At 42.4% G+C, this 57,671-nt stretch carries 53 protein-coding genes and 1 pseudogene (1 of these 54 running past the window's edge); 17 read left to right on the top strand and 37 right to left on the bottom strand.

Annotated features, from left to right (window positions below; all coding sequences use genetic code 11):
• From LZF95_RS20740 to LZF95_RS20715, 6 genes are all read right to left on the bottom strand, one after another.
• A protein-coding gene (locus LZF95_RS20740; protein ID WP_233757065.1) for a DoxX family protein crosses the window boundary here: on the bottom strand, nt 1–130 show its start. 638 nt of this gene lie to the left of the window's left edge; 130 of the gene's 768 nt are visible here — the first part of the coding sequence; the start codon lies at nt 128–130; its stop codon lies beyond the left edge, outside the window.
• A gap of 42 nt (nt 131–172) precedes the next feature.
• A complete protein-coding gene (gene creD / locus LZF95_RS20735; RefSeq protein ID WP_233757063.1) occupies nt 173–1,504 on the bottom strand; it encodes a cell envelope integrity protein CreD in 1,332 nt (443 codons plus the stop codon).
• 144 nt (nt 1,505–1,648) lie between these two features.
• Nucleotides 1,649–1,975 (bottom strand): hypothetical protein, encoded by a 327-nt coding sequence (locus LZF95_RS20730; protein ID WP_233757061.1) that lies wholly within the window; start codon nt 1,973–1,975, stop codon nt 1,649–1,651.
• A 53-nt stretch (nt 1,976–2,028) separates the two neighbouring features.
• Entirely contained in the window at nt 2,029–2,334 is a 306-nt protein-coding gene (locus LZF95_RS20725; RefSeq protein WP_233757059.1) for a transcriptional regulator, read from the bottom strand.
• Nucleotides 2,324–2,938, bottom strand: a complete 615-nt coding sequence (locus LZF95_RS20720) for a hypothetical protein (protein ID WP_233757058.1) — start codon at nt 2,936–2,938, stop codon at nt 2,324–2,326. The genes LZF95_RS20725 and LZF95_RS20720 overlap by 11 nt, the downstream gene beginning before the upstream one ends.
• A gap of 93 nt (nt 2,939–3,031) precedes the next feature.
• The gene (locus LZF95_RS20715) at nt 3,032–3,478 is read right to left on the bottom strand and encodes a nuclear transport factor 2 family protein (protein WP_233757056.1); all 447 of its coding nucleotides are present in this window, start codon (nt 3,476–3,478) and stop codon (nt 3,032–3,034) included.
• A 152-nt stretch (nt 3,479–3,630) separates the two neighbouring features.
• Between LZF95_RS20715 and LZF95_RS20710 the strand changes: the two genes are divergently transcribed.
• Nucleotides 3,631–4,197: a hypothetical protein gene (locus tag LZF95_RS20710; RefSeq protein ID WP_233757054.1), complete on the top strand. Its 567-nt coding sequence runs from the start codon at nt 3,631–3,633 to the stop codon at nt 4,195–4,197.
• Nucleotides 4,198–4,304: 107 nt separating this feature from the next.
• Here the strand turns inward: LZF95_RS20710 and LZF95_RS20705 are convergent, their stop codons facing one another.
• Nucleotides 4,305–4,787, bottom strand: coding sequence for a thiol-disulfide oxidoreductase DCC family protein (locus tag LZF95_RS20705; protein ID WP_233757052.1), 483 nt, complete (start codon nt 4,785–4,787; stop codon nt 4,305–4,307).
• 295 nt (nt 4,788–5,082) lie between these two features.
• Here LZF95_RS20705 and LZF95_RS20700 point away from each other — a divergent pair, with 295 nt between their 5' ends.
• Entirely contained in the window at nt 5,083–5,544 is a 462-nt protein-coding gene (locus LZF95_RS20700; RefSeq protein WP_233757050.1) for a small multi-drug export protein, read from the top strand.
• 83 nt (nt 5,545–5,627) lie between these two features.
• Here LZF95_RS20700 and LZF95_RS20695 read toward each other — a convergent pair whose 3' ends face one another.
• Entirely contained in the window at nt 5,628–6,062 is a 435-nt protein-coding gene (locus LZF95_RS20695; RefSeq protein WP_233757048.1) for a RidA family protein, read from the bottom strand.
• Nucleotides 6,063–6,371: 309 nt separating this feature from the next.
• On the opposite strand from LZF95_RS20695, the gene LZF95_RS20690 reads away from it, so the two are divergent.
• The 4 genes from LZF95_RS20690 to LZF95_RS20675 all read left to right on the top strand — a co-directional run bounded on the left by LZF95_RS20690 (nt 6,372) and on the right by LZF95_RS20675 (nt 8,868).
• Nucleotides 6,372–7,247, top strand: coding sequence for a carbon-nitrogen hydrolase (locus tag LZF95_RS20690; protein ID WP_262912294.1), 876 nt, complete (start codon nt 6,372–6,374; stop codon nt 7,245–7,247).
• A 7-nt stretch (nt 7,248–7,254) separates the two neighbouring features.
• On the top strand, nt 7,255–8,328 hold the full coding sequence (locus LZF95_RS20685) for an agmatine/peptidylarginine deiminase (RefSeq protein ID WP_233757046.1): 1,074 nt from the start codon (nt 7,255–7,257) through the stop codon (nt 8,326–8,328).
• 153 nt (nt 8,329–8,481) lie between these two features.
• On the top strand, nt 8,482–8,631 hold the full coding sequence (locus LZF95_RS20680; RefSeq protein WP_233757045.1) for a hypothetical protein: 150 nt from the start codon (nt 8,482–8,484) through the stop codon (nt 8,629–8,631).
• Nucleotides 8,632–8,670: 39 nt separating this feature from the next.
• Nucleotides 8,671–8,868, top strand: coding sequence for a helix-turn-helix domain-containing protein (locus LZF95_RS20675; protein WP_233757044.1), 198 nt, complete (start codon nt 8,671–8,673; stop codon nt 8,866–8,868).
• An 18-nt stretch (nt 8,869–8,886) separates the two neighbouring features.
• Here the strand turns inward: LZF95_RS20675 and LZF95_RS20670 are convergent, their stop codons facing one another.
• The 5 genes from LZF95_RS20670 to LZF95_RS20650 form a co-directional block, all read right to left on the bottom strand.
• On the bottom strand, nt 8,887–9,306 hold the full coding sequence (locus LZF95_RS20670; RefSeq protein WP_233757043.1) for a type II toxin-antitoxin system VapC family toxin: 420 nt from the start codon (nt 9,304–9,306) through the stop codon (nt 8,887–8,889).
• Nucleotides 9,290–9,562, bottom strand: a complete 273-nt coding sequence (locus LZF95_RS20665) for a DUF6364 family protein (protein ID WP_233757042.1) — start codon at nt 9,560–9,562, stop codon at nt 9,290–9,292. The genes LZF95_RS20670 and LZF95_RS20665 overlap by 17 nt, the downstream gene beginning before the upstream one ends.
• 140 nt (nt 9,563–9,702) lie before the next feature.
• The gene (priA, locus tag LZF95_RS20660) at nt 9,703–12,222 is read right to left on the bottom strand and encodes a primosomal protein N' (RefSeq protein ID WP_262912293.1); all 2,520 of its coding nucleotides are present in this window, start codon (nt 12,220–12,222) and stop codon (nt 9,703–9,705) included.
• A gap of 3 nt (nt 12,223–12,225) precedes the next feature.
• The gene (locus LZF95_RS20655; RefSeq protein ID WP_233757041.1) at nt 12,226–14,253 is read right to left on the bottom strand and encodes a thioredoxin domain-containing protein; all 2,028 of its coding nucleotides are present in this window, start codon (nt 14,251–14,253) and stop codon (nt 12,226–12,228) included.
• 138 nt (nt 14,254–14,391) lie between these two features.
• A complete protein-coding gene (locus LZF95_RS20650; protein WP_233757040.1) occupies nt 14,392–15,363 on the bottom strand; it encodes a GSCFA domain-containing protein in 972 nt (323 codons plus the stop codon).
• Between the two features lie 260 nt (nt 15,364–15,623).
• Here LZF95_RS20650 and LZF95_RS20645 point away from each other — a divergent pair, with 260 nt between their 5' ends.
• Together LZF95_RS20645 and LZF95_RS20640 are read left to right on the top strand one after the other, a co-directional pair.
• Nucleotides 15,624–16,118, top strand: coding sequence for an RNA polymerase sigma factor (locus LZF95_RS20645; RefSeq protein WP_233757039.1), 495 nt, complete (start codon nt 15,624–15,626; stop codon nt 16,116–16,118).
• Between the two features lie 3 nt (nt 16,119–16,121).
• Nucleotides 16,122–16,712, top strand: a complete 591-nt coding sequence (locus LZF95_RS20640) for a hypothetical protein (RefSeq protein ID WP_233757038.1) — start codon at nt 16,122–16,124, stop codon at nt 16,710–16,712.
• 149 nt (nt 16,713–16,861) lie between these two features.
• Here LZF95_RS20640 and LZF95_RS20635 read toward each other — a convergent pair whose 3' ends face one another.
• Nucleotides 16,862–17,626, bottom strand: a complete 765-nt coding sequence (locus LZF95_RS20635) for a DUF1835 domain-containing protein (protein WP_233757036.1) — start codon at nt 17,624–17,626, stop codon at nt 16,862–16,864.
• A gap of 660 nt (nt 17,627–18,286) precedes the next feature.
• Between LZF95_RS20635 and LZF95_RS20630 the strand changes: the two genes are divergently transcribed.
• The 3 genes from LZF95_RS20630 (at nt 18,287) to LZF95_RS20620 (ending at nt 25,817) form a co-directional block, all read left to right on the top strand.
• The gene (locus tag LZF95_RS20630; protein WP_233757034.1) at nt 18,287–20,722 is read left to right on the top strand and encodes a S9 family peptidase; all 2,436 of its coding nucleotides are present in this window, start codon (nt 18,287–18,289) and stop codon (nt 20,720–20,722) included.
• A 457-nt stretch (nt 20,723–21,179) separates the two neighbouring features.
• Nucleotides 21,180–24,314, top strand: a complete 3,135-nt coding sequence (locus LZF95_RS20625) for a TonB-dependent receptor (protein ID WP_233757033.1) — start codon at nt 21,180–21,182, stop codon at nt 24,312–24,314.
• A gap of 12 nt (nt 24,315–24,326) precedes the next feature.
• Nucleotides 24,327–25,817 (top strand): RagB/SusD family nutrient uptake outer membrane protein, encoded by a 1,491-nt coding sequence (locus LZF95_RS20620; protein ID WP_233757031.1) that lies wholly within the window; start codon nt 24,327–24,329, stop codon nt 25,815–25,817.
• 71 nt (nt 25,818–25,888) lie between these two features.
• On the opposite strand, the gene LZF95_RS20615 is transcribed toward LZF95_RS20620, so the two are convergent.
• From LZF95_RS20615 to LZF95_RS20590, 6 genes are all read right to left on the bottom strand, one after another.
• Nucleotides 25,889–26,278 (bottom strand): VOC family protein, encoded by a 390-nt coding sequence (locus LZF95_RS20615; RefSeq protein WP_233757030.1) that lies wholly within the window; start codon nt 26,276–26,278, stop codon nt 25,889–25,891.
• Between the two features lie 3 nt (nt 26,279–26,281).
• Entirely contained in the window at nt 26,282–28,369 is a 2,088-nt protein-coding gene (locus LZF95_RS20610) for a prolyl oligopeptidase family serine peptidase (RefSeq protein ID WP_233757029.1), read from the bottom strand.
• Nucleotides 28,370–28,515: 146 nt separating this feature from the next.
• Nucleotides 28,516–29,823 carry a D-alanyl-D-alanine carboxypeptidase gene (locus LZF95_RS20605; protein WP_233757028.1) on the bottom strand — a complete coding sequence of 436 codons (1,308 nt, stop codon included), beginning with the start codon at nt 29,821–29,823 and terminating at the stop codon, nt 28,516–28,518.
• A gap of 73 nt (nt 29,824–29,896) precedes the next feature.
• Nucleotides 29,897–31,312 carry a SusD/RagB family nutrient-binding outer membrane lipoprotein gene (locus LZF95_RS20600; protein WP_233757027.1) on the bottom strand — a complete coding sequence of 472 codons (1,416 nt, stop codon included), beginning with the start codon at nt 31,310–31,312 and terminating at the stop codon, nt 29,897–29,899.
• 16 nt (nt 31,313–31,328) lie between these two features.
• Nucleotides 31,329–34,418: a SusC/RagA family TonB-linked outer membrane protein gene (locus LZF95_RS20595; protein ID WP_233757026.1), complete on the bottom strand. Its 3,090-nt coding sequence runs from the start codon at nt 34,416–34,418 to the stop codon at nt 31,329–31,331.
• Between the two features lie 468 nt (nt 34,419–34,886).
• Nucleotides 34,887–37,118 carry a sodium-translocating pyrophosphatase gene (locus LZF95_RS20590; RefSeq protein WP_233757024.1) on the bottom strand — a complete coding sequence of 744 codons (2,232 nt, stop codon included), beginning with the start codon at nt 37,116–37,118 and terminating at the stop codon, nt 34,887–34,889.
• A gap of 405 nt (nt 37,119–37,523) precedes the next feature.
• Here LZF95_RS20590 and LZF95_RS20585 point away from each other — a divergent pair, with 405 nt between their 5' ends.
• Nucleotides 37,524–37,748: a hypothetical protein gene (locus tag LZF95_RS20585; RefSeq protein ID WP_233757094.1), complete on the top strand. Its 225-nt coding sequence runs from the start codon at nt 37,524–37,526 to the stop codon at nt 37,746–37,748.
• Nucleotides 37,749–37,871: 123 nt separating this feature from the next.
• Entirely contained in the window at nt 37,872–38,093 is a 222-nt protein-coding gene (locus LZF95_RS20580; RefSeq protein WP_233757022.1) for a hypothetical protein, read from the top strand.
• A 75-nt stretch (nt 38,094–38,168) separates the two neighbouring features.
• On the opposite strand, the gene LZF95_RS20575 is transcribed toward LZF95_RS20580, so the two are convergent.
• Entirely contained in the window at nt 38,169–38,627 is a 459-nt protein-coding gene (locus LZF95_RS20575) for a heme-binding protein (protein ID WP_233757020.1), read from the bottom strand.
• Nucleotides 38,628–38,843: 216 nt separating this feature from the next.
• Here LZF95_RS20575 and LZF95_RS20570 point away from each other — a divergent pair, with 216 nt between their 5' ends.
• Both LZF95_RS20570 and LZF95_RS20565 read left to right on the top strand, forming a co-directional pair.
• On the top strand, nt 38,844–39,944 hold the full coding sequence (locus LZF95_RS20570) for a Gfo/Idh/MocA family protein (protein WP_233757018.1): 1,101 nt from the start codon (nt 38,844–38,846) through the stop codon (nt 39,942–39,944).
• Between the two features lie 245 nt (nt 39,945–40,189).
• Nucleotides 40,190–40,369 (top strand): histone H1, encoded by a 180-nt coding sequence (locus LZF95_RS20565; protein WP_233757016.1) that lies wholly within the window; start codon nt 40,190–40,192, stop codon nt 40,367–40,369.
• Nucleotides 40,370–40,493: 124 nt separating this feature from the next.
• Here LZF95_RS20565 and LZF95_RS20560 read toward each other — a convergent pair.
• From LZF95_RS20560 to LZF95_RS20535, 6 genes and pseudogenes are all read right to left on the bottom strand, one after another.
• A pseudogene (locus LZF95_RS20560) lies at nt 40,494–40,961 on the bottom strand (BamA/TamA family outer membrane protein); the annotation flags it as partial.
• A 24-nt stretch (nt 40,962–40,985) separates the two neighbouring features.
• The gene (locus tag LZF95_RS20555; RefSeq protein ID WP_233757014.1) at nt 40,986–41,696 is read right to left on the bottom strand and encodes a hypothetical protein; all 711 of its coding nucleotides are present in this window, start codon (nt 41,694–41,696) and stop codon (nt 40,986–40,988) included.
• Nucleotides 41,696–42,931, bottom strand: coding sequence for a porin (locus LZF95_RS20550; RefSeq protein ID WP_233757012.1), 1,236 nt, complete (start codon nt 42,929–42,931; stop codon nt 41,696–41,698). Before LZF95_RS20550 ends, LZF95_RS20555 begins: the two co-directional genes overlap by 1 nt.
• Nucleotides 42,932–43,353: 422 nt before the next feature.
• On the bottom strand, nt 43,354–43,929 hold the full coding sequence (locus LZF95_RS20545) for a phosphatase PAP2 family protein (RefSeq protein ID WP_233757010.1): 576 nt from the start codon (nt 43,927–43,929) through the stop codon (nt 43,354–43,356).
• The gene (gene hemF / locus LZF95_RS20540; RefSeq protein ID WP_233757009.1) at nt 43,926–44,837 is read right to left on the bottom strand and encodes an oxygen-dependent coproporphyrinogen oxidase; all 912 of its coding nucleotides are present in this window, start codon (nt 44,835–44,837) and stop codon (nt 43,926–43,928) included. Before hemF ends, LZF95_RS20545 begins: the two co-directional genes overlap by 4 nt.
• Nucleotides 44,838–44,855: 18 nt before the next feature.
• Nucleotides 44,856–47,279, bottom strand: a complete 2,424-nt coding sequence (locus LZF95_RS20535; RefSeq protein WP_306422381.1) for a BamA/TamA family outer membrane protein — start codon at nt 47,277–47,279, stop codon at nt 44,856–44,858.
• Between the two features lie 19 nt (nt 47,280–47,298).
• Between LZF95_RS20535 and LZF95_RS20530 the strand changes: the two genes are divergently transcribed.
• Both LZF95_RS20530 and LZF95_RS20525 read left to right on the top strand, forming a co-directional pair.
• Nucleotides 47,299–48,048, top strand: coding sequence for an RNA methyltransferase (locus LZF95_RS20530; RefSeq protein ID WP_233757007.1), 750 nt, complete (start codon nt 47,299–47,301; stop codon nt 48,046–48,048).
• Nucleotides 48,045–49,049, top strand: coding sequence for a bile acid:sodium symporter family protein (locus tag LZF95_RS20525; protein ID WP_233757005.1), 1,005 nt, complete (start codon nt 48,045–48,047; stop codon nt 49,047–49,049). The genes LZF95_RS20530 and LZF95_RS20525 overlap by 4 nt, the downstream gene beginning before the upstream one ends.
• Here LZF95_RS20525 and LZF95_RS20520 read toward each other — a convergent pair.
• The 10 genes from LZF95_RS20520 to sufB all read right to left on the bottom strand — a co-directional run bounded on the left by LZF95_RS20520 (nt 49,046) and on the right by sufB (nt 57,392).
• The gene (locus LZF95_RS20520; RefSeq protein ID WP_233757004.1) at nt 49,046–49,306 is read right to left on the bottom strand and encodes an acyl-CoA-binding protein; all 261 of its coding nucleotides are present in this window, start codon (nt 49,304–49,306) and stop codon (nt 49,046–49,048) included. The genes LZF95_RS20525 and LZF95_RS20520 overlap by 4 nt on opposite strands.
• 132 nt (nt 49,307–49,438) lie before the next feature.
• Complete coding sequence (locus LZF95_RS20515; protein ID WP_233757002.1) at nt 49,439–50,725, bottom strand: citrate synthase; 1,287 nt, start codon at nt 50,723–50,725, stop codon at nt 49,439–49,441.
• 231 nt (nt 50,726–50,956) lie between these two features.
• Nucleotides 50,957–51,379, bottom strand: coding sequence for a BrxA/BrxB family bacilliredoxin (locus LZF95_RS20510; protein ID WP_233757001.1), 423 nt, complete (start codon nt 51,377–51,379; stop codon nt 50,957–50,959).
• 26 nt (nt 51,380–51,405) lie between these two features.
• Nucleotides 51,406–51,747, bottom strand: a complete 342-nt coding sequence (locus LZF95_RS20505; protein WP_233757000.1) for a DUF59 domain-containing protein — start codon at nt 51,745–51,747, stop codon at nt 51,406–51,408.
• A 4-nt stretch (nt 51,748–51,751) separates the two neighbouring features.
• A complete protein-coding gene (locus LZF95_RS20500) occupies nt 51,752–52,183 on the bottom strand; it encodes a SufE family protein (protein ID WP_233756999.1) in 432 nt (143 codons plus the stop codon).
• A complete protein-coding gene (locus tag LZF95_RS20495; protein WP_233756998.1) occupies nt 52,180–53,403 on the bottom strand; it encodes a cysteine desulfurase in 1,224 nt (407 codons plus the stop codon). The genes LZF95_RS20500 and LZF95_RS20495 overlap by 4 nt, the downstream gene beginning before the upstream one ends.
• A 12-nt stretch (nt 53,404–53,415) precedes the next feature.
• Nucleotides 53,416–54,684: a Fe-S cluster assembly protein SufD gene (sufD, locus tag LZF95_RS20490; protein WP_233756997.1), complete on the bottom strand. Its 1,269-nt coding sequence runs from the start codon at nt 54,682–54,684 to the stop codon at nt 53,416–53,418.
• A gap of 22 nt (nt 54,685–54,706) precedes the next feature.
• Nucleotides 54,707–55,471, bottom strand: a complete 765-nt coding sequence (gene sufC, locus LZF95_RS20485; protein ID WP_233756996.1) for a Fe-S cluster assembly ATPase SufC — start codon at nt 55,469–55,471, stop codon at nt 54,707–54,709.
• Between the two features lie 47 nt (nt 55,472–55,518).
• Entirely contained in the window at nt 55,519–55,878 is a 360-nt protein-coding gene (locus LZF95_RS20480; RefSeq protein WP_368670793.1) for a four helix bundle protein, read from the bottom strand.
• 68 nt (nt 55,879–55,946) lie between these two features.
• Nucleotides 55,947–57,392, bottom strand: coding sequence for a Fe-S cluster assembly protein SufB (gene sufB / locus LZF95_RS20475; RefSeq protein ID WP_233756994.1), 1,446 nt, complete (start codon nt 57,390–57,392; stop codon nt 55,947–55,949).
• Between the last annotated feature and the right edge of the window lie 279 nt (nt 57,393–57,671).

Raw genomic sequence — 57,671 nt, 5'->3', positions numbered from 1 at the left:
CCATACCTGCTACTATAAATGCATAGGCGAGCAGAATTCGGCAAACGATTTGAAAAATCCAGTGCCATCGGTTTTTCTTAATGCTGAAATAATATGTGTCCAGTCTTTCAGACAAACATGAAATCTTCATTTGGCTTCAAAATATATGGCTTTCAAATAGGAGATATTAAATTTAGTTTTTATACCAATCAATTTTCCTTGATATAAACATAGTAGCAGCAAGCGCCACGAATAATCCAATACTTCCAATCAACAAAGCATAGTCTTGTTGCTTGATGATTACAAATATGAATATGTAAAACAGGGATAGTATTCCCGTGAAAATCCCGGTTGTTTTAAGTTGGGAAAATATGCTTTTGGAATATAAGGACAGAAGCCCCACTGTAGCTATACTGGCAATGAGATAGGCAGTCGAAAAGCCTAAATGCTCAGAAAGTGCGATTAACAAAGTATAGTATAAAACTAACCCGAATCCGACTAAAGTATATTGAAGTGGGTGGATTCTCTGCTTGGTGAAGGTTTCCATTAGGAATAATGCCAGAAAACTCAACGTGATGATCAGTACCGCATACTTGGAAGTTCTAATACTTTGTTGATATTGATCTACCGGCATTTTGAGGCTGAGACCAAAGGAGCTATCCTGAAAATCCGGTAATGAGTTGGTGAATTCCTGCCCAAATGGTCTGTTGAAATGCAGGATTTTCCAGGTGCTTTCGAATCCATCGTTGTTCAGTGTCCTGTCTTCCGGCAAAAAATCACCCTGAAAGCTTGGGTTAGGCCAGTTGCCGGTAAGTTTTAGTTCGGTGGTTTTACCTAAAGGAACAAAATGGAAATCTTTGCTTCCTTTGAGTTTGATTTTCCCTGAAATTGTAAAGTCCTTTGATGCAGAATCAAGTGATACGGGAAATTGAAGTCCCTTTAGGTTAGTCTGTGTATCGGTAAATGGCTCTGAAATAAGCGGAACATTATTGAGCGTTATATCAGGATTTTCACCTATTCCCCTAAGGTCACTGACGGAAATCAAGAACGATGCCTGGTCCCAAAGTACCTGTTCGGCAGTGATATCCAGTTTTTCGAGCGCAATGGAGCCAAAGTCAGCTTTGAGCTGAATGTCGCTTTGATAAACCGCCACATCGAAAATTCCCCGATGAAGGGATTCTGCTTGAAGGTCTCCCGTGATATCCAATAGATCGGGTAAGAAATAGGCGGTTTTCAGCTCCTTTATTAGTTTATTCTCTCCATTGCTATGTACTTCTCTGTAGTGGTGATAGGGGAGGGCCAAATAGGGGCCGATTACGGTCTGAGATCTAGACCATTTACCTGTTACCTCATTTTCAGTTTCTTCCAGCCTTGCCTGTCTCTCATTGATCAGGTCAGTAGTCAGTGCTTGGGGGATCAACAGAATTAGGGCGATAAAGCCGATGACCAGTAGCTTTAAACTGGTGGATTTAGAAATCCAATCCTGGAATTTCTCAAGCAATGAAAGGTTTGTGTTTGTTTCCATAGTGTAGTTGTTAAAGGTAAAGGAGTGATTTTTGAAGATGTCAAGATGTTTCCAGCAGGCCCGACTGCGGTGGGCATGGTCCGTCTCCCGTAGGAAAGGATACCCTGCTTCAAGTAGGTTTTTACGCTTCAGTGATTCGGTGGATTAATCCCAATGCCCTGTAATACTGAAAGCCAAGACAGCAGAGACCCAGATTGTGATGAAATAAATAATGACACTGAACACAATGGCAGCGAGCTTTTTGCCTTTTGTGGTAAACCAGACAAAGCCCATCAGATAGAAGAATAAGCCTCCGAAAATCCCACCAGTAGGAATAATTGTCAGTGGAATCAACATCCAGGTTTTGAAGAGCTCTTCTTTTGTCAGAATAATGAAACTGAGCCATGATAGCGGAATTCCCGCTCCGATGAGTCCAGCGATTAGTGCAGGTTTTGCTTTGATGCCTTGTAGAAATTTGATTTCTGTTTTCATGATTCAAGAGTTTGGAAAGTACTTTGAGATTCAAAGTGAATGAGTAAATTTTTTTAGCTTTTGTTTTCCTGTATTAAATTTTCGAGGAATTTCAGATGCTCTTGAAAAGCCAGCTTGCCTGCTTTGGTTGCTGAATAATTGGTCATCGGCTTTCTTCCTACAAATGATTTGTTCACTGAGATGTATTCCTGCTTTTCCAGATTTCTCAAATGAGAAGCCAGATTCCCATCAGTTACCTCCAAGATTTCCTTGAAGGAATTAAAGTCATACTCGGCATTGACCATCAAGATGGACATCACACGGAGTCTAACCACATTCTCAAATGCCTTATCGTAAGTTCCCTTCACGTTATCGGTCATATTTGTAGTACATCATCGCTCCATAGATGATGTGTAGTACACCAAAGCCTAAAGCCCAAAATATGAGCCCGTAGCCCGGAAAGAAAACTGAAAGTACTCCCAAGGCTAATTCACAGTACCCAAGGTATTTAATATCGCTAAGTGTGAAATGTGAAGCATTGATTAGCGCCAAACCATAAAAAATCAAAGTGGCAGGAGCAATAATGATGGTGTATCCCCGGAGAAAGAGGGCGATGCAAAAAAAGCCGCCTACCAATAGAGGTATTAGCAATGCTTTTACAAACCGTTTCCCGGCCGGGCTCCATAGTTTACTGGAATTTCTTTGGCTCTTTTGCTGGCTCAAGACCAAGGCAGTGGCAATAGAAAATACCAAAACTACACAAGCTGTAACAACTAGCTTGGTGAGGGTTGCCATATCCAGTATATAAGTCGTTCGGAATCCGTAAGGTGGATTAGGATAATAAATCCAGGCATATGCCATCCCAACAGCAATAAGTGCATAGGTGCCTGCTAAAATTCCAGAAAGTCCACTGAGTGACAGAAAGCGGGTGCTCCGCTCCATCATGGATTTGATTTCGGCAAGTTCTTGTTCCGGTTTTCTCATATTTAAAAGTACTTTGAATTACAAAGTAAATTTAAATAATTTATATTTCAATGCTCTCCGAAAAAAAAAAGTTAGAAAATTTTTGAATTATTCTTAATCCTCTTCAGGAATCGCCATTGTATGATTTCCGACGAGGAGGCATTTTCCCCCAATCCCTACATAAGTTCGCATAAAATGATACCTAGTAGGAGATGGATCCCGGTCAACTACAGTGAATCCAGTGACGATGGCTGTGTTTCCTGTAATCATCACTTCTACGTTGCTTTGGGTCCTGGATCGTGTATCGGAAGTCCCTTTCGAGACTTGTATCTCAGCCCGCTTGACCACAGCATCTTTGGTGTCGATCATGGAAGCATGATTATGCACCCAAATGAAATCTTCTGCCAAGATATTCTTGAAAAATTCAGGGTCAGGATCCAGGTTATTGGCCTCCCATTGAGCGTCCAGGGACTTAATAGATTGTACTGTCATGCATTTTTGCTGGGCAGAAACAGTAAGACCCATCAGCAAAATGACCGATAGTATAATTAGGTGTCTCAATTTATCAGGATTGTTTGTTAAGGGATAAATATATTGATTTTCATGGGATTTTTAATCCTGAAAAATTAATTGCTTTCGATCAATTCATCCTGATAAATACTAGGAAGGAATTATCTGCAGCATTATTTTGGTGAAATAAATTTTGGACAACAATGGAAGAACAAGAAACGTCCACGGAACAGACCCCAAAACGAAAATCAGTATGGAATGTGGATAAGATCATAGGATTAAGTGCTGTGGTAGTCAGTCTTGCAGCGTGCTTGTTAATAGCCTACCAGACATTTTTGATGCGTGAACAGCAATTGCTTTCCGTTCTCCCTCATCTTTCTCTCGGAAATGAAGGATCCTATACCCCAAATTTTAGATATGTACTCAGCAACTATGGAATCGGTCCTGCTTTCATTGAGGATATTAAAATTATCTATAAGGGGGAAGTTGCATCTGCTCAAGATATCGCGGCTTTTTTTATACAGAACTCCAATGAGATTGAAAATCTTCACAGTGTTCTTCATACCAATGTTTTCCCTGGAATGTTGATTCCCGCCGGTTCTGATATTGCCATTTTTGAGGTTGCCAATTCCAAAGATGACGCCGCAAAACTGCATGAAGTTATGAACTCATATTATAAGGAAGGATTACGTTTTGAGATTATTTATACCTCAGTCTATGGAGAGCGATGGAAAATAACCGAGAGCTCCCTTTCTCCTGAGAAATTATAGGATAGAGCATACTGGGATTATCCTTCTACATTTATTTAGTGACTCATCTATTTGTCCTCATACCACGCTCTTTAGATGTTCTTGTTTACCCATTAAAGACATGTTTTTCAGCTGAGAAGGTAAATCCAAATTGCCATAATCCCGAGCAAGCCCATTAACCAGATTATCCAATAAGGTTTTCGTTTCAGTGGGTTTTTCCCCCAGAAAGCCAAGGTAAGCTTCATCATCAGCGGTCTATTCTTTGCAATCCAATTGTAGCCGTGATCACTGATTGACTGAAATAGCTCTGATTTTAGATACCAGCGATGCCAGTGTTTTTTGGATTTGGGGAAATACCAGAACGTCCTATAGGCGGAATCCGGTCCACTAAAGACAGATCCATCAGTCTCGATCAACCGGGATGCTTTTTTAAACTCTTTGAGCGGAATATCAGGGAAGTCAGAGGCTATTTCCTGGAAAGTTTTATAGGTCAAGCCCTTCGTTTTGCTTTTCCATAAGGTAATCCAATATTTGCAAAACCCACATTCCCCATCCCAGATAAATAAAGGCTGAGCTGGTGGGGTTTGTGTTTTTTGGATGTAGGCAAACATAGGAGGAGATATAAAGTAAAAAGATGTTGGCTGACATATATTCTACGGATTTCAACGCTGATTGATTTGGGGTTCTTATCCTTGGTCAGGGGAAATATTGTTTTTCATTGATAATCAAGGTCTTGGTCGATCGATCTTAAGCTTATGGATGATCGAAAAGATTTATTGATCGAAGTGCACCTTTCACGTATTGTTTATTGTCTTTATTCATTGATGGGTATAAATAATTAATCATCAATTCTTCATCATTTAAACTCCCAAACTGCTTACTTTTGCAGCATTCAATTATTGATGAATGTTATTAGATTTACTTACCGCGATGCTTTGGAGCATTTCCCCTTTTGGGGAGGCTAAAGTTGGAATTCCTTACGCCTTACTGAAGGGCGTGAATATTTATCTGGCGTTTTTTTGTTGCTTTTTGGCCAATGTGTTGATTTTCCCGATCATGAATTTCTTTTTTGATGTAGTCAACCGGTATTTTTTGAAGTGGTATTATTACAAGAAGGCTGCGATTTTTGTAGGCCGCCGCGCAAAGGCGGGAGCAGGCAAAAACGTTAAGAAATATGGTTTTTGGGGTCTGATGGTTTTTGTAGCCTTGCCTTTTCCGGGAACCGGTGTATATGTAGGGAGTATTGCCGGCTATCTGTTTGGACTGGAACGGAAGAGGGCATTTTTAGCAAATGCAGTTGGTATATTCATCTCCTGTGCGATTATTTGGGTGGCTACTTTGACCGCTATGCAGGGATTTAACAAATGAGAAACTGAGGCAATTTGGGACAAACGGCGCTTCCCGTGCAATAAGAACCTTGTTGTCGAGGGCTGCCTTAATTTTAAGCGCGTTTACTTTGGAAGATGAGCTATCAGTTCCACCTCTAATTTGGCACTTTCCATATACAATCTATCAACTTGCACCCAAGTCGCAGCGGGAAAATCATTGTTGTAGTATTTCTTGCGGGCTTGGTTATGTTTTTTCATCGTTTCGATATCAGTTGTATATAGATTTTCTTTAACGACATTTTGGAAAGTTGCACCGTAATTTTTCAGTGATGACGCCAATGCATTATAAACCCCTTCTATTCCTTCAGGGGTTAGTTCACTTGTCACGACACCTGAAATGTAAAGTATGTTGTCCACTTTTATTACTTGGGCGTAGCCCGCTACCGTATCTTGTTCTGTGTTATTCCAATGCCACTTGTCTTTTTTGATGTGGGATTGTGCCATTCCCAGATGACTGAGCAAAATGGCAAACAGAATTAAGAAGATTTTAGGTTTCATGTTTATTTGATTTATAGATGGTTATAGTATTAGTCCCGGATTTTCACAAAACAGTTAATGTTTTGTTGAGTTTGAAGACGGATTTCTCGCAATTCGGATGGCTTAAAAACCATTTGTATTCTCTAGTTCAAATTAATCTAGTAGAAATCCAGCTATTTTTGCCGCTTTTTCATTGAATTATTTTCGCCTTCCTTCCGTTATTTTCATCCTTGCCTTTCAACCTACCCAAGTATGGATTCCAAAATCTTCATTTGGGATTGGCGACGGGCAAAAGTATCTTTGTAACCTATCCATTAAAACCGAACTATTTTGGCAAATAAAACTGTAAAAGTGGGCTTAGTCCAGTTGAGTTGCTCTCCTGATGTGTCCGCAAATATGACTAAAACCATCACCGGAATACGTGAGGCTGCGGCAAAAGGAGCACAGGTAGTGGTGCTTCAGGAGCTTTTCCGCTCTCTATATTTTTGTGATGTGGAAGATTACGAAAACTTCAAACTTGCTGAAGCTATACCCGGTCCTTCTACAGAAACACTTGGTGATCTTGCCAAAGAGCTTGGTGTAGTCATTGTGGCTTCTCTTTTTGAAAAAAGAGCGGAGGGGTTGTATCATAATACCACGGCGGTTTTGGATGCGGATGGAGCCTACTTGGGTAAGTATAGAAAAATGCATATTCCTGATGATCCCGGATATTTTGAGAAGTTTTACTTTACTCCGGGAGATTTGGGCTATAAGGTTTTTGCCACCAAATTCGGAAACATTGGCGTACTGATCTGTTGGGATCAGTGGTATCCGGAAGCCGCAAGAATCACCGCGCTAAAAGGTGCTGACTTCTTGGTTTACCCTACGGCTATAGGCTGGCACAAGGATCAAACACCTGATGTCAATGACGAGCAGTATGGAGCTTGGCAGACCATACAGCGTTCTCACGCTGTGGCAAATGGCATTCCAGTAGTATCTGTCAACCGTTGTGGTAACGAAGGGGATATGAAATTCTGGGGAGGTTCTTTTGTTGCCAATCCATTTGGTAGAGTGATCTTCAAAGCAAGCCATGAAGATGAGCAGATCCATGTGGAGGAACTTGATTTTACCAAATCGGATCAATATCGTACCCACTGGCCTTTCTTAAGAGACCGTAGAATTGATTCTTACCAGCCCATTACCAAACGATTCCTAGACGAAGAATAGACATTTAATGACAGATATCTTTGCACTTGCCAGTTCGGGAACCAAAACTCCCGCTGAGTTGGGATATTATTTTCCTGCTGAATTTGCGCCACATACAGCCACTTGGTTGAGTTGGCCGCATAAGGAAGGTTCCTGGCCGGGGAAACTAGAGACCATCTTTGCTCCCTATTCTGAGTTTATCAAATACGTAGCATTAGGGGAAATCGTCAATATCAACGTGGCAGATCAGGCCATGAAGGATTTTGCTTTATCCCATTTGGAAAATGCAGGTGTAAACTTGTCGAACATCCGTTTTCACTTTTTTCCGACAAATGACGCCTGGTGTAGAGACCATGGCCCGGCTTTCCTGATCAATCCGGATGCCGAGGTGAAGAAAGTATTGGTGAAATGGAATTACAATGCATGGGGAGAGAAATATCCACCGCATAATCTTGATAATCAAATTCCTATCAAAATTGCTGAGGAGCTTGGGATCCCCTGTTTCAAGCCGGGAATTGTCATGGAAGGTGGGGCAGTGGAATTTAATGGGAAAGGTACGCTCTTGACATCTGAGGCATGCTTACTGAATGAAAACAGAAATCCACACCTAAAGCAGGATGAGATTGAGCGATATCTGCAGGATTATTATGGCGTGAAGCAAATCCTTTGGGTAGGAGATGGGATTGTCGGTGATGACACTGATGGGCATATAGATGATATTACGCGTTTTGTGAATGAAGATACCGTGGTGACCGCTGTGGAAAAAAACAGAGCAGATGAGAATTACACACTTCTTCAGGAAAATTTGGGGAGATTGCATAAAATGCGATTGGCAGATGGTAAACAACTCAATGTGATAGAATTGCCTATGCCTGCTCCTGTTATCTGGGATGATCAGCGACTTCCGGCTTCCTATGCCAATTTCTATATTTCCAACCATGCGGTGGTGGTGCCTACTTTCCGGGACGCCAATGATCAGATAGCGTTGGATATTATTACGGATTGCTTTCCTGACAGAAAGGTCGTTGGAGTTGACTCTACTGATATTATCTGGGGCCTGGGTAGTTTTCACTGCCTGAGCCAGCAGGAACCGGCGGTTTAGTAAAAATCAAGTCTCCCGCAAAGGCACAGCGGCGCAATGAAAATTGTGTGTTCAGCAGTAATTTGGCTAAAGCCAGATAGGAATTTCGGATTGTTAAACCTCCAGCTGAAGCAGGAGGGAATTGATGCTAATACGATTTAACTATTTATAAATATGGATACTATCAAAAATTGGTATTTGCTTGATTCTGAGGAAGAATATGATCGTGCGGTTGCTCGATATGAAGAGCTAAAGACCACGAAAAAAGGCGAGGAAGAGCATAAGGAAAAAATGCTTTTGGTGCATTTGATTTCTGATTATTAAAGCAAACAATGGGACTTGCCTGAGGTAGATCCTGTAGAAATGATCAAAATCAGAATGGAGGATTTTGGGTATAACGCTTCAACTCTAGCAAGAGAATACGGAGATAAAGGGACAATCAGTAAAGTACTGAACTATAAACAGTCACTTTCCTTAACGATGATCAGGAAATTTAGCCATCTCCTCAAGATACCTGCTGAATGGCTGATTAAAGAGTATCCTTTGAAAAAGGCTGTATGAAGAGAGGATAGCGATTGTTTATTTCGAAAGACTTTCTATCAGCTCCTCTGGAGTTATCACTTGTAAATAAGGTTTGGAGAGTTTTAGAAAATCACGATCAGAGGTTAGAATTGCATCCATATGGTGATTGAGGCACATAAAATAATGGATGGAATCTTCTATATCTGTGTGCATGGATTGGATTGCTGACAGGATTGGATTTTGATCTCCTTCAACCAGTGTGAATTTCTCACAAATCACACCTATTATTTCTTTGCAAATAGGAAGATCTTTGGCTTGCTTAAGGTAATAAGCAGAGGTTTGAATAACTGAGATGGTGACATAACCTTGAATTTGATTTCTATCCAATTTTTCAAAAATTGAATTTATTAAATCTTGCTTTGGGCTTCTTTCCAAAAAAAAATCAAGAAGGATATTTACATCAAAGAAGATCTTCATAGCCCATTTTTTTCGCCTTGGCTTTATAATACTCCTCTTTCCAGTCGTAATCTCCAGGATACTCCACCTTTGATTTCGGCAATGATTTCATGTATTCCACCAAGCTCATTCCATTTTTTAATTTGGGTTTGGGTTTCACCAAAGTTTCAAAATGCTCTTCTACCAAGCTAGAAATACTTGTGTCATTTTGGTCTGAATAGGTTTTGATCTTCTCCAGCAAATTTTCCTCAATCGTGATGTTAAGTCTCTTTTTCATTTTTTATGCGCATGATCAAGTGATTATACGCATAAATATATAAAAAAGGTTTTAAATTATTGATAATCAGGGTGTAGAGCAGTGTCTAATTTTCCAATATTTCAATCCGCCCCGGCGGACAAGTTCTTCAAATCAATTAATCAACTTGGATCCACATCCACCACAAACCTCACCGAGCGAAATTCCGGTCTGGATTTCAGTTCCTCTGTGATTTTCCAAAGGTGTTCTTTAAACACCACAGGAGTATTCCCTGAACGATCAAGTTTGATCAAACTCTCAAATTGATATTGATTCTTGATTCTGGCAATTATGCCCTTTTCCGGACCAAGCACGATCTTTTTAATCGGGATCTCCGCCATTCCATGATGGAGATTCAGCGCTGCTTTTTCGGCTACTTTATAATCGGTATGTCGGGTAGTAATCTTCACCAATTTCACAAAAGGGGGATAATAAAACTTCTTTCTGTCGTGGATTTCATGATTGAAAAACTCGAAATAATCACCCTTGATCACCTGGGCATACAGCTGTGTTTCAGTATCTCTGGTTTGTACGATTACCTGTCCTTGGGCATCTCTTCTGCCGGCTCTACCGGCTACTTGGGTGATTTGCTGAAAGGCCCTTTCTCCGGCCCGGAAGTCGGGGAAGTTTAAGATTCTGTCCCCATCCCATATCCCGACTACCGTCACCCGGCCAAAATCCAGCCCTTTGGTGATCATTTGGGTTCCGACTAAAATATCTAGGTTTCCTGATCCAAATTCGTCCAAAAGTCGTTGGTATCCATGCTTGTTTCGGGTGGTATCCAAGTCCATTCTTCCGATTCTTGCTTCCGGGAAGAGCAAGCTCAGGGATTCCTCAATCCGCTCCGTTCCCATACCCATGGTGGTCAGTTGGGTACTTCCACAGGCAGGGCAGGAGCTGGGCACCTTTTCCTTGTACCCACAATAATGGCATCGGAGTTCTTCGGAGAACTGATGGTAAGTGAGGCTGACGTCGCACTGCACACACTGTCCTGTCCAACCGCAATCCTCGCATTGGATATAGGGGGAATAGCCTCTGCGGTTTTGGAAAATCAACACCTGTTCTTGCTTTGTCAGAGCGTCCTGAATTTTCTCTCTTAGAATTCGGGTGGTGTCAAGTTTGAGTAGGTTTTTCCGTTTATCTGCCGCCATATCGGCAAGATGGAAATGAGGCATGCTGGCATCACCAAAGCGATGGGTCAATTCCACATATCCGAATTTGCCCTGGCTGGCATTGAAATAGGATTCGAAAGAAGGTGTGGCAGAGCCCAAAAGTGTCCTTGCCTGGTGAAAATGGGCAAGCATAATCGCAGCATCACGAGCTTGGAATCTTGGTGCCGGATCAAACTGCTTGTAGCTGGACTCGTGCTCTTCATCTACAATGATCAGCCCCAGACTATCAAAAGGCAAGAAGATAGATGATCTCACACCCACCACAAAGGAAAACCTTCCACTTAAGACTCCATTCCAGACTTCCACGCGCTCATTGTCCGAATACTTCGAATGATAAACGCCCATTTGGCTTCCGAAGACCTTTTTTAGGCGGGTGACGATCTGGGTGGTGAGCGCTATTTCCGGTAAAAGAAGCAGGACTTGAGAACCGGAATCCAGCACTTCCCGGATCACCTGGATGTAGATTTCAGTCTTTCCGCTGCCAGTTACACCATGTAACAAAACGGACTGCTTGCTTTCGAATTGGTGCTTTATCTCTTCGAAGGCTGCCTGCTGGCTGATGGAAAGTGTGGCAGGTTCGGATTCGGGCTCTTCCTCAGCAAGACGATTAACTATCACCTTGAAAGATTCGAAGATGCCGTTTTTGATGAGTGTTTTCAGCGAACTTTCAGAGTCGCCTTCTTCCAGTAAAGTAGCCTTGTCAACGCCATTTGTATTGGCATTTGCAAGCTTCACGATAGGTACCTCACGAAGGTATTTGAGGAGGATTGATTCCTGCTTTGCTTTTCCTGATAAGGCTTCGAAAACTTCCTGCAAGGCGTTTTTGCTTGAAGCAATTTCCGGTGCCAGCCGAATTCTCGTTTCTACTTTAGGACTGTATTTCTCCTGGATTTTTTCAAAAATCAGAATAGCTTCTTTTTTTACCAGGCTTTTTAAGATAGGATGGATACTTTTGATGGAAAGGACTTTTTCGCAATCGTCGTATGAAAGCTCCGGTTTGTCTTCCAACGCATCCAAAATCATGATCTCTCGATCATCCAAAGGATACTTGCTTTCTTCTCTATCAAAATTTGGATTAAGCTGAACCTTGCTTTCACTGCTCAGGCGAAGTCCAGAAGGCAAAGCTGCGTGCATCACCTCACCGATGTGACAGAAATAATACTCCGCCATCCATACCCAAAACCGGATTTGGATCGGATTGACACTGGGCTGATCATCCAAGACTTCCAAAACCGGTTTGGCTTGATAGGCTTGAGGTGGCTTGTTATGGACTTTTCCTATGATACCGGTGAGGACTTTTTTCTTCCCAAACTGCACAATCACCCGTGCTCCCAGGTTTATCTGTGATTGCATAGCATGAGGAATGCTGTAAGTGAACATCCTGGGGATAGGTACCGGCAGAATAATGTCGGCGAAATTATTTCCGCTTTCGGGGGGGAACAAATCTTGACCTGCAAACAGACTTTCCAAGGATCAGGCTAAATAAGGGAGTTGAGAAATCGCCTCTTCACAAGTGCCTACCGGTTTTTGGCAAGCATGATCGAAGCAGACATAAATTAAGGCATTTCCTGCCGGATCAGGGGTTTTGTCGGAAAGAATTGCGGCATTTTCTGTCAAGGATTCTGAGAAAGCCAAAATCATGTTGGGGAGATAGGTTTTGTGAAACTCCCTTGCCTTTTCTGTTGCTCCTTTTCCTACTATAGCCACTTCGGCTGTAGGCACTAGTTTTTCCAAAAACAGACTTGCCCAGTTGCACAGAAATGCTGGCTCCTGGAGGATCAGTTCTTTCATCCCGCCTAGCATTTTGGAAGCGATTTTCGTGTATTTTTCTTCATAAGTGAAAAGCGATAGTCGATGGAGATTTCTGGCCATTATGGAATTGGACGCAGGTATCACATTATCGAAAAGTTCCTTTTTATTTGCGATGAGTTTTTCAGCTTTGGGATTGTTGAAAAAGAAAAAGCCATCGGTCTCATCGTAAAATTCCGCCAGACATAAGTCCGTCAGAGGTCTGGCAAAATCCAGCCAGCGTGCTTCCCCAGTAGCTTCGAATGCCATTAAGGATGCGCGGATCACAGCTGCATAGTCTTCCAGAAATCCGGGTGTATAGGCTTTTCCTTTTTTATAAGCCCGGTGTAAAACCCCATCAATCACTAAGTTTTTTTTCAGAAATTCCAGATTGGCTATAGCCAGGTCCAACATGCTTATTTCTCCTGTGGCACGATAGGCTTGGATCAGTCCCGCACTCATCAGCCCGTTCCACCCACTGAGGATTTTGTCGTCTTTCCCGGGCCAGACACGTTGATTTCTAGCTTCCAGGAGCATGTCCTTTATCTCTTGTAAGTTGACCTTAAAGTCATTCAAGTCCATTCCAAACTCGGTAGCTATAGTCTGCTCATTCTCAGTTTGAAAAAGAATATTCACTCCATCCTCCCAGTTTCCTCCTGGCTTGAGGTTGTATAGTCTGCTAAACCATGGGAGCTCCTCCGGAATCAACGCTTTCAATTCTTCGTATTGCCAAACATAGAATTTGCCCTCCACTCCTTCCGAATCGGCGTCCTGTGCCGCATGAAATGCCCCTTCAGCCGTTAGCATTTCTGCTTTCAGCCAACCGACTGTTTCTGTGACTTTCTCCTTGAAAAACCTGTCACCGCTTCCCTGGAAAGCTTTTGCATACAATTCCAGTAATTGCCCATTGTCGTAGAGCATCTTCTCAAAGTGCGGGGCAAACCATTCTCCATCCACAGAATAGCGTGCAAAACCACCTCTTAACTGATCGTAGATTCCACCCATTCCGATTTTACGCAGGGTAAAAAGTACTTCATTGATAATCTTCTCGTCCCGATGAAGCAGCCCATAATCCAACAGAAAGCTCCAAATCGCAGGCATGGGGAATTTCGGTGCCCGTTTCATTCCTCCCCATTCCGGATCCTGCTGGGCAGTAATCTTAGCGACGATTTCTGCAAGTTCGTCTGGATCTAATTCCTGCTCACCGGTAGAAATACCATATTTCTCAGTTTCTTTTCTGTTTAGGCTTTTTCCAAACCCCTCTGCACTCTCAGCCAGTTGATCTTCGTGCTTTTCAAAAGCGTCCGCAATGTTTGCCAGGAGACCTTTCCATTGTTGGTTTGGGAAATAGGTTCCACCGTAGAAAGGTTTTTGGTTCGGCATCAAAAAAACATTCAGCGGCCAACCGCCTTGTAATCCCATCGCCTGCACGGCATCCATATAAATGTTGTCAATATCAGGACGTTCTTCTCTGTCGATCTTGATGCAGACAAAATGAGCGTTCATCAGCTCGGCCGTAGCTTCATCTTCAAAGCTTTCCCGCTCCATCACATGGCACCAGTGACAAGCAGAATAACCAATAGAAACCAGGATCGGCTTATTTTCGCTTGTTGCCTTTTTCAGAGCTTCAGGTCCCCAAGGAAACCAATCTACCGGATTGTGGGCGTGTTGGAGTAGGTAAGGACTTTGGGAATGTATAAGGCGATTAGACATGGTGGATTGGTTAATTAGAAAGTGGTAAGGTTGTAAAGTTTTAAGATGAAAAGGATTAATAAATGTGAAGAATTGGAGGGTACGCCTAACACTAAGGGCATCTCGTATATCGTATTTCGTAAATAGTTCATAAATCACCTACCCAAGTTGTGTGGTAACATTCTCCATCTCCTTTGAAAAATCAAATTCCCCGTTCAATCGTTCCAGCTTTTGCAGAAGATTGCGGAGGAATTTGCGATGTGCATCACTTTTGGGATTGAGTGGGCGATGGGCTAGCTCTTGGTTGATCTTGTGAATCTGTTCGGTTTTGTGTCTTGTTTCTTCAGAGAAATTCGAGTTTCCCCATTTTTTCCAGATGTAATTTTCTGCTTCAACGCTGGGGTGAATTAGGTCTTCTTTGTAAAAGCGATAGTCGCGCAATTCATCTATAAGAATTTCATAGGCAGGAAAATATATTGTATTACTAAATCTGTTTTCTAGTTCATGGCAAAGAACCCGGAGAAGGCTTTTGCTGAGCTGGTTTTCCGGAATCCCGTCTTTGATATGTCTGACAGGACTCACTGTCAAAATGATTTTCAACTCAGGATTTATCCTGGAAATATTGCCGAAAACATGGCTCAGGTGGGAAACCATCTCCTCGAGAGGCACAAGTTTTTTTCTGAACAGCTTTTGTGGAAGCTTATGGCAATTTGCGACTCTTCCAAATCCCTCTGTTTTGTAAATCCATGAAGTTCCCAATGTCAAAATAGCATGCGAGCCGTTTTCCAGATAATCTTTTACCACGGCAAGCTGGGTATGGTACTTTTCTGCAAGCTCCTCCCGGGAAAAAGCAAAAAGATCTGAATGTGCGCCTAAGTAGTAATATACACCATCACGCTCTATAATCCCGTTTTCTTCCGCTTTGTCCAGGAGTGTTGCGTGATCCAGAAGATCCCCCAAAACCATGGGGTGAAAGATTGTTCCAAATGGATTGACCAAGCAATCAAATTTGTGAGCTAACATTTTCTGACCTATAGTCTGTGCAAAGCAGGAACCCAAACTTAGGATTTTGCTCTGATGTGAAATAGGGAAGGGAGATTCCGGGATTGGAAAAGGTGCGAACCATTGCATAACACGAAAATAAGGATTTGCGATGGATTGTTTTAACCACAGGGCACACAAAGGTTTTCAAGCAGGATCCAAAGAATTATTTTGGCTTCTGCTGTAGTAGTTGCCTGATAGTTGTCCTGCTTCTCCAGAAGCTGGACTTGCTTCCGCCACTGTTCGTGTATTCGAACGGTTTTAAATCTACTATTTTATTTTTTTAAATATTTTTCAGCAATTCTGTGATTTTTCCAAATTACTATAGACTAATAGTGAAAAGAAGCCAAATGAGTAAAGAGGAAGAGTTCGTAAATCTTATCCATGAAAATCAGGGACTGATCTATAAGATTACGACTATTTACGCCAAGGAGAAGCCAGAACAAGATGATTTATATCAGGAGATTGTGTATCAGACCTGGAAGTCCTTTGCGCATTTCAAGAAAGCTTCCAAGCCCAGCACCTGGCTCTATAGAGTGGGAATGAACACGGCAATTACTCATTTGAACAAAAACAGAAGAAAGTTAAACACGATGCCTTTTGAAGAGGTCAACCTTCAGTTTATTGACGATACGGATCCGGAGAGGGAGGAGAGAATCCAACATCTCTATGATCAGATCAGGAAGCTGAATCTGCTGGATCGTGGTATTATATTTCTCTATTTGGAGGGGAAAAGCCATGAAGAAATAGCGGAAATATCCGGAATCTCAGTGAGTAATGTAGGTACTCGTATGTCACGCATTAAAGCCAAGTTAAGGTCAGAAATCACAATGAAAACAAGTTAAGCCATGGAACTAGAGGAAATGAAATCCCTTTGGGCTGATGTCAGTCTTCGGGTGGAAAAACAGGATAAAATCCAAAAGGAGTTACTCCTGGAGATCACAAGACAAAAATTCAGGAATAAACTGAATTCTATCAGAATACCGGAAATATTGGGGTCTTTCGTATGCGTCGCCTATGCCATGTATTTATTGTCTCATTTTGGGGAGTTAGAGCTGTGGTACAATCAGGTGTTTGCTCTGATCAGTATTTTTATCTTAATAGCACTTCCCACGGCAAGTTTAAATGCTATTAAAAGAATGAGAAGCTTGCGCCCAGACTCAGATGCCCCTGTGGTATTGTTACAAAAGTTTACAAAGAGTAAAATTTACTTTTTCAAATTACAGCATTACGGGATAATCTTTGGAGCTGTTCTCATGTTCACAATTCTGCCTCCTTATGCTGAGTTGAATGACTCAAAAGGTATTACAGATCCTTTGTTTTGGATGATTTTTATCCCTTCTGGCCCTGTGTTGATGTATCTCATAAGCCGGTGGGTGCTGAAGAAGTATAAAGGTGTGATAGCATCCTCAGAAAACATTCTTAGGGAAATAGAATGAAAAAAGCGGATTAGAAATCCGCTTTTCCTGTCAGACTGAGCCATCCGTTTTCCAATGAACTGAAAGTTTTTTTCTGGCTAATTTTAAGCGCGTTTGCTTTCCCTTTTCACTGGCGGACAGATACTCAATGAGACTTATGGTATTGCGGATCAGGCTCTCTTTGATTGTTGTGCCTGTTCTCCACTTTTCAGTTCTTCCCAGAGTCGCTTCACCTGTAGATCACCATAGCCATAAATAGCATGCTTGATATGGAATGCCCGAAAGATTTTTCCGAAGTCATCTGTTCCCAGTTCAGCAGCTATTTTTTTCAGGGCGGCTTTGGGTTTGCCTGGATAATCCCCATGTGCAATTGATTCTTTCCAGGCTACTACCGCAGGATATAGATAGGGGATTTCCGGCATAGTCTGATGCGAAAGAGTCAGAGCTTCGGAAATATCCTCTTTTTGGTAAATTTTCCACATATCAGCCAACACATGTCTTTCGTTGGCTGTGAGCGGTTTGGCGTCTCTGTAAGCTTGTTCTAGTTGCACCTCCTTCATCCCACCAAATCCTTCGATCAAATCGGTGGTGGGGGAAACCAAGAAAACGGGACCTTTATGTTTTTTGAGCAAATGAACAGTGAACCATAAGTTTACCTGACAAAAGAGATCGTATTCGAACCAGAGATATACTTCTGTTCCCGATGTGGCAGTCATTATTTTTTCAAACTCGGGCACCACCTGTGTGAAGTAGTCTTCTCGGGATGCCTCAGGATAATTCATTGTGAGAAACCTTTCCCGGATCACCCAGAGCTCTTCTGTGGAATCTGATTTTACAGGGCCATCTACCAGAGCTTCCCTGACGATTGCGATTCTCCCAGGAATGCTGGCAGGGAATGTAGATGCTAGCGCGTCACCATTTAAAACATGTAGCATGGTCTTGTGTTTTTTGTCCTTAATAAATTTATGGAAGTACAGCTCATTTCCCTAGTGGATTTTCGTCTATACTTTTAAAATCCCTTCATTAAAGACATTTTTTTTAATGTGAATGTTTCACTGGTTGTATGTTGACACCATACCTCATTGTACATCAGCTTAATAAAATTGGAAGTGATGTATTCTCTGGCAGTGGGAGGGGAATCTTAGGGTGGGGTTTTTGTCTTCCGGAAGGCAGGACAGTTCCATGGCAGAAAAGAATGGACATAAAAGCCGTGAAAAAGAGCTTGCATGGGGAATAACTCAAGAGTCGCACGGAGGAAAGATTGTCTGTGGTGCGACCCGCCTGCCGGCAGGTATGGCCTGTAAAAGTCAAATTATAAACACATGAAATCAAGCATGTCGCAGGCGACACACAAAGGGATGATTATTCCCCGGGCGAGATTCCATGTGACCATTGAAAAACAATTATAAACACATGAAATAGGATAGAAATCAAATAGGATAAGCGGATAATTTCAAAATTTCTGAATATTCCCCTTCAATCTGAAGGTTAATATCCCGATATCTTAGATTCAAAGTGTCTTTTCACCACTTATCTTAATCTGACCATGTTGGAAAATAGAATTTAATAATTTGGTGTGACCAAAATATATCAAGATGAAATTAAAAGTTACTAAAATTATTGCCTTGGCAATAGCGCTCAGTTTTTCTGGGACAGGGTTGTTGGCTCAAAGCACCTATCAAACACCTCCACAATCCATTGCTGATCTGGCAAATGCTTCCAGTACTCCATCTGTGAGATTCAGCAAAACCGGGGCTTGGATGCTTGTGATGGAAGGGGCTGACAATCCTGGCATAGAGGTGCTTTCGCAACCGGAACTGAAAATAGCAGGTATGCGCATCAATCCTGCCACTTCTGGCCCAAGCCGGGACAGAGGAATAGAAAATATTATAATCAAGCATACCCAGTCAGGAGAAGAAAACCAGATATCTGGCCTGCCTATGCAGCCGCACATGGGGGGATTTAGATTGTCCAATGATGAAAAATACCTGGCTTTTACACAGACAGATGCAGATGGTATTAGTTTGTGGATGGTAGATATGGCCACCTATTCTGCCAAGAAGCTGACGGATAAAATCATCAATGACATATATGGTAATTCTGTGCTTTGGACTCCTGAGAATAAGTTGTTGGTCAGGGCCGTGAATCCTTACCGCGGTTCAATTCCTAAAAAGCCCTCTGCGCCTGCAGGCCCTATAATACAGGAGACTACCGGGGACGCGGCTCCTAGCCGAACCTATCAGGATCTGCTTGAAAATCCATACGATGAATCACTTTTTGCCTACTTTATGGATTCGCAACTTATGGAGGTGGATTTAGAGGGCAACAAAAGAGCCATAGGTATGCCTGGTATGATCAAATCAATGGATCTCTCCCCTGATGGAAGCTATATTTTAGTGAGTTTGATCAGAAAGCCCTTCTCTTATTTGGTACCTGCAAATAGATTTCCTTACGATGTGGAGATCTGGTCAAAAGACGGCGGCAAAGTTAAAACAGTAGCTGAAATCCCCTTGGATGAAAATAGACCTACGGGATTTGATGCTACGGTAACTGGTCCGAGAAATATCAGCTGGAGAGCAGATCAGCCAGCAATGCTGTATTGGGTGGAAGCCCAAGATGGGGGAGATGCGCGCATAGAAATGGAAGAGCGGGAGATCATCTATACATGGAAGGCTCCATTTGCAGGTGAAAAGCAAAAATTGGCCACTTCTTCCTATAGATTCGCGGGGATTGACTGGTCCGATGATTCATTTGCGATCATGGGCGAAAGATGGTCTAAAACCCGCAAAGACTTACGGTCTGTTATTAATCCATCTGATCCTTCCCAGCCTAAGCAAGTGATCATAGAACGCTCTTTTGACGATTTATACAATAACCCGGGAGATCCTGTGATGACTGAAAATGAGTTTGGCAGGAATGTATTGCTGAGAAAAGGCGATCTGGTGTATATGACCAGTCCAGGAGGGTCACCTGAAGGGGACATGCCTTATTTATCTACTTTTAATACTAAGACCAAGAAAGAGGAGATACTTTGGAGATCAGAGGCTCCTTACTATGAGCGTGTGGCCAAGGTGCTGAATGATGATGCGACTGAGTTTATTACTTTAAAAGAAAGCACAGACATTCAGCCCAATTATTGGCTTGTGAACAGAAAAAAGAGGATTGCCCCCCTTCAGCTAACCGATTTTGATAACCCATACGAATCCATAAAAGGGATCCAAAAGCAGCTGGTGACCTATAAAAGAAATGATGGGCTCAACCTGTCGGCGGTAATCTACACTCCTGAGGGCTTTGAGCCGGGAAAGGACGCTCCGCTCCCTGTTTTGATGTGGGCCTATCCTAGAGAGTACAAATCCAAAGAAGTGGCTGCCCAGGTAAGAGGTTCCCAATATGCCTTTACGCGGGTGAGTTATGGGTCTCCGCTTTTCTGGGTGACGAGGGGGTTTGCTATCATGGACAGGACTGAGATGCCCATAGTAGGGGAAGGGGATAAGGAGCCAAACGATTACTTCATAGATCAGTTGGTAGCAAATGCTGAAGCCGCAATAGATGAGATAGTGGATCTGGGCATAGGTGATAGGGACAGAATTGCGGTGGGAGGACATTCGTATGGTGCGTTTATGACCGCTAATTTGCTGTCCCACACAGATCTGTTTGCTGCGGGAATAGCTAGGAGCGGAGCTTACAACAGGACATTGACCCCTTTTGGATTCCAGTACGAGCAAAGAACCTATTGGGAAGCTCCTGAGGTTTACTTCAACATGTCCCCATTCTCCTTTGCCCATCGGGTAAAAACACCTATCCTGCTAATTCACGGACAGGCGGACAATAATTCCGGTACTTTCCCGATTCAGTCGGAGAGATACTATAATGCATTGAAAGGTCATGGGGCTACTGCCAGACTGGTGTTCCTGCCAAATGAAAGTCATGGGTATGCGGCCAAAGAATCCATTAACCATATGTTGTGGGAAATGGATGCTTGGCTGGAGAAATATGTAAAAGATAAAAATAAGCTAGAAACAGCTAAGTGAAAGTTGAGTATAAATAGAAGTTGTAAAGGCCTCCTGAGATGTATCAAAAATCGGGAGGTCTTTTTTTGAGCAATAGGAGTTTTTGAAGAAGGCTAATCCTTACAAAACTTATTTTTACCAAAAATCAAAAATATGGTGTTTTTTAACCGGTTTTTAAATGGTTTACATAATATTTTCTAAATTTACGTTCGTATAATCCCAAATATTAAACAAAAAAGTGTTCGCTTTTGAAAAAATGGTTGTTGCATTTTTTTTCTATTTGATCGGGATCGGACATTTATAATAGAGCTATGAGAAGTTATTTAGATAATAAGGCAATCATATATTTCAATTGCATACTACCGATTGGCCATCCACACTCCACAAGAGTTTAATCCTTTCCAATCCGAATTTCAGATCATAAAGACAATGCAGTTTCAAAGTGGAGCTGTGCTTATTTATCAATTAATTAAAACTTATGAAGAAAGTATTACTTAGTTTGCTCTTCGGGTTACTAGTAACTGTTTCGGCTTTTGCCCAAAGCAAAACAGTGACAGGGAAATTAGTCTCCGCCGAAGACCCAGAAGGACTCATAGGAGTCAGCGTTTTAGTAAAGGGTACTACTATAGGGGCAGTTTCTGATCTTGATGGTACGTATTCCATTGAAGTTCCTCAGGGATCAACAACCTTAGTCTTTAGCTACATCGGTTATCTTGTCCATGAAGAAGTGATTGGAAACAGGTCTGTAGTAAATGTTACCATGGAAACAGATGTTCAGAATCTAGATGAAGTGATCATTGTAGCTTATGGAACTGCTGATAAAGGAAACTTTACCGGTTCTGCCGTGTCTCTAAAAGGTGATCAGATTGCAAATCGCCCAATCAACAATGTGGTTAATGCGATAGAGGGTCAGTCACCCGGAGTGATTACCACCTCTGCATCAGGTCAGCCTGGATCCACTCCTGCAGTTAGAATTAGAGGTATAGGTTCAGTAAATGCATCCAGTTCTCCTCTTTATGTAGTGGATGGGGTACCGTATGATGCAAATATTTCAAATTTGAACCCGGAAGATATTGAAGACATGACTATCCTTAAAGATGCATCTTCTACTGCATTATATGGCTCCAGAGCTGCAAATGGTGTGATTATGATAACTACAAAAAAAGGAAAATTAAATAAACCAAACTTTACTTTTCGAGTTCAACAAGGTACAGCAAGCAGAGCATTGCCTGAATATGATCGTGTAAATGCTGATCAGTATTACCCTCTTGTTTGGGAGTCATTGAGAAACAGTCAACTTACCGGTGGAGAAGACGCAGCAACTGCTGCCACATATGCCTCAGAAAATTTGATTGATGTTTTGGGATACAATATTTATAACGTTCCAAATGACCAAATCGTAGGTGCTGATGGTACATTGAATCCATCTGCTGTAAATAATTTCCAAAGTTTAGATTGGTTTGATGATGTAGTAAGTAGAGGGGGAAGATCTGAATACAATTTGACTTACAGTGGTGGATCTGGTAAGACTGACTATTTCGCTTCAGCTGGTTATTTGAATGAGAAAGGATTTATTATAAACTCAGATTTCGAAAGATTTACTGGACGTCTGAATATCAACACACAGGCAACAGATTGGTTTAAAACTGGCATTAATCTTTCCGCTACTATGAGTGAAGGCAATAATGCCAGAACAAGTGGAAGTACCAGTTATGTCAATCCTATGTTCTTCGCAAGAAATATGGGGCCTATTTATCCGGTATACGCACAAACACCAATGACTGGTGGCTACGTGTTGGATGAATTTGGGAATAGAATATTTGATACAGGTGATTTAACTAATCTGGATCTTCCTAGAAGAGGTCCTGGGGGATCTGCGGGGCGCCATGCTTATCAAGAAGCTTTGCTTAACGTAGATCAAATTGATAGAGATGTAATTTCTGCTCGTGCCTATGCAGAAGTTACCTTCTTGAAGCACTTTGCTTTGAGAACTAATATCGCTACTGATGTGACTTCTCTATTGGATATTGGATATGACAACCCGATTGTAGGTGATGGAGCTCCTGCTGGACGTACCAATCGTGCCAATGCTCGTACCAATTCATATACATTTAACCAATTGTTGACCTATACTAATACATTCAATGAAAAGCATTTTGTAGAAGTATTGGTAGGGCATGAGAACTATGATTATAAATATAACTACCAATACTTAGCTAAGCAGGATCAGATTTTGGAAGGAAATATTGAGCCAGGAAACTTCGTGACAATTAGCTCAGCAAATGGTAGAGTGGATAGACACAGAATAGAATCTGTGTTTTCCAGATTGAATTATGTGTTCGATGACAAGTATTCAATCTCAGGATCATTCCGTACTGATGGATCATCAAAGTTCTTTAGGGATGTGAGATGGGGGAATTTCTATTCTGTGGGTGCTGCTTGGAATATCGATAAGGAGAATTTCTTCAATGTAGAGTTCTTTGATATGTTAAAATTAAGAGGATCTTACGGTGAAGTAGGTAATGACGCAATTGGTGGGTATTATCCTTGGCAGGCACTATATGATTTAGGATTTAATAATGCCTCTGAGCCTGGTATTTTGCAGGCAAGTCTTGCTTCTGAAGATCTGGAATGGGAGTCAAATAATACCTATGATATAGGTTTGGATTTTGCTTTTGGCCGTAGATTCTCAGGAACTTTAGAATACTACAGCAGAGAATCTCAAAACTTACTTTTTAATGTTCCGTTATCATTGACGACTGGCCTCTCAAGCAAGCCTCAAAATATTGGCACTTTAACCAATACAGGTATTGAATTCAGCATTCAAGGAGATTTGATTAGAACAAACGATTTCACATGGACTGCAAATTTGAATATATCAACATTCAAAAATGAATTCAAGAAACTTCCTTTTGATGAGCAAATCGTTGGAACCAAGAAATTTATGGTTGGAAGATCAATCAATGATTTTTGGCTGAGAGACTGGTATGGCGTAGATCCAGAAACTGGTGAAGGCTTATTTAGAGCAGAAGAATATGAAGAAGATGATGTGACAACTAAAATAATAGGACAAGATACAGTCACCACAAGACAGAATAATGCTAGATTCCATTATGCTGGATCTTCTATCCCTGATTTCTTCGGCGGCCTTACCAATACTTTCAGATACAAAGGGTTCACTTTGAATGTTTTGGTTTCATACGCAGTAGGAGGTGACGTATATGATGGTATATATGGTAGCTTGATGAGTGCTGATCCCGATGGAAATGCACTTCATATGGATGCATTGAACAGATGGCAAAACCCAGGTGATATTACAGATGTACCTAGAATGGATGTGACCACTTCCGCCCAGTCTAACGCATCTTCCGATAGATGGTTAACTGATGGGTCTTATCTTAATTTACGATCAATCAACCTGAGTTATAGTTTACCAAAAACACTGTTGCAGCGAATTAGTGTAGCAGGTGCTTCCATATATGTGGCTGGAGAAAACTTAGGATGGATGTCAGCTAGAAAAGGAATGTATGTATCAGGGGATTTTGGTGGTACTACCTCTAATACCTATACTCCGGCAAGAACCTTTACGGTTGGTCTTAACGTCAACCTTTAAACAGAGATTATTATGAAGAAGATATTTAAATCAATAGTTTTAATTGCGCTTTTACTGAATTTTAGCTGCGCTGAAGATTACCTGGATACTATCCCCACAGATGCGGTATCAGGATCATCTGTATTTACCTCCACTCAAAACGCCATGACAGCCTTGAATGGGATTCACAGGATGTTACTTTTGAGGTTTGATAGTCAAGGGCAAGCAGCAGAAGGTGGTGTTATGATTATGCGTGATGTGATGGGTGATGATGTGGTGATGACTACTCAAGGTAATGGATGGTATGTATCTATTAGCAGGTGGCAAAATCACACATTGCAAACAAGTGGGGATGCCCGTTTCATTTGGAGATACTACTATAGAGTCATTGGTAATGCTAATATGATTTTGGCTGGTATTGACGATGCCGAAGGTCCTCAGTTGGAAAAAGATGAGATTAAGGGTCAGGCTTTGGCTTATAGAGCCTGGGCGCATTTCAATTTGGTACAAATGTTTGCTATCCGCTACGATGCCGCAGGAGGAAACAGTCAGATGGGTGTACCTATTGTATTGGAGCCTATCACTGAGGGAGGTGCTAGAAACACAGTAGAGGAAGTATATACTCAAATCAATACAGATCTAGATGCGGCGATTGCCTTACTTGATGAAAGCAGAAATGCCAAATCACATTTGAATATCAATGTGGTAAAAGGAATAAAAGCACGTGTTGCAGCTACCCAGGGTAATTATTCATTGGCAGCGACCATGGCCAATGAGGCAAGGGATGGTTTTACACTAATGTCACAAAGTGCACTTTATGAAGGTTTCAATAATGTGGATAACGAAGAATGGATGTGGGGTAGCCACCAGGTGGATGATCAGCAGACCTATTTTGCTTCTTTCTTTGCCTATATGTCTCTGAACTTTAGTTCTACCAATATCCGGGGAAATCCTAAAGCTATCAATAGCAAGCTTTATGATATGATTCCTGATACTGATGCCAGAAAAGGCCTTTGGGATCCAAATGCTTCTGATCCAGACTTGAGAGATCCTTTCATTGATGAGATGACACTTTCCAGCTTTGCCAAGATTGATTACATGAACCGTAAGTTTCTAGCTCAGGGTAATGCTTCTTCTGTAGGTGATGTACCTTACATGAGAACTGCGGAAATGATTTTGCTTGAAGCTGAATCTTTAGCCAGATCAGGAAATGATTCGGATGCTGCTGATGTTCTATTTGAGCTTGTATCTGCTAGAGATGATGCATATACTAAGTCTACTAACACCGGGGAAGCATTGATCGAAGAGATCATGATTCAAAGAAGAATAGAACTTTGGGGTGAAGGTTTCAGATTCTATGATTTGAAACGTCTTAACCTGCCATTGGATAGAACAGGTTCTAACCACGTAGAATCTGTGATCAATGGTAAGTTTACTGAGCCTGCTGGAACCAACAACTGGCAGTGGCAGATTCCCCTCGATGAACTGAATGCAAATGAAAATATGATCCAAAATCCATCCTAACTAGGGATTGAGAAAAATAACAAAAGCCCGGGAAAACTTTCCCGGGCTTTTTCCATGATTAGAATGAAACTTCAGAGTTCATAAAACTCGATCGGTAAGCCGTCCGGGTCTGCAATGAAGGTAAATCGCTTTCCGGTAAATTCATCTATTCTGATAGGCTCAGAGAGCACATGGTGTCTATCTAAGTGATTTATACTTTCATCTAAATTCGTTACCGCAAAAGCCAGATGTCGTAAACCTGTCGCTTCCGGCCTGGACACCCTGTCTGGGGGTGAAGGAAAAGAAAAAAGCTCGATGACATAGCGTCCATTAAGACTAAGGTCTAGTTTGTGGGAATCCCTCTCTTTGCGATACACCTCCCTGACTATTTCAAGTCCTAAGATTTCTGTGTAAAACTTTTTTGAACGATTATAATCCTTACAGATGACAGCAATATGATGGACAGATTCAATTTTCAGCACGGATCAATCTATTAAATGTTTCTTCAGGAAGTTGGCAGTCGCCTGGTCCACTAGGATCATATTAGACCATTTCATCCAGTGATGTGTGTCTCCGGGAATGAGAATAGATTCATAAGGTTTCCCCAGCTCTTCAAATCTTCTGATCAGATCAGCGGTTTGACTCACGCTCACATTTCGGTCATCATCTGCATGAATAAAGAGTACAGGAGAAGTCCAAGTACCTAAATCAGCCATAGGTGAGGATTCCCAGGCTGTCTTCTTCGCTTTGTCTAGGTCAGTGGCAACTTCGTATGTTTCCGGCAAATCATACCTGCCATCCAAATCGTGGACTCCATGGATATCTACTCCGACCTTGAACAAGTCTGAATCCCTTGCCAAAGCCAAAGCAGTCAGGTAGCCGCCATAGCTTCCTCCATAGATTCCGATTTTTTCCCCGTCCACCTGAGGCAGGTTCGCAAGAAATTCTCCCCCTGCCTTGATATCCTGATATTCTACAGCCCCTTGATAATAGCCGTTTGCAGGGCGGTGGAATTCATAGCCATACCCGATTCCCAGCCGGTAATTGACTGAAAGGACTACAAAGCCCAGTTCCGCTAAATATTGGTTCAGGGCATAAGTGTTGGAATAATAATCCATATAACTCCAACCCAGCAGCATTTGGCGCTGCGGTCCGCCATGGGCAAAAATAACCCCGGGTTTTTTAGAAGCCCCACCTTCTTTTTCAAATAGCTGGCCATAGACGGTGGTGCCATCCGGAGCAGTGAATTTCACTTGCTGTGGTATCACCATTGAATCTTGAGGGAAATCTGCTGGGATAATTGACTCTTGAAGAAGCTGGGTGTTTATGCCATCGTTCACGGCAATCAGATGTGATCGCTTCGCTGTTGCACTGAAGTAAGCCATTTTGCCTTCAGTACCGATCCAGACTGGATAGGCTTCAATTCCTTCTCCTGCTGTCTCCCAAGTGAGTTTTTTGGTGGCTATATCAACTGTTCCGATGTGCCTTCGATCAATGTCTTCAGGTTCTGAGCCTGCATTAGCCGCAAATATAAGTTTTGACTTAGCTGGATTTATTTTGATCTGTTCTACCATATAATCTCCGGAAGTAAGAAGTGATGATTTTCTAGAGGCCACTTCCAAGGAATACAGATGCTGCCAGCCATCTTCATAAGATTGGTAAACTAAATTGCCATCTGATGTAAATGAGAAAAAGGGATAAGAATAGGAACCTCTCATAGTTTCCGGTGCTTTCCAAAGTTTTTCTGCTTCCCCTGTCTCTACGTCTGCAAGCCATATTTCCCAGGGGACATGGCGGGGTTCAAGTAGTGGGAAAGCCGCTCCTTTTCCACCTTGAAGTCTGATAAATGCCAGCTTCTTTCCGTCGGGCGACCATCGGGGGAGCACATCTCGATGAAAGGAAGGAGATACCCACTTGATAGAAGTAGAGGCATTTTGGTAGATGCCCACCAGACTATGCGAACTGCGATTGGAAACGAAAACGAGCTGGTTCCCATCAGGAGAGTACTGGGCAGAATTTACATTTCCTTTTACTTCGAAAAGCTGGGAAGGCTTAGATGAAGATTCTAGATCCACCGTCCAGATTTGCCCCCCTTTGAGATAGCCTAATTTATTAGGAAATCCGACAAAAGGATCATCCGCTTCGGTGATGGCTTCCGCTTTACCATTTGCAAGGTCGATTTTCCAGATTTCCACTTTGGGAAGTTTCGGGAGATTTTGCGCATTTACGGTGGATGACGAATTGCTTCCTCCATGATCCCCACCACGCACGAAAACAAGCCATTTTCCATCAGGAGTAAATTGCAAACTGCTGATTTCTTGTCCGTCATCTTCATTGAATTCCGTTAATTTTCTTGGGTTAAATGATGGGGCTTCAGCGAAATATATGTTGCGTTTTCCCTGTTCATTCATCGCCCAGGCAATCTTTTCGCCAGTAGAAGAGGAGGTCAGTTCAGAGGGGAAACTGAATTTTCCTACCTGCCCCATGGTGAATGTCTGGGAACGGATATCGTGTGGCAGGAAGTAGCAGGTGAAAAGGAAGAGGTAAACTGAAAGTTTGGAGAAAAAACTCATCGTTGTTTTAATTAGGGTGTGATAGTAAGGTTATTGATGTCTTATGATTTTTAGTTCGCTGATATTTCGTCAAATGCAAGTGTTGATTCTTAAGCCAAATACTCAGTCCGCCATGGCGGACTAGTATGTTGAATCTACCAATTCTGTCAATACTTATCATGAATATAATAAAGCACTTTTGTCAACTCGGTTTTAAGCTCATTTCCAGAGATCGGATAATTGTTCATAAGACAGGAGAAGTGGAGGATTTTTCCACTTTTTGTAAATAAGTAACCACTGAGTGCATTACTCATGGAGAGTGTTCCTGTTTTGGCATAAATATAGGGTGGCTGACCTTTATCCGCTGGATACCAATTTCTGATCGTACCGGATTCCCCTCCTGCCGGGAAATAAGCTTTGATTTTCTCCAAAGGCACTTCTGCTCTGATTTTGCCCAGTAACGCAATGATACTTCTGGGGGTAAACATATTCTTGGATGAAAGCCCTGAACCATCTACCCAGAGTGGTTCGTCTGGCAAGTCAGCTAATAAGTTCTCTTTGGCATAAGCAATAGCATCTGCCGTGCTCAGTTTGTTGTCCAGCTGGTCAGAGACTAAAAGAAGCAGTTGTTCTGCCAGGAAGTTGTCTGAAATCTTCATCATCTGTGAATAAATACTGTCAGCCGGGGCGGTCAGCAACTTCTTGGGTTCTTCTTCCATGTAGTTTCTGCTGCTGAGGAGTGTGATTTCTTTTCCGACTGCTTCAGAGATCAGCTGTGCTGTGAAATTGGCGGAAGTAATAAAGGGTATGTCAGTTTCAAATCGTTTGCCTGTAACTTCTGAAGTCACGAAATAGTCGAATTTGTTTTCCAGATGATTTCTACGGAAACTGGAACTTGAATTACCTTTGGGTTCGATAATTTGCAAAGCGGATTCAAAACGTGGAGGATAGACAGTGAAAGTAGAGTCTCCCTCTTTTTTGGTGAAGCGGACAATGTCTCCATATACGGGCATAGCTGAGCGTTCTGCCGCATAGTAAGCATTGTACCAATCCCATGACCAGCCCGAACCGAAGGCAGTAACCTGATCAAAATTATCCAACAAATAAAGTTGTTTATCCTGCTTTTTCAGAAACTCGATTACTTTGGTGTTTTTAAGATCGGGGTGAAGTAAACTAGGATCTCCTGTGCCCCAGAATATCAGTGAATCTCCTTTTTCCAGGTAGTTCAAGCCGTTCACCAGACTGTCTCCCAGGATAGTATAGGAAGTATAAAAGGTGAACAGTTTGGTATTGGACGCGGGTATAAAGTATTTGTCAGAATTGATGTCCACAAGCACTTTGTCTTTCGTAGGATCGACCAGCATAAAACCCAGATGACCTTTGTCAAAGACATCGGACTTACTGATGGACTTGTTTATTTTTTGGACTGTGCAGGAGGAAAAAGCAATCAGTGCTGCAAGTAGGAGTTTTTTCATAAGTGGTTTTAGTTAGTAAACAAAAAAAGTCTCCCGGAATATAGCGGGAGACTTGTCATTGTTAAATTCAAATTCATTGGTTCCACCAGATTCTGTCCAGTAGGGTAACGCTCGGTACATTGGCACCGTTTCTACTGATCTCACTATCTGGATAAGCCATTCTTCTGATGTATTCTCCTCCGAGATTTGGATTCATATTGGCAGGTGGGGTGAAATCCTTGTAACCATAATCAAATCTACGGGCATCATTCCAAGTCTCAGGATGTAAGAACAGTGCTACATATTTCTCTTTGAATATATCATCCATCGTAAATGCTGCTACGCCCATACTCACACTAGGATGGGACAAATACGCCTCTTTGTCTGCGGTCTCGACCTCAAGCATGTCCATATGTGCTTCTATTCCGGCTAGATAGGCTTCGTAAGCACGGGATTTGTCTGAATCAAATGCTGCTTCCGCTTCTATAAATTTCAATTCTGAATAGGTGGCAATCAGCACAGGGGATTGTCTGGATGTATAAAATTGTCCTTCTACCAAAGTAGATCTTGCTCCTTGCTCAGGAGCATTGCCTCGTCCGGCACCATTGACAGTTCCAATATATTCACCATCATCAGTAGTCCCTATCATCAGTGGTAATCTTGGATCAGAAATCGGATAGGAGGTACCGTCCAACGCTTCAATAAACTGCTCTGAAATCCAACCCCCCAGAAGCAAATTTGCATTATCGATTGCCACATTAGCCCAAGGATTAAATCGTTGCTCGAAGAAAAATATCTGGGCATCATCATCATTTGAAGTGAACCCTTTTTCGATTGCAGAAAGTACTTCAGAAGCGCTATACCCTTGATCTCCTTTCATGTGGATCATGAATCTGGCTTTTAATGTATGCGCAAATTTCAACCACAAATCTATATCACCTCCATAAATAAAGTCATCATCTCCTATAGAAATCGAGGTGGGGGTTTGAAGGTTTGCTATTCCTTGATCCAATAGTGAGAGGACTTGTCCATAAAGTACCTGATCATCATCATAAGCAGGTGTTACGGTACTAAAGTTAAAGCTTTCAGAAAAAGGAACATCACCAAAGAAATCCACCGCCATGCCCAGATTTAAGGCCATAAGCACCTGTCCTGCACCTAGATAGTGCGAAGCTTCAGCAGCTTCGGCTTTTTCGTTCATGGTGTAGAGGTCAGTCATTACATTATAAAGATTGAACCATAACGTGCTGAAATTAAGTGGCTCCATAGTGTCCGAACCACTGCCAGGGTTTGGAGAGGCCAAGTATTGCACGTAATTGCTGACAGCACTTCCCTGCCTATAGACATTTAGACTGGTCTCATAGGTGCTATTGGTCATGAGCCCGGTAATAGGAGCGTCGGTTGGATTGTTTGGGTTTTCATTTACATCAAGGTAGGATTCGCATGCTGAAGCAGCGAGCAAGACTGAGACCCCAATTATAGCTAGTGTTTTGTTTTTTAAATTCATCATTTCTTTCATTTAGTGATTAAAGTCCCAAGTTCAATGTGAAGAAATAACTCTGTACCCCTGGAAAACCTAGGCCAGTAAATCCTATGGCGTTTCCTCCAGCTCCTGCTGAGAAGGATTCTGGATCAAATCCATCCCACGGAGTGGAAAGGATGATGTTGTTTGCCGCTAACGACACCCTTGCGCTTCTGAATGGAGTTCTAGACAATAATTCTGGTTGTAAGCTGTAAGCCAATGTGACATTTCTTAGCTTGAGGAAGCTAGCGTCTTTGACAAAATTCTCGGAGGTGGTTCTGTAATAATTTCTCCAATATCCAGCCCCATAATCTACTCCGTCAGGGCCTATGCCTTGACCTAACCATACTTCTTGAGTGTTTTGTGATCCATCTGCCAGTACACCAGGAAAGACGACCGTTTCATTTCTTCGCTCAGAGTCTTCATGTTTACCAAATGCAGTAAGGAAATTGCCAAATTGGTCATACTGATCCATTCCTGTTCTGAAATCTATCAGCATTGATAACTCTAGACCTTTATATGTGATTGTGTTTCTTAAGCCACCAAAGAATTTTGGGACGGCATTGCCTAATATAATCTGATCACCTGTCCGAACGGGGAAGCCATTTGCTCCGATTTGCATCGGCAGCGATCTGTCCAAGTGGGTCGCCCCTTCGGCCAACCCTGGGCGTATGTAATAGGATCCATAAATATTGCCATAGGCTTCGCCTTCAGTCAAGATCATGGTCACTGTGCTTCCTACGTAGCCAAATTGAGAACCAATTACGATCTGATCTATTCCTTCACGGATTTCTTTTATTTCATTGGTATTAGTAGTCAAGTTGGCTGTTACGTTCCATCGGAAATCCGTTGTTTCAATTGGGGTTCCACCCAAAACTATCTCCCATCCTCTGTTTTCAATTTCACCGGCATTGGTGATGTAGGAGGAAAATCCTGTGGCGTCCGAAATAGGTACTGGTATGATCTGGTCCCTTGCATTGGATTTATAATAAGTTACATCCAGATTTGCGCGATTATTGAAAAAGGCCAACTGAGTTCCGAATTCTATTGAGGAGGTTAGCTCTGGACGTAAATTAGGGTCACCAAAGTTGGAGTTCTTGCTGAATCCAACCTGTCCATTTAGAGGGAAAACTGAGGGAGAAACAAACGTGGCACCGAGAATATGTGGATTGGTGTCTTTACCTACTTCAGCCCATGATCCTCTAAGTTTTCCAAATGTGATCCAGGAAGGCATGTTAAAATTCTCACTGAATACCCACCCCAAATTTACAGAAGGATAAAAAAACGAGTTGTTGTTTTCAGGCAGGGTAGAAGAAATATCATTTCTACCAGTGATATTCAGAAACAGATAGTTTTTATAATCAACCATCAAGTCCCCATAAAAGCCTACGAGTCTTCTGATACTTGAACTTTGGCCTCCGAAAATCTGTGTTGTATTATTTACATTGTAGAACTCAGGTATAACAAAATTTTCTCCTCTAAGCCTTACCTGGTCATATTTTCGTTCGAATATATCATTCCCTAACCTGAGCTGAGTGTTCCAGTCGCTATTCCATTGCTTTTTCAAAGTGATGTAGAAGTTGGAATTCAGGTCCCGGCTATTGATTCTAGTCTCTTCTATAAACCCTGTGGAACTAAGTGCTTGCTCTCCATCGATTCCTTTTGGTCCAGGAGTAATTTCTTCCCTGCTATCACTGTAGAAATCAGTGCCCAATCGATAAGATAGCATTAACCAATCAGTTGGGCTATAGTTGATGTTTATATTCCCGATAAGACGGTTCACATTGTCCTCATAGGTGGCAAATCTCGCATCATAGATAGGATTAGTATTGCCTCCGGTGGATTTCATAGTGCCATCAGGATTGATGTAGTCTGTCACATCAGTAGTCTCTGACCAGTACATCATCCTTTCCAAAAATCTGTCATGGGGGACCCGGTTACCTCCTGAATTGGAGAAGTTCATAGAACCGGAAAAGTTGAACTTTTCACTGGCTGTAACCGTGCCAGAAAGTTTGGCGGTGGTTCTTGCCCAATTGGAGAACGGAATAATCCCATCTTGGTCCAGCCTTCCTACAGATCCAAAGAATGTCGCTTTTTCATTACCTCCCGATACGCTGAAGCTATTGTCTATAGTTACTCCTGTGTCAAATGCATTGTCCCAGTTGTTCTGATAGACATAATTGGGGTCATTTTCTTCGGCTATATTTGCACCCCAGGATGGCCAGAAACTATTATCATCTCTTTCCCCAGAGAATCCTTGACCGTATTGATCTTGTAAGGCTGGCATCTTCACCAATTTGTCAATTCCTACTGAGCTGTTGAAGTTGATTTGAACCTGTCCTGATTTCCCTTTTTTGGTAGTGATGATCACTGCTCCGTTAGCTGCGCGCACACCGTACAAGGCTGTCGCGGCAGCACCTTTCAGTACAGACATGGATTCTATGTCATTTGGGTTGATGTCTGCCATTCTATTGGACATTCCGCGTGGGGTCCCGGTTGATTCTACCGTAGAATTATCCACGGGAACCCCATCCACTACAAAGAGTGGTTGGTTATCAGCAGAGGGATCGAGTGAGTTGATTCCTCTTATGACGATACGGGCTGACTGTCCCGGGGCGCCACCTGAACTGGTCACTTGGACACCCGCTACCTGGCCTTGAAGAGCATTCACTATGTTTGGTTGTTTAGTAGCAGTGATCGCTTCTGAATCGATGCTCTGAGCGGCGTAGCCTAGTGATTTTTTCTCCTGTGATATACCAAATGCTGTTACGATAAACTCATCAAGTTCGGAGGTTTCTGTTGGCATGGATACATTGACTGTGGAATTGTTTCCTACCGCTTTACTGACCGTCTGAAAGCCAATAAAGGAGAATACCAAAACAGATTCAGAACTAGGGACGGAAATCGAGTAGTTGCCTTCCAAGTCGGTCACGGCACCTGTAGTGGTGCCCTGAACCACGATGCTCACCCCAGGAAGTGGCATGCCATCTTCTTGGGCTGTTACTTTCCCTGTGACAGTCTGCTGGGCGTAGAGTGGAATATACGCCAGAAACCCCAAGAGAAAAAGCAAGGTCATTGCGTAGTTTTTCTTCATGTGTTTAGTGTTTATGGATTATAAATTGGTTTTTATTGATATCTGGCAATTTCCTGCACAGCTCTTTTCGCTTTTGTAATGGCAACTATAAGTTTTTCAGTAGTCTAAACTGTAAAATCTGTGTTAAAGGGGAAACTTGAGCGGTTTTGTTTTTAATCCATCTTGCCGCCTGTGAATTCACCCTAAAACCTATAATTATCCAAAAATCGGATTGATATAGGTTGTTCTGTCTATCATTTTTCCATAAATTAAGAATAATGCTTTATTAATTTCAATTTTTTGAGGGTGATTTTTAATGAAAACACAATAATAAATTTCTCTTCAAATAATATTTGCCGTTGCGTGTTTATGCCGTATTTAATTCTGGATACATGCAAGTTTTCGCTAAGGTGCTAACATTGAGCAAAAAAAAGCTGCCTTCTTAAAAGGCAGCCTTGCAATAAGCGTGAAATATCGTGGAGGATTAACTCACCTGATTTCGGTGATCACCTCTGACACTCCATTTTTCCCGTCTTCATAGTTGATTTCTTTTTTTATCTCAATTTTATCGGTCACAGGATCTGCATGAGGACGCTGACTGATGTGCGGAGCGATGATCAGTGCTACTATGGACATCAGTTTGATAAGAATGTTCATTGAGGGACCAGAGGTGTCTTTGAAAGGATCTCCTACCGTATCACCCGTGACAGATGCTTTGTGAGGCTCAGATTTTTTATAATACATCTCGCCATCTATTTCCACTCCTTTCTCAAAAGACTTCTTGGCATTATCCCAGGCTCCACCTGCATTGGACTGGAACATTCCCATCAATACTCCGGAAACGGTCACACCGGCAAGTAAACCTCCTAGCATCTCGGCTGAAGATACCTGCTCAAATACACCTTGAAAACCAAAACCTATAAGCATGGGGGTGATCAATGCGATAGCTCCGGGGAGCAGCATCTCGCGGAGCGATGCTTTAGTGGATATTTCCACGCATTTTTCATATTCAGGCTTGGCTTTGTATTCCATGATGCCGGGGATTTCCCTGAACTGGCGCCTAACCTCGTTGACCATATCCATTGCGGCTCTGCCTACTGCTGCTATGGCAAGGGATGAGAAGATGAATGGTATCATACCGCCTACAAACAGTGCAGCCAGTACAGGAGCTTTGAAAATATCGATCGCATCTATACCTGCCACACCTACAAATGCCGCAAACAGCGCTAAGGATGTCAAGGCCGCTGAAGCTATTGCAAAGCCTTTGCCTGAAGCGGCAGTGGTATTCCCTACAGCGTCCAAAATATCTGTTCTATGCCGTACTTCCTCTGGAAGCTGGCTCATTTCCGCTATGCCTCCTGCATTGTCCGCTATTGGTCCAAAAGCATCAATTGCCAGTTGCATAGCTGTAGTGGCCATCATTCCAGCAGCTGCTATGGCTACACCATACAGACCTGCAAATGCGTAAGACCCCATGATTCCACCAGCCAATACTAGAATAGGGAGGACAGTGGATTCCATGCCTACAGCAAGCCCGGCTATGATATTGGTGGCGTGTCCTGTGCCAGATTGTTGTATGATGGATTTCACCGGGCGTTTGCCCATGGCAGTGTAGTATTCCGTGATGATACTCATCAGCGTGCCTACGATCAAGCCAAGGACAATTGCATAGAATACATCCATATTGGTGAATTCATAGCCTCGAATTGACAAGGTCTCAGGAAGCATATACTTCACTACAAAAAAGGAAGCGATACCAGTGAATACGATTGAAGACCAATTGCCCATGTTCAGGGCATGTTGTACGTCGCCCTTATCGTTTTTGATCGTCACAAAAAACATCCCTAATATGGAGAAAACGATCCCCAGCCCTGCCAATACCATAGGAAGTAGGATAGGGGCGATTCCTCCGAAGTTATCCACGGAGACTATTTCGCGTCCCAAGACCATGGTGGCAAGAATAGTGGCTACATAGGATCCAAATAAATCAGCGCCCATACCTGCTACATCACCTACATTGTCCCCCACATTGTCAGCTATTGTTGCAGGATTTCTTACATCATCCTCTGGGATACCTGCTTCCACTTTTCCGACCAGATCAGCCCCTACATCTGCGGCCTTGGTGTAGATACCGCCCCCCACACGTGCAAAAAGCGCAATGGATTCAGCCCCTAATGAGAAGCCTGCCAGTACCTCGAGCGCCTTTTCCATTTCCACTCCGTTCACTCCCGCACCTGCGCTCTGTACATACATATGATAGAATAGGATGAATAAGGACCCTAATCCTAAAACAGCCAGTCCGGCCACGCCAAGCCCCATTACGGAGCCCCCGGTAAAGGAGACCTTAAGTGCGTGTTTCAAGCTTGTTCGGGCAGCCTGGGTAGTTCTGACATTTGCTTTGGTGGCGATGTTCATCCCTATGTATCCGGCGAAAGCTGAAAAAACCGCTCCGATAAGGAAAGACATAGCGATAACAGGACTGGAAGTCTCCACGGACATACCAGACCATGCCAATAAAATGATGGCTATAACAGCGAAATAGGATAACACCTTCCATTCTGCCTTCAGGAATGCCATGGCTCCATCAGCGATATGACCGGCGAGTTCCATCATGTTTTTATCACCGGTTTCCTGTCTGGTGACCCAGGCAGACTTAATGGCCATCACGATGAGGCCCACCAGTCCCAGTGCAGGGACTACATAAATTAAAGCTTGTTCCATTGAGTATGTAGTACAGTTATATTGAGATTGTTAATTGAACAAATATATAACTTCTCAATTACCGATCAATTGCAGATAATTATTCCTTAAAATCCCCTTTTTAAAGAATTTATTGTATAAATCGCAAGAAAATGATGGTTTGATTTGGGTATTAATTGAGAAAAGCTCAGATTAATTGAAATTTGGCAAAATGAGGGAATCTGGCTCTTCCTTTAATCTTTATTCTTTCAGAAGTTTTAATCGAGCCTGTCAATACCCTCTCTGTAAACTAGTTTGATAATTGAATAGAATTTACCAGATGAATTAGTTACTTTGTGTGCCAAAGAATAAATTGTTATGGCAAAGCACAAAGGTGAATACGCTGCTTTTCTTGACGAAAAGACTTCTCTGGACACATATTCTCCCATGCTCAGGGCACTTTGGTATGATGGCAATGGGGATTGGGAGCGAGCGCATGAGCAGGTGGATAGCTTAGGTGGAAAATCAGCTGCCAGAATACATGCATACCTACACCGGAAAGAAGGTGACCTATGGAATGCTGATTATTGGTATGGACGGGCAGGGGTGAAGAGACCGGACATTACCTTGGATGAGGAGTGGGAAATGCTGTTAATGCAGTATTCCGTTTGAAAATCCGGTGGAATTACAGGTGGATTTTTGCTCAAATAGCAAAAAAAATACCCTGTACAGGGTATTTTTTTGTAGGGACAGGGAGGTTAATTTTGACTAATTATTAATGTTTTAAATCAGAGCATGAAATTCTTTTACCTGTCCTCTAATCCGAACGATGAGGAAGCCTATGTGATTCATGAACGGGAATGCGGGGATATGCCCGGTATCTATGAGCGCGATTACCTAGGCCCTTACAATTCCGGACAAGAAGCTTTGAGAAATGCCTCATGTTTAAAGCAGAATGTGAAGGTGTGTGAAAAGTGTTGCAAGTGCCAGGAGTATTCTGTGGTTTCAAACCTCTAAGGTATGTAGAGAATGGGATATTAGGTAAGTACTTTCTTATCCGAATCTCTCAACTGTTTTCCCAAACATACTTTATCAATATGCTGACAGAGCTGCTGCGGCGACAATTCCGTCTTGAGCAGAGCTGGCACCTGAGATCCCAATGGCCCCTACGAGCACATCATCCTTGAAAATCGGTAATCCCCCTTCAATTGCTATGGCATTTGGCAGCGTTGCTATTCTGTTGCCCCCTTCGCTTTTCATCATGTCTTCAAAGGCTTTTGTCGGCCGTTTGAAATACACAGATGTTTTTGCTTTAGCCAGTGCCACGTCTATGCTGCCGATTTGCACCCCGTCCATTTTGCGGAGCGAAATAATGTGGCCGCCGGCATCTAGTACCACTATAACCATATTCCAGCCCTCTTCCTTGGATTTTTCCTCAGCTGCAGTAGAAATTCTAGTCGCATCTTCCAGTGTGAGAAAAGGCTGGGTATTGCTCTGGGCCAAGCTGAACAGGGGAAGCAAAAGAAGGAGGAGGATAGCTGATTTTTTCATTTTATATTTGTTTTTCAATGGTCATATTGCCACAACTGAACCTGTGTCATGGGATTGCCCGTGGATAATCCCTATCTACGTGCTTTAGCTTATACGTGGGCTTTAGAAGGTTGGATACGTAATCAAGAGGTTGAATTTAATATTTTTTTGGAGGTTGCCATGAAAACCTTAACTTGATAAGTATATTAGTTTTCAAACCCTTAACCTAAAGATCTTATGAATTACATTTCGAGAAGAAGCACCTTAAAGTCTCTTGCACTTGGAGCCGGAGTTGGATTAGTGTCACCTTTCAGCGTATTTCCTTCAGCTTCAGCACGTAAAGAGAAACTCGGAATAGCCTTAGTGGGACTGGGATATTACAGTACTGACCTACTCGCACCGGCGTTGGAAAAAACGGAGAATTGCTACCTCGCCGGCATTGTGACCGGTACGCCTTCCAAGGCAGCAATATGGAAGACGAAGTACAATATCCCTGAAAAGAATATTTACAATTACGATACGTTTGACTCAATTGCGGAGAATCCTGATATCGATGTGATCTACATCGTATTGCCTCCATCTATGCATAAGGAATATGTCATCCGTGCCGCCAAAGCAGGAAAACATGTATGGTGCGAGAAACCTATGGCAATAACTGTGGAGGAATGCCAGGCAATGATAGATGCATGTAATCAGGCAAATGTGTCACTTTCTATCGGATATCGCTGTCAACATGAGCCCAATACACAGGCTTTCCAGAAAATTGTGAAAGAAAAGAGCCTTGGGGACGTATTGGGTCTGGACTGTGCGGCTGGCTATAGGGAAAACCGGACAAACCACTGGAAGCAAAAAAAGGAAATGGGAGGAGGGGTCATTTACGATATGGGTGTATATGCAATCCAGGGAGCCAGACTGGGTGCCAACATGGAACCAATCGCAGTGAACTCAGCAAAGGTTTGGGCGGAAAGACCTGAGATTTATCAAGATGGGCTAGGTGAAGTTGTGGAAGCGGAACTGGAATTTCCCGGTGGCATTATAGGGACGATCAAAACATCCTTTGCAGAAAACATAAATTTTCTGAATATAAAATGTGAAAAGGGAATGATTGAAATGGAACCATTCTCTGCCTATGCCGGAAATAAAGGTAAAAGCCCTTTGGGTGAGATTAATTTTCCCTTTCAGCAACCTATGGAGCAGGTATGGCAGATGGATAATGATGCGAAAACCATAATGGAAGGTAAACCTCAAGCTGTACCAGGGGAGGAAGGGCTGCGAGATATCCGTGTAGTGGAGGCGATTTTAGAGTCGGCTGAAAAGGGTCAAAAAGTAGCGATTTAGCGGTATTCTCCCCATTCTAGCAGTGTCCTGAGCAGTTTTGGCCACATTTAGTCAATTTTCGTCTAAGTATTTTAGTTAATTTTTAGCCCAATATTTTGCGGAAAATTTAAAAAACCCAGCAGTTTTATGAAAAGATCATTTTTCTGCACTAAAAAATAAAAATAAACACCAAAAGACTTCAAATGGCACTATAAATGATGTTTATTGTATCCAATTACATTTTATAACCAACCAATAAGACGATTATGAGCAAACACCAAGAAGTTAAGGATTTGGTCGATTCTTTAGAATCAGACTTTGCGAAGTTCTATGAGAATGGTAACAAAGCAGCCGGCACAAGAGTAAGAACTGGGATGCAGGCCCTGAAAAATCTAGCACAGGAAATCAGAGCTGAAGTGACAGCAATGAAAAATGCCGCTAAATAATCACTTTAGTGACTAACAATAAAAGCCCCGATGGAATTTTCCACCGGGGCTTTTTAGTGCTTTAACCTGGATGCATGTAAATATTGCTATATCCCCTGTCCTGACTTCGGGCTTTCCTGTTTTTCTAAAATGTTTCATTGATATTGAGATAGAACCCGGAATTCCCGTTTTGTCCGAACCCATAGTCCGCTGTGATAGTCGTACGTTTTTCCTTGTTGACCATTACCCTCAGCCCTACACCATAGCCAGGATTGATCTTATTCATCAGTTTTTCTCCATCGAGCTTGCTGGAAAATGAAGCTGCATTCACAAAAACTGTCCCTCCGAGGAGGTCTTTGTTTTGCTGGAGTGGGAATCTATATTCCAGTTCAGAATAAGCCATCTGCTCTCCTCGGAATCTTCCCTGGGCATAGCCCCTTCCACTTCTGCCAAACATGTCCCAGCCAATGGCTTGTAAATTCATATATGGCAGATTACCTGATACCAAGAAGCTACCATACACCCATGCAGCCAGAACATGTCGTTTTCTATCTTTATTTAAGGTGAAATAATGTCTGTAGTCGAGCAGTAGGGTGGAGGATGATTGGTAAGAACCTAAAAATTCGGGATTGACCCTTTAGGAAACCATACCATAGTTTCGTTCATAGGGAGATACAGCTATATCGCGGTTTTCCATTACCCCATTTAATGATATCCCCGAAAGAGTATATCCGTCGATTGGAAACCCAGACGTCTTATTGTAGTAGTTATGACTGTATTCATTGGGGAAGTCAATGAGCTCTTCAGCATAGGATTTTATCTTTTGATGTATATCCAGGTGGTATCCCAACCCCATATAGAATTTGCCCCTGCCGACTCTCCTTAATATAGTTTCGTAAAATCTAACCAAGGTAAAATCCATTTGTTGTTCTCCCTGTAGTACAGGGTTTTGCCCTATCATTTCAAATTGTAGTTCATTGGGACTACTACTTCCTAGTCCATAGGTAGGTTGGGAGGTGATAAAGTAGCGCCAGTCTCCTATCAGATTCCATTTGTCATCCGCCAGGAACACATTGCTTTTTGAACTGATGATCCATTGCTTTTTGGTGGTATAAAGGAAATTGAATACAAGGTTGGACTGATGAGTAGTCCTCGGCGCCCCCATGTACCACGAGCTGGCAGCTGCCACCCCAAACATCCATCCGTTAGCGGGATTGTAAGCAACTGCCGGGAGCGGTAATATGCTGAAGTTATTTATCCGGTTAGGTTGGTAAGTGATCGTGTCCTCTTGTGCTATGACAACTCCGGTGGACAGAAACAGCAAGAATATGACAAGCCTTATGCCCATTAGAACGAAATATCGTATTGGATTCTGAACCTGAGCTCATCCTGTTGAGGCAAATTATCATCCTGAAAAGTATATTTGGTCAATTCTGCTGTTAATTTGTTTTTATGATCTGAGAAAAACCAGTTGAATACCATTCCTGCTTCACGCTGCTTTAATCCATTCGCCTTCAGGTCTGGATCTACTACAGCATACCGTGTGGCAAACTCAAGAGGTTTCGGCCAGAAATCCACTATCTGACCTGGAAAATAACCAGCCGTGATATAGTAGCCACCAAGTCTGGTCTCTACCTCATCGAAGGTGTCATAAATATATTTCCTATGAAATTCCGATGACCATGAAAATCCTTTATAATTGAAGGCAGTTTCCACCTGGAATTGCTTGACATTATATTGGCCGTCGTTGGTTCCTTCAAAACCATGCAGATTGCCACCTCCGGCTGATGAAAATCGGGTATAGGGGCTGGTATTAGTAACTCCCGCAACAGCAATAATTCCGGCAGGTTTAGGTGATATTTCCACGTCTCCTCCGGAAAAAGGCACTTCTCTACCCAGGAAATTCCATTGGAATCTGCCAAAACGCATCATGTTGTCGTCATCATTCTGAGTAGAACCTATCCCTGTACCGGTAAATATCCCTAGCCAATAATCAAAGTTTGCAATTCCACCAGCATCCAGATTCCCATACACTTCCAGACCTTGTTGTCTATCAATGGTGAATTTTCTGTTCAGAAGCGATCTGTCCACCATCTGCTGGTTCCCGCTGCTGATAAATCTCTCTCTGGTAAATTCGACTTTCCACTGCCCCATTTTGAAATTAAGCCAAGGCCACTTTTCTATCATGACTCTATAGTCCAGCAAAATACTGCTGCTTAGTTCATATTCGAAATAATATTTCAGCCAGGGCTCGTATGCATGACCTCCTATCTTTAACCTAGCTCTGTTTATCTTAAAAACCCTTGTGTCCTGATTGGTGAAATCAGCAAAGGTGACGGGGTTCTGATCGTCCGGGACTGCAAAACGGAGCTGTAATCTCGCCTCGATTTGCATTTCGTACTTGTCATCCTCAGTGGCTAATACGAAACCTTTGGAGCCGTGTTTCAGGAAATTGTTTTTCTCTTTTTTTTCGATATGCGTAGTATCAATTTCTTGTGCTAGAGACGGATTAATAGAAACAGTGAAGAAAAGAACCGAAAAGAAACTTAACCAAATTGGTGAAATAGACCTGATTTCAAGCATTATGGATTGACTTGTAAAATTTATCCCGTAAATAACAAAAAAGCACCGGGGAATCCATGTTCACGTCGATGCTTTTGTTCCAATAAGAACCAAATCACTCTAAAGGCCATCCTGGGGTGTTTTGAACATAAGCCCTCCTTCAAAACCAGATGGATACATAGTAATCATTTTTAGCCGATGCATCTCTTAAGGAAGATATGGACAAAAAGTATGATTAAAACAGATATGCTTTCCCATCAAGTTGGGGGGATGGATTTATTTTATATATCCGCTTTCCTGCAAGTAAAGAAACTACAGCATTATAGCATTTGATCAATACTAGCATTGAGGCCACTTCGGTCACTGAGCGAAGTCGAAGTAACGGTATTCTAGCAAGTAAACAAGGGGATATGGTTACTAGCATCATTGCGGATAATCATAATTTATTTTAACAATATCTTAAGAATTTCTCTTTTTAGGAAAACGATAATGAGCCAGGATATCAGTCCTGCTAATGCACCTATAAGCGCGCCTACTAAAATATCCAGTGGATAATGGACTCCAAGATAGATTCTGGAATAGGAAACGACAGTTGCCCAGAAGAATAACCAGGGAAGAAACCGTAGTTTGCCTTTCATCTTCAGGTTTAGAAACACGGCAAACCCAAATGTGTTGGCCGCATGGGAAGAAGCAAATCCATACAGCCCCCCGCATCGCCTATAATTGAATACCTGATCTGTCCATCGTTCATCATGACAGGGTCTGAGTCGCTCAAAGTAAGGCTTCATCAGACCTGAAGTCACTTGGTCTGCGATCAAGATGGTCAGTGCTATTCCACCAAATACCCACCAGCTGTTCTTTGGATCGTTTTTATAGATAAAGTAGATGATTATCGCATACAGGGGAAACCAGGTAATTGTTTCTGACAGCTGAAACATAACTGGATCCATCCAGTTGTAGTGGTTGGCATTTAACCATAGGAACAACTCTTCGTCCCATGTTTTTAATCGTTCTATCATGGATTAAAAGAAAGCCAGTCTATACCCTTTTTCAAATGCTTTAGCGTGAACTCCTCTTCCGAGCCGGGAGTTTCCTTATGCATATATTCCCAGCATGCCTCAGGAGGCATGCTCATTAGGATGCTTTCGGTGCGGCCGTTGGTATCCAGTCCGAATTTAGTGCCCGCATCCCATACCAGATTGAATTCCACATACCTTCCTCTCCGTAGCCCTTGCCAGGCTAGCTCCTTTTTCCCATAGGGTAGAGGATGGTTTTTCTTCATCAGATAGCTATAGACTATGGGAAATAGCCTGCCAAGGGAAAGACTGAATTGTAGGATGTTTTCAAATTCCCCATCTGATCCAGCCTTTAAACGATCATAGAAAATACCGCCTACACCGCGGGTTTCATCCCTGTGCTTTATATAGAAATACTCATCCGCCCAGTTTTTAAACTTAGGATAGTACTCTGCATTGTACTGATCACATACTTTTTTTATTTCCCTGTGAAAGTAACGGGCATCTTCAGGCACTATATAGTGGGGGGTGAGGTCAATTCCTCCTCCAAACCAATGGGTGCCATTGTCCATCTCAAAGTACCTGATGTTCATATGGATGATAGGAACCAGAGGGTTTTTAGGGTGAATGACTATAGAAACCCCGGTAGCGAAAAAGTCAGCCGTTTCGAGTTTCAGTTTTTTCAGGATCTTATCAGGCGTAGGCCCATGAACCGCTGAAAATGCCACCCCTCCTTTTGCTATGATTTGACCACCTTCGAAAATGCGGGTCCTTCCACCACCTCCTGCGGTTCTCTCCCAAAGATCTTCCTTGAATAGCCCAGAACCATCAGCCAGCTCCAGCTCTTTGCAGATATGATCCTGCGTTTGTTTGTAGATTTCAGCTATTTCTTCTTTACTCTTTCGCGACATAGATGTGGTTTTTTGCGGTTAGAATGGGTAACCAATACCAAAGTTAAGAACTGTTTGGCCTTTTAGTCCAAAAAGATTGCTGAATGATATATTGTCGAGCACCCAGCGGTCACCCTCAGGCATTGACGGATCCACCGCTTTCGTGGCTAGATCAAGTCGTATTACCAGGAAATTGAAATCCATTCTTACGCCCACCCCTGTGCCTAAAGCGATCTCTTTATAGAACCTGTCATACCTGAAATCGGCCCCTGGTCTGGAATTATCCACCCCGATGACCCAGGCATTCCCAGCATCAACAAAGACGGCCATATCAAAATAACCGACAAGGTTTCTTCGATATTCCAGCATGGTTTCAATGATCATTTCCGCAGGCTGTTCAAAAGCATAGTCGTAGCGTCCTCGGTCACCTATAGGAGGAGTGTAGCTCCCAGGGCCAAGTCTTCTTGCTTGCCACGCTCTGATACTTGTCCCTCCACCCGCAAAGAAATATTTCTCATAAGGGAGGATTCCGTTACTCACTCCATAGGGATTGGCAATTCCGAAGTTGGCTCTATATGCGATTGTGGATTTTTGGTTGAGAGGGTAATATCTTCTAAAGTCGGCCTGTAGTTTAAGCCATTGAAACCTGGCAAAATCTGTTGTTTCGCTGTTGCTAGAGGTATTTATAAAGTTGAGTGTGGTCCCCCCACTTTCTACGAATAGCTTAAGTAAGGATGCTTTGTTCAAGGAAGTATAGTTGCCATAATTATTGAAGTTAATTATGGATTGTGCGGAAAAACTGCTGATTAACGAAGGCAGAAAGGACCATATTAAATTATTCCCCTGGCTTTCCAGATCCAAAAGAACCTGTGCGAAATCACGTGATATCTGCGGAGTACGTACATAATTAACATCTGCGGCGTTAATGGTAAACTGCTGTCGATTGCCCCGGGTGACCCAGGTATATGCCAGTAGTCCGTTTAGCCCTGATCGGGTATATTCCGGGCGGTTGGTATAATTATAGCCTATCTGTGTACGGGTGTTTGGGTTATACCTTCCAAATTTCTCCAGACTTCTTCCATAAAAGGGGATGAGAAACCTGGGGAAAATCACTGATCCGGAAATCCCAAATTCCTTGCTTTGGTAAACTCCCTGATCAGTCGCTGAGGCCACTCCCTCGAATCCTGCACGTGTATTGAATTCCAGAATCTCGCCTGCCCGGAAGAAATTTCTGTTTCTCAAAACCATACTGAAAAATGGGCCTGGCAACTGCTCGGTGATACTGAGACCAAGCTGATTGGTGAGCTGGTATTTCTGGTTGGGCTGAGTAAGTATTTTTGCGGTAAGTGAGTTGCCCAAGGTGTCAAAGGAGATATTTATATACCTGAAAAGATCCAGGTTGCTAAGTTGTTTTTGCGTTTCTACTATATCTATTCTGCTATATTTTTGTCCCTCGTCAAACAAGATCCTGGAACCGAGTAGTTTGGCCGAAAATCTATCTCTGTAAAAGGTGAAATCTATATTCCTGAAATTTTTCCCAACTTTTTCATCGATAAACTGATCGCTTGGAGGACTCACCTTGAATGTGATAGAGTCTATTCTATAGACTTCGTGTTTTTCAGAAAATGAAGGTTTAAGGATCCGTTGCTCTACATTGATTTGATGCTCGGCTGTGTCATAATACAAGTTGTAGTCAATGAAGCTCTTGGTGAACATGTAGTAGCCATTGTTCTTGAATAGCTCTTCCAGTCTGTCCCTTTCTCTGGTAAAATTGGTTTGGTCGTAGCGGTCTCCTTGCTTTATAAAGGATTTTTCTTTGGTATTGTTGATCAATGACAACAGCCCTTCATTCACAGAATTGGTATAAATAGAATCTATGAGGTAAGGTTCTTTTTCATTGATCATATAGGAGACTTTAGCCTTTTTTTTCCTTGTTTCCACGGAGAAAGATACTTCTGCGTCCAGAAATCCCTTATTGTATAGGTAGTTGTCAATTTCAGTAACTGTTTTTTCGGTCAAAGCACTATCCAGAACCGCCAGTGGATTTCCAGTCCGCATCAAGAAGTTTCCGTATTCCTGCAGTTTTTTCAGATCCTGGATTTTTGTCTGGATTTTATCTCGCTTTTTAAGAAGTTTTTTTCGGTCCTCAGATTGCTCCAATCTGGCATTCACTTCTATGAGTTCCGAGTTTTTTGCATCAAGCCTCGCAGTCACTTTAGCACTGTCGTAGAAAGACTGCCCTATTCTATAGATAGTAACCCCTAATGATGAATTCGTCAGAGGGATCCGGGTATTTGGTTCCTGAAAATACAACCCTTCTATTTCTGATTTGTTGGACTTTTCCACTCCTTCAAGTCTGTTGTCTTCAAGGACATAGCTGTTTTCGGGTAAGTTTTTGCTTAGCGAACAAGCAAACATGCCCCAGAGGACACAGATAAAAAGTATATATTTGGTGAATTTCAAAATGGCAGAATCGATCCGAATGCTTAGCAAAAATACAGTTAAGTTTATAAAATCCTTACATCAAAAGAAATTCCGGGTTCAGGAACGAATGTTCTTTGTGGAAGGGGAAAAGAGTGTTGTTGAAGTGTTGAATTCTGATTTTAGATTGGAACTTCTGGTGGCGACGGAGTCTTTTATCCATAAGAATAATAGGCTTATCAATAGTTCCTCTGCTCATGTGATACAAGCTAGCCAGAAACAGCTGGAAGGACTGGGACAATATCAGAGCAATGATAGTGCATTGGCTGTAGTCCATATGAAAGTCAATAGTTCATTTGATTTTCCTGAAGGTGAATTTGTGCTGGGATTGGATGAGGTGAGGGATCCGGGAAATCTGGGGACAATAATCAGAATAGCAGACTGGTATGGTATAAAAAATCTTGTTTTTTCTGAGCACACAGCAGAGTTCTACAATCCTAAAGTAATCCAATCCACCATGGGGTCATTTACCCGGGTAAATTTCTTCTATGCAGACCTTAGAAGGACTTTCCAAGCGTGGAATGTGCCTGTATATGGGGCATTCCTTGATGGAAAGAATGTCCATGAACTGCGCCAGGTTTCCAGCGGTGTGATCCTCATGGGAAATGAATCGAATGGAATATCTGATAATATAGGGGGATTTGTGACTGATCGGGTGACTATTCCTGGATTTGGGCAGGCTGAGTCATTGAATGTGGCTATAGCCACAGCCGTACTGTGTGATAATTTTAAGCGTTTACAAGTTCAATGATCAGGAAATTAGCCGGGATTTTGGGTAAGGTTGGGATCAACGGGTTTTTATTGGGCTTATTTGTGGCTATTTTTCTCGGATGGCTTTTTCCGTTTGCAGGTTCTAATCAGTCTCCTTTCCCATGGAAACCTATCATCAATGTGGGGATTGGCCTTGTTTTTTTTCTTTATGGGGTGAAATTAAATCCTGTGCAGCTGAAAACTGGGCTGAAAAACTGGAAGTTGCATGTACTTATCCAGCTAAGCACATTTGTGTTCTTTCCACTTCTAGTACTGGCCATTATTCCTTTGTTTCCCTGGATAGCCAAGGATTTTCAATTAGGCATTACTTACCTCTCTGTACTCCCATCTACAGTAAGCGCTTCAGTGGTTATGGTTTCTATAGCTAGGGGAAATATCCCAGGAGCTATCTTCAATGCGAGTATTTCCAGCCTTCTTGGTGTGGTGATTACTCCTGCATGGATGGGGATCCTGGCAGATGCCTCGGATATACAGATGGATTTTCTCCCTACGTTAGGAGAACTTTCTATAAAAGTCCTGTTGCCTGTGATACTTGGTATTTTAGCACATAAATGGCTCTTTCCAAGAATCAGCAAGTATCTCTCTGTGCTCAAATATGTAGATCAGACAGTAATTATGATGATTGTGTTTACTTCTTTTGCACAGTCATTTTTCCAAAATGTATTTGCACCTTACAAATCAAGTGTATTGCTTGAGGTGGGAGCGACCATGCTCGGGCTCTTTTTCATGATTTGGATACTCATAGCAATCCTCTGCCAGCTACTTGACTTTAGCTGGGAGGATAAAGTGACTGCTTTGTTCTGTGGCTCCAAGAAATCACTCGTCCAAGGGGTAGTCATCGGAAAGGTGATTTTTCCGGATCCGGCAATTTTAGGATTGGTGCTCTTACCCGTAATGCTCTACCACATACAGCAATTGATTGTGGGGAGTTATATAGCTACGAGATACTCCAAAAAAGTTGATAATCCATCCTTGCATTAGATATGTGTTTTAGCAAGTCGCTCTACTAACTGGATATATTGACCGGCAGCCTCTTCTTTTGAAAGCCCTTTTTGATTAAGCCAGGCATTATATTTTGCGGCTGCCTTGAAATCAAAGCCGCCGGGTCTTTCTGTCTCATTGTCTCCTTCTGTGGCTTGTTTGTAAAGTCCGTACAGCTTCAGTAACTCTTCATTGTTTGGTCTATCAGTGAATTTTTTGGTCAAGGCAACTGCCTCTTCAAGCGTTTTGGCTGACATGATTTAGGTGGTTGATTTGGGGTGAAATAACAAATTTAATACCACGTATTGGATTTGCTCCTTTTGGCCTATAAATAAAAAGCCAGCAGAAACCTGCTGGCTTTTTATTTATGGTGGGGATTCCCTCTACACTTATCGCTTGTTCATGGACACATAGTCTCGCTCATTTGCTCCTGTGTAAACCTGTCTAGGACGGCCAATAGGCTCACCGTTTTCACGCATTTCTTTCCACTGGGCTATCCAGCCTGGAAGTCTGCCCAGCGCAAACATCACAGTAAACATGTCGGTAGGGATACCAAGTGCTCTGTAAATGATTCCGGAATAGAAATCAACATTTGGATATAGCTGTCGGTCTATGAAATATTGGTCATTTAGTGCTGCGTGCTCCAGTTCTTTTGCGATTTCCAATACAGGATCATTCACACCCAGTTTCTCCAATACGTCATCTGCGGCTTTTTTGATGATTTTTGCCCGAGGATCGAAATTTTTATAAACCCTGTGCCCAAAGCCCATCAATCTGAATGGGTCATTTTTGTCTTTGGCTTTATCCAAATATTTTTTAGCGTCTCCACCATCTGCCTTGATGGCTTCCAGCATCTCAATCACAGATTGGTTGGCTCCTCCGTGAAGTGGCCCCCAAAGTGCATTGATGCCTGCGGAAATAGAAGCATAGATGCTAGCCTGGGACGAACCTACTATTCGTACCGTGGAAGTGGAGCAATTTTGCTCGTGGTCTGCATGCAGGATAAGTAGTTTGTCCAGAGCTGAGGATACGACAGGATCTACATCGTATTTCTCAGCAGGTAGAGCAAACATCATTTTCAGGAAGTTTGAACAATAGTCAAGTGAGTTGTCCGGGTAATTTACCGGATGCCCCATTTCATTTTTATAGGCCCAGGCAGCAAAAGTCGGCATTTTAGCAATTAAACGGACTATGCTCAGGTTGATCTCCTCTTTGTTTCTGTTTGGATTCAAGGAATCCGGATAGAAAGCAGTCAACGCACAGATTAGTGAAGATAGAACTCCCATGGGGTGGGCGTTGGAGGGAAAACCTTCCAGGATCTTCTTGATATCTTCATGTACTAATGTGTGGTGGGTAATCTCTTTGGAGAAGGTTTCATACTGTGATTGGGTGGGGAGTTCACCATAGATCAATAGATAAGAAACTTCTAAGAAGTTGGATTTTTCTGCCAGGTCTTCTATCCTGTATCCTCTATAGCGAAGAATTCCCTCTTCCCCATCTAAAAATGTAATGGCACTTTTAGTCGCGCCTGTATTTTTGTATCCCGGGTCAAGGGTGATCAGTCCCGAGGAGGCTCTAAGTTTTGCGATATCTATTGCCGATTCGTTTTCGGTACCGGTGATTACCGGAAATTCATAGTCTTGTCCTTTGAAAGAAAGCTTAGCTGATTCAGACATATATTTTTTATTTGGATTGCGTATGTTAAAAAACCTCGAATTAAGCCTGTAAGATAATAAAATCAGTCAGTTTTTGGAAGGTAGAATGTGACCTTTGGGTGATTATTCGCCCGAAAATGGAATTAGCGATCAATATCTATTTGCTTCACTTGGGGTTTTATTAAAATTACATTTTAATAGGCTTTTGATTTTAAGAGAGGTAAAATAAAAAAGCCCCTGAGGGCTATTTTACTAAACACAGAAGTGCTCGAATACTTCTACTAAGTGGTCACCTATCATTTTGGCATTTCGGCCTTCGATGTGGTGACGCTCAATGAAATGCACCAGCTCCCCATCTTTGAACAATGCCATTGCAGGAGAGGAGGGAGGATATGGAAGGCAAAGTTCCCTGAGTTTCTCCACTGCCTCTCTATCATTTCCTGCAAATACTGTTGCCAGCTTAGTAGGCTTAACTTTGGAATTTTCTACCGCATAGGTTACACCGGGTCTTGCCGCGCCAGCCGCACAGCCGCATACTGAATTCACTACGATCAGGGTGGTGCCTTTATGGTCAGGGCCGAGATGCGTAGCTACTTGCTCAGCAGTTCTGAACTCTTCAAATCCTACATTGGAAAGTTCCGCTCTCATCGGAGCGATCAATTCTTCTGGATACATAATATTACTGGTTTTAAATTTCTTGTTTATAGAAAACCTAATTCAAGTTTAGCTGCTTCGGACATCATATCCTGAGAGTAGGGCGGGTCAAATGTCAACTCTATCTCCACATTGTTGACTCCCTGGATCTGCTGGATTTTATCTTTTACTTCAGAAGGAATAAACTCAGCTGAAGGGCAGTTAGGTGATGTCAATGTCATCAGCACATACACATTATTGACCGGATAAACCGTGATCTCATAGATCAAACCCAGATCATACACATCTACCGGGATCTCGGGATCATATACCAATTTAATAGCCTGTATTACCTTTTCCTTGAGGTTTTCAATTTGTCCTATCGGTGTATTGATGTTTTCTGTTGACATAGTATCAGGCATTTTGCTTGCTTTGGATAGCCAAAGCATAAAGTTTTATTTGCTTGATCATCGATGCGAAACCGTTTGATCGCTGGCTACCGATGATAGAGCCCATTCCTATTCTCTCCACGAAATTAAGCTCTGCTTTAATAATCTCCTCTGGACTACGATAGTTCAATACACGCAGTAAAAGAGAAATTAAACCTTTGGTGATATCAGTATTGGAGTCAGCAAGGAAATGTACTTTGCCATCTTTCTCCTCTGCTATTAGCCAGACTTTGGACTGGCATCCTTTGATGGTGTTAGCCTCTATCCTTTCATTATCAGGAAACCTTTCCAGATTTCCTCCCAGCTCCATGATATAATAGATGGTAGATTCCTTGTCGTCTCCTAGAATTTCAAATTCTGAAACTATTTCATCTTGAACTTCTTGAATACTGCTCATTTATTTTTGATTCGGGCGATGCGGGTTAAGCTTTCCGCCAGTTTTTCTATTTCTGATTTCGAATTGTAAACGGAAAATGACGCTCTTACAGTTCCTTCAATTCCAAGTCTTTTCATCAATGGCTGCGTGCAGTGATGCCCGGTTCTGACTGCAATGCCATTAGCATCCAACATCATCCCTACATCGTAGGGATGCATTGCATTGATATTAAAGGAGATTACACTTACTTTTTCTTTAGCCGTGCCTAGAGGCACAAAACCTTTAATCGGCAACAAGAGCTCGTTTGCATAGGCAAGCAATTCGTCTTCGTGAGCCTTGATGGCATCTTTACCCAATCCATTGACAAATTCAAGTGCTGCTTTAAAGGCAATTACATCTGCTATATTAGGGGTCCCGGCTTCGAACTTGAATGGGATTTCGTTGTAGGTAGTCTTTTCAAACGTGACTTCTTTGATCATTTCCCCACCTCCTTGATAAGGTGGCATGGATTCTAAGGTTTCTCTTTTTCCATACAGACAGCCAAGTCCTGTAGGTCCGTACAACTTATGTGCTGAGAAGGCAAAGAAATCGCAGTCAAGATCCTGCACGTCGATCTGTAAGTGGCTTGAGCTTTGGGCTCCATCCAGAAGCACTTTAGCCCCTACGGCATGAGCAGCATCAATTATTTTCTTAACAGGATTGATTGTGCCCAGCGCATTCGAGGCGTGGACGATGCTGACAAGCTTGGTATTTGGTGTGAGGAGTTTCTCAAATTCCTCATAAACAAGCTCACCGGCTTCATTGATCGGAATTACTTTCAGGACTGCGCCTTTTTCCTCACAGAGCATATGCCATGGGACAATGTTGGAGTGATGCTCCAATGAGGAGATGATGATTTCATCACCTTTGCCTATATGTTTTCTGCCAAAGGTAGAAGCGACCAAGTTGATTCCTTCTGTAGTACCTTTAGTGAAAATAATCTCTGCGGATTCACGTGCATTGATAAATTGCCTAATGGCTTCCCGTGTCTCCTCATAATATCTTGTGGCCCGATCTGCCAGTGCATGGGCACCACGATGTATGTTTGAATTGTCCTTGCTGTAGTAATTTGTCAAGGCATCCAGTACTGACTGGGGTTTTTGGGTAGTAGCGGCATTGTCAAAATACACCAGGTGCTTACCATGTACTTCTTGGTTCAGTACCGGAAACTGTTCTCTGATTTTTGCTATATCTAATCCCATTGATACTGTTTATTAGAAGTTGCTTCCAAGACGCTCTTGAACCTTCGCGATGCAATAGTTTTTGAAGCTTTCGTCCGTAATATGCTCTAAGACTTCTCCAGCGAAGGCATACAGTAACAAACCCTTTGCTTGGTTCTTTGCTATACCCCGAGCCTGAAGATAAAATAAAGCCTCTTCGTCCAACTGACCTGTGGTACAGCCGTGAGAGCATTTCACGTCATCTGCCCATATTTCCAATTGAGGTTTGGTGTTGACCACCGCGTCTTCAGATAGCAGGATGTTGTTGTTTTGCTGGAATGCATTTGTCTTTTGGGCATCTTGTCTCACGAAGATTTTCCCATTGAATACACCCCGGGAACTGTCTGCCAGAATACCTTTATAAAGCTCATTTGATTCGGCATGAGCGACGGTATGATCTACATTGGTATGATTATCCACGTGTGATTTGCCGTTTAGCAAATACAATCCGTACATGTTTCCTTCAGAATTGCTTCCAAGTATATTTAGACTGAGATTATTTCTGACCAATTCTCCTGAAAGAGAAATGGTCACCGAAGTAAATCTTCCATCCTTTTGGATATCAGTTTCTATAGTGCTGACCTCTATAGCATTCTTATCTTCGTTCTGCAGCTTGTAGTAGCGAAGCTGCGTATTGAGTCCGCCTTTAACTTCCACTACCTTGTTAACAAGGTATGGAGTGTCACTGAGGTTTACACTGTGTGTGATGAAAGTCGCTTCAGCAAAGTCTCCGGCTTCTATCCATACCCTTGGCTGTATCACTTGGCCCTTATTGGATTGATAGAAGTTCAACAAAAGAATCGGCTTCTGTAGGTGAGTTTTCCTTGGGATAGCAATAAATAATCCCCCTTCAAAAGAACTTTGGTTCAATGCACAAAAAGGGTCTTTTTCAGGTTTGGCCACGCTTCCAATCGGAGTATCCGCTTTTTCGGGAAGCAGTGCGGTCTCCACTCCTTCGATATCCGAAGAAAGGGAAGGCTGAAAATGTCCGTTGGCAAATACCAAAATGTCTCCTTCAAAACCTTCGAATACGTTTGCCTTCACCTGTTCAGCACTTACTTCAAAAGCTCCCGCGGAGGCAAAATTTTGGATGCTGCTCTCGATCTTCTTGGTGAGCGGGGTGAATTTATATTCCTCTGATTTATTGGTGGGGAATCCTTGGGTTTGGAAAGCTTCCTTTCCTGCAGCTCGTGCCTGTTCAAAGCCTTGACCTGCATTTTCCAGTAATTCCACAAGTATATCTTGCTTGATAAGCGTACTCATGAGTGATGTTTTAGAATGAAAATCAGACTGTGGCTTTGGAATCGACTTCGTCTTTGATCCAGTCGTACCCTTTTTCTTCCAGCTCAAGGGCAAGCTCTTTGGTACCTGACTTCACGATCTGCCCTTTGTACAGTACATGTACATAATCAGGAACGATGTAGTCCAACAACCTTTGGTAGTGGGTCACCACGATCGTAGCATTGTCTTTCGATTTTAGTTGGTTCACCCCATGCGATACAATGCGGAGCGCATCTATATCCAAGCCGGAGTCAGTTTCGTCCAAAATAGAAAGGGTAGGAGCAAGCATAGCCATCTGGAAGATCTCATTTCTTTTCTTTTCCCCTCCAGAAAAACCTTCATTCAATGCTCTGCTTAACAGCTTCTGATCCATCTCCACCAACTTCATCTTTTCTTTCATGAGTGTGAGAAATTTCACCGCGTCCAAAGGATCCTCTCCACGGTATTCCCTTACTTGGTTTACCGCTGTTCTCAGAAAGTTAGTCGAGCTGACTCCTGGGATTTCCACAGGATATTGGAATGCCAGAAACACACCTTCTCTAGCTCTGTCTTCAGGGGAAAGATCCAGAAGGTCTTTATCTTTGAAAGTGACTGCGCCACCTGTTACTTCATATTCCTCTCTTCCTGCCAAAACTGAGGCAAGAGTTGATTTACCAGAGCCGTTTGGCCCCATGATTGCATGGACTTCACCGGCTTTTACCTCTAAATTGATACCTCTGAGGATAGGGGTTCCTTCAATAGAGGCGTGCAAATTCTTTATACTTAACATAATCTTAAATTTGACATTTGATGTTTGAAATTGGGGCAACCTTATTTTTAGCTTTTAAACTTGTTTCCCCTGATCTCACTGTCTTTTAAATATTTTATAAAGCCAGAAATAGATTTACTGATTTCTATACTTTTCCTACTAGTTTCTTCTAGTGTTACTTCGGTAATGTAGTTTCTGTCAAAAGCTCGATATAGTTGGGATCTTGACTCCCCTGCTAATGCTTTTGCAATACTCAGAAATTGAATAAATTCTCTATTTCCTTCCCTCTCAAAGCCTTCAGCTATATTGTCCATAATAGAACCAGAAGAGGAGTTGATTTGATTTTTCAAACTGAAATCATTCTTAAAACCTTCCTTCTTGGTTAGTTCAAAGATTTCTTTATACTCTTCTCTCGTCTTTTTCCAGATGTCTAAATCTTCAAAGCGAATGAGAATTGCCTTGATTTCAAATGAGAAATTTCAAATCGCAAATTCTCTTAACCTACTGAACCTTCCAGGGTAAGTGCCAAAAGCTTCTGCGCTTCCACAGCAAACTCCATTGGCAGTTGATTCAATACTTCTTTGGCATATCCATTGACGATTAGGGCTACTGCATCTTCAGTTGCAATGCCACGTTGGTTGCAATAGAAAAGCTGGTCCTCTCCGATTTTGGAAGTGGTGGCTTCGTGCTCTACTTTGGCGGATGGATTGTGTATATCTATGTATGGGAAGGTGTGCGCACCACAGCGGTCTCCCATCAATAATGAATCACACTGGGAGAAATTACGGGCATTGGCAGCACGTTTCATGACCTGTACTTGGCCTCGATATGAGTTTTGTGATTTGCCAGCGGATATACCTTTGGAGACGATTCGCGACTTAGTGTTTTTACCAATATGGATCATTTTCGTTCCTGTATCTGCTTGTTGGTAGTTGTTGGTTACCGCTACGGAATAAAATTCACCTATGGAGTTGTCCCCTTTCAGAATACAAGAAGGATATTTCCATGTCACAGCGGAACCTGTTTCCACCTGTGTCCAGGATATTTTGGAGAAGTCGCCGGCACAGATACCGCGTTTGGTCACGAAATTATAAATGCCGCCTCTTCCTTCTTTGTCACCGGGAAACCAGTTTTGTACAGTAGAATATTTCACTTCTGCGTGTGCTCCGGCGTAGATTTCTACCACTGCGGCGTGGAGCTGGTTCTCATCTCGTTGTGGGGCAGTACATCCTTCCAGGTAAGATACGTAAGATTCATCTTCGGCCACGATGAGTGTTCTCTCAAACTGGCCGGTGTTGGCCGCATTGATCCTGAAATAGGTGGAAAGCTCCATCGGGCATCTGACACCTTTAGGGATATAGCAAAATGACCCGTCAGAAAATACAGCGGAATTTAACGCCGCATAATAATTGTCGGTCATTGGCACTACAGAGCCCAAGTATTTCTTAACTAGTTCAGGGTGTTCTTTTACAGCCTCACTGAATGAGCAGAACACTATTCCCAGTTTGGAAAGTGTGCCTTTGAAGGTAGTGGCCACCGAAACTGAATCCAATACTGCATCGACAGCGATTCCCTGCAATCTTTTCTGTTCGTTGAGATTTATACCCAGACGCTTATAGATATCCAGTAATTCAGGATCTACTTCATCGAGACTTTTTGGTTTACTGGACTGTTTCGGAGCGGAATAATATTTTAAGGACTGTAAGTCAATTTTTGGGTAATGGACATTTGCCCATTTGGGCTCAATCATTGCCTCCCAGGTTTTGAACGCTTTCAATCTCCAGTCAAGAAGCCATTGTGGTTCTTCTTTCTTTGCAGATATCCATCGAATAGTCTCCTCAGTAAGGCCTACGGGAGCCTCATCGGCTTCGTAGTTCACTGACCATCCGTGTTCGTATTCTTTTGATGTTAGTTCTTCTAAAATCTGATTGTCTTTGCTCATTGTTGCTGAGTTATTTAGACTAATTACATTTTAATGGCGAAGGTACAACATATAATGAAATTTTCATGTTTTTACCCATTGGATAATTCTATCGGGCATACCTTCTCTCGATAGAAAACGCCTTTTCCGTCCACTCTACATGGACTTTACAAAAAAAAAGAGGCTGTCTCATATTGATGTTTGATAATTGAAGACAGCCTTTTTTATTCAATAGAGGCCGATTTCCTGATTTCGGCCTCTATTTTTTTGAATACCGTTTAATTTTATAGGAATCGGGAT

Source organism: Algoriphagus sp. AGSA1, from assembly GCF_021390545.1.
Taxonomy (GTDB): Bacteria; Bacteroidota; Bacteroidia; order Cytophagales; family Cyclobacteriaceae; genus Algoriphagus.
Note: the sequence above shows the minus strand (reverse complement) of the source record. Positions and strands in the feature narration are given on the sequence as shown.

Excerpts from the sequence above, each read along its gene's own strand:
- LZF95_RS20530 (WP_233757007.1), top strand. The coding sequence starts at position 47,299 with ATGCTTAGCAAAAATACAGTTAAGTTTATAAAATCCTTACATCAAAAG.
- LZF95_RS20525 (WP_233757005.1), top strand. The coding sequence starts at position 48,045 with ATGATCAGGAAATTAGCCGGGATTTTGGGTAAGGTTGGGATCAACGGG.
- LZF95_RS20595 (WP_233757026.1), bottom strand. The coding sequence starts at position 34,418 with ATGAAGAAAAACTACGCAATGACCTTGCTTTTTCTCTTGGGGTTTCTG.
- LZF95_RS20685 (WP_233757046.1), top strand. The coding sequence starts at position 7,255 with ATGACAGATATCTTTGCACTTGCCAGTTCGGGAACCAAAACTCCCGCT.
- LZF95_RS20510 (WP_233757001.1), bottom strand. The coding sequence starts at position 51,379 with ATGTATCCAGAAGAATTGATCGCTCCGATGAGAGCGGAACTTTCCAAT.
- LZF95_RS20505 (WP_233757000.1), bottom strand. The coding sequence starts at position 51,747 with ATGTCAACAGAAAACATCAATACACCGATAGGACAAATTGAAAACCTC.
- LZF95_RS20640 (WP_233757038.1), top strand. The coding sequence starts at position 16,122 with ATGGAACTAGAGGAAATGAAATCCCTTTGGGCTGATGTCAGTCTTCGG.
- LZF95_RS20680 (WP_233757045.1), top strand. The coding sequence starts at position 8,482 with ATGGATACTATCAAAAATTGGTATTTGCTTGATTCTGAGGAAGAATAT.
- LZF95_RS20585 (WP_233757094.1), top strand. The coding sequence starts at position 37,524 with ATGCTCAGGGCACTTTGGTATGATGGCAATGGGGATTGGGAGCGAGCG.
- LZF95_RS20495 (WP_233756998.1), bottom strand. The coding sequence starts at position 53,403 with ATGGGATTAGATATAGCAAAAATCAGAGAACAGTTTCCGGTACTGAAC.
- LZF95_RS20610 (WP_233757029.1), bottom strand. The coding sequence starts at position 28,369 with ATGAGTTTTTTCTCCAAACTTTCAGTTTACCTCTTCCTTTTCACCTGC.
- LZF95_RS20565 (WP_233757016.1), top strand. The coding sequence starts at position 40,190 with ATGAGCAAACACCAAGAAGTTAAGGATTTGGTCGATTCTTTAGAATCA.
- LZF95_RS20520 (WP_233757004.1), bottom strand. The coding sequence starts at position 49,306 with ATGTCAGCCAAAACGCTTGAAGAGGCAGTTGCCTTGACCAAAAAATTC.
- LZF95_RS20700 (WP_233757050.1), top strand. The coding sequence starts at position 5,083 with ATGTTATTAGATTTACTTACCGCGATGCTTTGGAGCATTTCCCCTTTT.
- LZF95_RS20645 (WP_233757039.1), top strand. The coding sequence starts at position 15,624 with ATGAGTAAAGAGGAAGAGTTCGTAAATCTTATCCATGAAAATCAGGGA.
- LZF95_RS20720 (WP_233757058.1), bottom strand. The coding sequence starts at position 2,938 with ATGAGAAAACCGGAACAAGAACTTGCCGAAATCAAATCCATGATGGAG.
- sufB (WP_233756994.1), bottom strand. The coding sequence starts at position 57,392 with ATGAGCAAAGACAATCAGATTTTAGAAGAACTAACATCAAAAGAATAC.
- sufD (WP_233756997.1), bottom strand. The coding sequence starts at position 54,684 with ATGAGTACGCTTATCAAGCAAGATATACTTGTGGAATTACTGGAAAAT.
- LZF95_RS20605 (WP_233757028.1), bottom strand. The coding sequence starts at position 29,823 with ATGAAAAAACTCCTACTTGCAGCACTGATTGCTTTTTCCTCCTGCACA.
- LZF95_RS20665 (WP_233757042.1), bottom strand. The coding sequence starts at position 9,562 with ATGAAAAAGAGACTTAACATCACGATTGAGGAAAATTTGCTGGAGAAG.
- LZF95_RS20725 (WP_233757059.1), bottom strand. The coding sequence starts at position 2,334 with ATGACCGATAACGTGAAGGGAACTTACGATAAGGCATTTGAGAATGTG.
- LZF95_RS20635 (WP_233757036.1), bottom strand. The coding sequence starts at position 17,626 with ATGCTACATGTTTTAAATGGTGACGCGCTAGCATCTACATTCCCTGCC.
- LZF95_RS20555 (WP_233757014.1), bottom strand. The coding sequence starts at position 41,696 with ATGGGCATAAGGCTTGTCATATTCTTGCTGTTTCTGTCCACCGGAGTT.
- LZF95_RS20710 (WP_233757054.1), top strand. The coding sequence starts at position 3,631 with ATGGAAGAACAAGAAACGTCCACGGAACAGACCCCAAAACGAAAATCA.
- LZF95_RS20550 (WP_233757012.1), bottom strand. The coding sequence starts at position 42,931 with ATGCTTGAAATCAGGTCTATTTCACCAATTTGGTTAAGTTTCTTTTCG.
- LZF95_RS20600 (WP_233757027.1), bottom strand. The coding sequence starts at position 31,312 with ATGATGAATTTAAAAAACAAAACACTAGCTATAATTGGGGTCTCAGTC.
- hemF (WP_233757009.1), bottom strand. The coding sequence starts at position 44,837 with ATGTCGCGAAAGAGTAAAGAAGAAATAGCTGAAATCTACAAACAAACG.
- LZF95_RS20655 (WP_233757041.1), bottom strand. The coding sequence starts at position 14,253 with ATGTCTAATCGCCTTATACATTCCCAAAGTCCTTACCTACTCCAACAC.
- LZF95_RS20705 (WP_233757052.1), bottom strand. The coding sequence starts at position 4,787 with ATGTTTGCCTACATCCAAAAAACACAAACCCCACCAGCTCAGCCTTTA.
- LZF95_RS20620 (WP_233757031.1), top strand. The coding sequence starts at position 24,327 with ATGAAGAAGATATTTAAATCAATAGTTTTAATTGCGCTTTTACTGAAT.
- LZF95_RS20650 (WP_233757040.1), bottom strand. The coding sequence starts at position 15,363 with ATGCAATGGTTCGCACCTTTTCCAATCCCGGAATCTCCCTTCCCTATT.
- LZF95_RS20500 (WP_233756999.1), bottom strand. The coding sequence starts at position 52,183 with ATGAGCAGTATTCAAGAAGTTCAAGATGAAATAGTTTCAGAATTTGAA.
- LZF95_RS20545 (WP_233757010.1), bottom strand. The coding sequence starts at position 43,929 with ATGATAGAACGATTAAAAACATGGGACGAAGAGTTGTTCCTATGGTTA.
- LZF95_RS20670 (WP_233757043.1), bottom strand. The coding sequence starts at position 9,306 with ATGAAGATCTTCTTTGATGTAAATATCCTTCTTGATTTTTTTTTGGAA.
- LZF95_RS20570 (WP_233757018.1), top strand. The coding sequence starts at position 38,844 with ATGAATTACATTTCGAGAAGAAGCACCTTAAAGTCTCTTGCACTTGGA.
- LZF95_RS20695 (WP_233757048.1), bottom strand. The coding sequence starts at position 6,062 with ATGAAACCTAAAATCTTCTTAATTCTGTTTGCCATTTTGCTCAGTCAT.
- creD (WP_233757063.1), bottom strand. The coding sequence starts at position 1,504 with ATGGAAACAAACACAAACCTTTCATTGCTTGAGAAATTCCAGGATTGG.
- LZF95_RS20575 (WP_233757020.1), bottom strand. The coding sequence starts at position 38,627 with ATGAAAAAATCAGCTATCCTCCTCCTTCTTTTGCTTCCCCTGTTCAGC.
- LZF95_RS20580 (WP_233757022.1), top strand. The coding sequence starts at position 37,872 with ATGAAATTCTTTTACCTGTCCTCTAATCCGAACGATGAGGAAGCCTAT.
- LZF95_RS20515 (WP_233757002.1), bottom strand. The coding sequence starts at position 50,725 with ATGTCTGAATCAGCTAAGCTTTCTTTCAAAGGACAAGACTATGAATTT.
- sufC (WP_233756996.1), bottom strand. The coding sequence starts at position 55,471 with ATGTTAAGTATAAAGAATTTGCACGCCTCTATTGAAGGAACCCCTATC.
- LZF95_RS20730 (WP_233757061.1), bottom strand. The coding sequence starts at position 1,975 with ATGAAAACAGAAATCAAATTTCTACAAGGCATCAAAGCAAAACCTGCA.
- LZF95_RS20630 (WP_233757034.1), top strand. The coding sequence starts at position 18,287 with ATGAAATTAAAAGTTACTAAAATTATTGCCTTGGCAATAGCGCTCAGT.
- LZF95_RS20590 (WP_233757024.1), bottom strand. The coding sequence starts at position 37,118 with ATGGAACAAGCTTTAATTTATGTAGTCCCTGCACTGGGACTGGTGGGC.
- LZF95_RS20675 (WP_233757044.1), top strand. The coding sequence starts at position 8,671 with ATGATCAAAATCAGAATGGAGGATTTTGGGTATAACGCTTCAACTCTA.
- LZF95_RS20625 (WP_233757033.1), top strand. The coding sequence starts at position 21,180 with ATGAAGAAAGTATTACTTAGTTTGCTCTTCGGGTTACTAGTAACTGTT.